Raw genomic sequence first — 57,671 nt, forward strand, 5'->3', positions numbered from 1 at the left:
TACCGCCTTTGTATGCGCCGCCAAAATCGACCACATCAAGCGTGGTGGCAGTGCCGAAATCAATCACGATCAGATCGCCTGCCACCCGTTCATGCGCCGCAATTGCGTTCACGGCACGATCGGCGCCAAGCGATCCAGGCTCATCCACATCAATCGCGATTGTCCAGGAGGCAGCGCCTTCTCCTGCAAACCAGGCTGGTACACTGAAGTATTTCTTTGCAAGAACTGCAATGTTGTGCCTTGCGGCAGGCACCACGGTCGACACAATGACCTGTTCGATTGCTTTGAAATCGTATCCTTCCAGGCCAAAAAGCTGCATGAGCCAGACAGCATACTCATCAGCGGTGCGGCGCGCGTCGGTTGCAAGTCGCCAGCGCGTGCAGACCTTGCCTTCCTTCATCAGCGCAAAGACGATATTGGTATTCCCGACATCGATCGCAAGCAGCATCGATCAGCGTCCTTCTTCTATTTCGCCCGAGTGAACCGCTCTGACCGTACCATCGGGCATTTGCAGCAGTAGGGCTCCGTCCGGTGCAACCCCGTGGAACAATCCGGTGGTGCCCGTCGTCCCTGCCGAAGTTCCGGTGCCTGCCGACACGACGCCGTTGCCGGAAGCCTCGGAAACGATGATCGGCGTCTGCGCTGCCGGGCCGCGTTCGAGCCACGCATCAGTCATGGCAGCAAAGCCTGAGCGGCGCCAGACAAGAACCTGCCGCGCCACCTGCACCGCCACTGTCCGTGCGACCAGATCCCGATCACCCGTGCCGCCTATTTCAACAAGCGCAGCAGTGCGTCGGTCGGGCAGCGATGGTGCGGTGCGCAGATTGATCCCCACCCCGACAATCGCCACATTGTCACTCGCCTGAACGAGAATGCCGGCAAGCTTGGCACCGCGCCAGTGCAGATCGTTGGGCCATTTAAGCGCCAGCCCATCGCTGCACGGCACCAGGCTGGCTACAGCGTCGAACACAGCGATGCCAACAACCAGAGCCAGGGTTTGCATCGGTGGATCGGCGGGTTCGCGAACGATAGCGGTCGAGCCCATGAAATTGCCCGCGCCATCATGCCATTCACGGCCCAGCCGACCCCGCCCTGCGGTCTGCCGATCTGCTATGAGCCAGTGGTTCTCGACCGGCTGCTCGGCCGACCTGAGCCGGTCGAGCATTTCGGCATTGGTTGAGCCAATGCTACCAACGATTTCAAGGACTGGCGCAGCAGCCACCTGCGCCCCCGGATCAGACGACAAAGAACAGCGATGATGATGCCTTGTCTGCTAACGCACCCAACCATGGGGTCAGCAAATATCCCAGCGGTGAAATGATCAGACAGCTGAGCAGCAGCAACACCTTGTGCGAGACAGGAGCGCCAGTGGCATTGCGTCCGCTAGGAGCGTCGAAGAAAGCAACCTTCACGATCTTGATGTAGTAAAAAGCGCCGATCACGCTGGCTGCGATGCCCAGGGCAGCCAGAACGATCAGATCTGCATTGACTGCTGCTTGGAATACCACAAACTTGGCCCAGAACCCGAATAGCGGCGGAATGCCCGCCAGGCTGAACATGACGGCCAGCAAAGCCCAGGCTAGCGCGGGTCGAGCCTGCGACAGACCGGCAAGATCGGCGATCGCTTCGATGGGCCGGCCCTCGTCGTCACGCAGCATCAGGACCACGACAAACCCGGCAATCGACATGAACACGTAGATCACCAGGTAAACGAGCATCGCCGATGCACCTTCGGCGGTTCCGGTCGCCAGACCGATGAGCAGGAACCCGACATTGTTGATGGAGGAATAGGCGAGCAAACGCTTGATGTTCACCTGCCCGATCGCACCGAGCGCCCCGACGATGATTGACGCCAGCGCCATGAAAATGATGATCTGCTGCCACGCACCTGCCTGTTCGCCAAAGGCATCGAACGCCACCCGCATCGTAAGCGCCAGCGCCGCAACCTTGGGGGCGGTGGCAAAGAACGTGGTCACAGGCGTTGGTGCGCCTTCGTACACGTCCGGCGTCCACATGTGGAACGGCACTGCACTGATCTTGAAAGCCAGCCCTGCAAAGACAAAGATGATCCCGAACAGCGCGCCTGTTGACAAGGGACCGGTGAGGGCAAGGCGCACCACGGCAAAATCCGTGCTGCCGGTGAAGCCATATGTCAGGCTCATGCCAAACAGGATGATGCCGCTGGCAAGTGCGCCAAGCACGAAGTACTTCAGCCCGGCCTCCGCGGAGCGTTCATCGGTGCGCAGGAATGCGGCCAGAACATACGCAGTGAGGCTGTTGAGTTCCAGACCAATGTACAAGGTCATCAGATCAGTGGCGGAAACCATCATGTTCATGCCCAGCACCGCCAGCAGGATGAGCACGGGATATTCCGCCCGCATCGCTCCCACTCGGCCGAAGAAGGCGGGTGCCACGATCAGGGCCACTGCGGCTGATATGTAGATGAGCAGCTTGGCAAAGGCAGCAAAAGCGTCGGCAGTGAACTGTCCCATGAACGCCACCCGGTCGAGGCCACCGGCTCCTTGTGCCAAAGCCGGAACGGTGATGATGGCGCATACGGCAAGCACGCCTACGGCAATGATCGAGATCGACCGCGAAGCCTTGTCGCCAATCCAGGCTGTCACCAGCAGCAGGACCAACGCCGACACCATCAGCACCAGCTCTGCAGCGATCAGATTCAGTGAGTGTCCGTAGGTTTCCATCAGTGCGCCTCCTGCACAGGAACACGCTGCACAGTTGCAGGCAACCCACTCGGCGGGCCATTGCTTGCCGGCATCATCAGCTTTGCATCGCCTGCAGGTGAAGCGACCGCCAGCCTTTCGTTCAGCCAGCGGATGTCAGCACGCATCGGAGCGAGAAAGCTTTCAGGATAGACGCCCATCCACAGGGTCACTGCGGCCAGCGGCACCAACATGGCCCATTCGCGCCGGTCAAGGTCGGGTAATGCGGCTGCGTCCGGGTTGCGCGACACGCCGAAAACCACACGGCGGTAAAGGTAAAGCATGTATGCAGCCCCAAGAATGATGCCGGTGGTGCAAACAAAGGCAAGCCAGCTCGAAACGGCATACATGCCGGCGAGGCTGAGGAACTCCCCGACAAAGCCACTGGTGCCGGGCAAGCCGATCGAAGCCATGGTGAACAGGAGGAAGAATACGGCATATCGCGGCATGTTAATCGCAAGGCCGCCATAGCGGTCAATCTCGCGGGTATGCAGCCGGTCGTAGATGATGCCGACGCACAGGAACAAGGCGCCCGACACGAGACCATGACTGAGCATGACGATCATGGCTCCGTCCAGTCCCACGACATTGAAAGAGAACAGCGCCCCGGTCACGATCGCCATATGGGCAACCGAGGAATAGGCGATGAGCTTCTTCATGTCATGCTGCACCAGCGCCACCAGGCTGGTATAAACCACGGCGATCATGGACAACGCAAAGACCAGCCAGGCCAGTTCGCCGGAAGCTTCCGGCAGCATCGGCAGCGAAAAGCGGATGAAGCCATAGCCGCCCATCTTTAGCAGCACGCCGGCCAGGATGATCGAGCCGGCCGTCGGTGCCTGCACGTGGGCATCGGGCAGCCAGGTGTGCACCGGCCACATCGGCATCTTGACTGCAAAGCTGGCAAAGAATGCCAGCCACAGCCAGGTTTGCGCCCCGGCCGGAAAGTCGTGAACCATCAACGCCGGAATGGACGTGGTGCCCGCCTCGTTCGCCATCCAGAACATCGCGATCAGCATCAACACGGAGCCGAGCAGCGTATAAAGGAAGAACTTGTAGGAAGCGTAGATTCGATTGTCGCCGCCCCACACACCGATGATAAGATACATCGGGATGAGACCCGCTTCAAAGAAGATATAGAACAGGAACAGATCCTGCGCTGCGAAGACGCCGATCATCAGCATTTCCATCAGCAGGAACGCAGCCATGTACTCGCCTACGCGGGTCTTGATCGACAGCCAGCTGGCCCCGATGCACACCGGCATCAGAAAAACCGACAGCATGATCAGCATAAGGGCGATGCCATCGATGCCCAGCGCATAGGAGAAGCCAGCGAACAGATCGGCCCGCTCCGTAAACTGCCATTGTGCGTCGTCGATGTCGTAATTGGCCCAGAGAATAACCCCGAGCACGAAATTGATCAGCGTGGTAACAAGCGCGATGCGACGCGCAGTCGCAGCCTGCGAAAACAGGCAGGCAATCGCGCCAAGGAGCGGCACGACCAGCATGATGGACAGGATGGGAAAACCGTTCATTGTGTTGACCAGCCCCGCCTTAACGCACGATAGCCCAGGTGATGCCAGCCACCAAACCAAGCAGCATCACCAGCGCATAGCTGTAGAGATATCCCGACTGCACCCGCGCAGCATAGCGCGTTCCAGCCGAAACGAGAGAAGCTGCACCGTCAGGCCCGAATCGGTCGATCGTTCCCACGTCACCACCTTTCCAGAACACACGCCCGATACGAAAGGCCGGTTTCACAAACACGCGGTCGTACAGTTCGTCGAAGTACCATTTGTTTTTCACAAATACATAGATCGGATGAAAGCGCGCCACGAACCGGGCGGGTGCATCAGGATCGCGGATGTAATTGTTCCAGGCAATGAACAGGCCGATGGCCATGACGATGAACGGCGTCAGCTTGACCCACAGCGGCACGGCATGCATCGCGTGCACAAGATGTTCATCATAGATAATGCTGTTCTGCCAGAAGGCAGCGCTGTCGATGAAAGCGGGCTGGAAAACAAAACCTGCGAAAATTGCTCCGATCGACAGGATGGCAAGTGGCACAAGCATCGTCCAGGGGCTTTCATGCGGATGATAACCCGCCGTGCCATCCATGGCCCGATCGGTCGCAAGCACCGGTCCATGCGGATCATGGCCAGCATCTTCCTGCCGCGCCGGATTGGCCTCATCCGGATCATCAGCACCATGATGCACCGCGTGGCGTACATGCTCTGACTGGTTCCACCGGGGCGTGCCCCAGAAGGTGAGGAACATCAGCCGCCAGCTGTAAAAACTGGTCAGTAAGGCAGCAAATGCGCCAAGCCCGAACGCCAGCATCGACACATCAGTTCCGGCCGCGAAGGCCGCTTCGAGGATCGCATCCTTGGAATAGAAGCCGGCAAAACCGAAGACACCCAGGATGCCGACGCCGGTGATCGCAAGCGTGCCTGCCAGCATGGCCCAGAAAGTCAGCGGGATCTTCTTTCTCAATCCGCCAAAATACCGCATGTCCTGTTCATGATGCATCGCATGGATTACCGATCCTGCGCCAAGGAACAGAAGCGCCTTGAAGAAGGCATGGGTGAACAGATGGAACATCGCGGCACCATAGGCGCCGACACCTGCTGCAAAGAACATGTAACCAAGCTGTGAACAGGTGGAATAGGCGATCACCCGCTTGATGTCGGTCTGCGTCGTCCCGATCGTCGCGGCGAAGATGCAGGTGGCGGCACCGATCACCGTCACGAACACGAGCGCTGATGGCGCGGCCTCGAACATCGGCGACAGGCGGCATACCATGAACACTCCTGCCGTGACCATTGTTGCCGCATGGATCAGCGCGGACACCGGCGTCGGGCCTTCCATCGCGTCAGGAAGCCAGGTGTGAAGGCCAAGCTGGGCCGACTTGCCCATTGCGCCGATGAACAGCAGCAGACACAGGATAGTCATTGTATCCAGCCGCATGCCAAGAAAGCCGATGGTGGACCCTGCCATTGCCGGAGCGGCCGCCAGGATTTCGGGTATGGACACCGTGCCGAACACCAGAAAAGTGCCGAAAATCCCGAGCATGAAACCAAGGTCGCCAACGCGGTTCACGACAAACGCCTTGATTGCAGCAGCAGCCGCGGATGGTTTGCGGAACCAGAACCCAATCAGGAGGTAGGAGGCCAATCCGACACCTTCCCAGCCGAAGAACATCTGCACCAGATTATTGGCGGTCACCAGCATCAACATGGCAAAGGTGAACAGCGAGAGATAGGCAAAGAAACGGGGCTGATCCGGATCCTCGTCCATGTAGCCCCAGCTGTAGAGGTGAACCAGCGCAGACACGGTAGTGATCACGACCAGCATGATTGCCGTCAGCGTGTCTACGCGCAGCGCCCAGTCAAACGCCATGTCACCCGACTGCACCCATTTGAGCACCGGAACGACATATGCGGCAGCGTCCCCGGATATAAAGGCAAGAAACACCGGCCAAGACAGAGCGCAGGAGACGAAAAGCGCACCTGTCGTAATCAGCTTTGCGCCCGTGCGACCCAGCGCATGATTGCCCAGGCCGGCAACGATTGCTGCCAGCAGCGGCAGGAACGTGATGACGATAATCGAGGACACGTGCCGTCTATCCCTTCATGCGGTTGACGTCATCGACTGCAATCGTCCCGCGGCTGCGGAAGTAGATCACCAGGATGGCAAGACCGATAGCCGCCTCGCTGGCCGCAACGGTCAGGACGAACATCGCGAACACCTGGCCTGTCATGTCGTTCAGAAAAGCGCTGAATGCCACCAGGTTGATGTTCACAGCCAGAAGCATCAACTCGATCGCCATGAGAATGACGATGATGTTTTTGCGGTTGAGGAAGATACCCAGCACGCCCAGCACGAACAGGATCGAGCTGACCGTGATGTAATGTTCTATTCCGATCACAGCTTTACACCTTGACCAACTGGCGGACGGGCGTTGAACGTCGCGTCCTGAGGACGGCGTGCGATCTGGGCCGATACGTTCTGCTTCTTAGCATCGGCTCGGTGGCGAAGCGTGAGGACAATTGCGCCGACCATCGCAACCAGCAGGATAAGGCCCGCCGCTTCGAACAGAAACAGATAGCGGGTGTAAAGCAGGATGCCGAGCGACTCGATGTTGCTCTGCCCGATCAGCGGTGCGGCCGCGCCATCGGGCACGCCAAGAACGACACCACCTGCGCCATATGCGCCGATGCCGAGCACCAGTTCCGCCAGCAGCACGAGGGCCAGCGCTACTCCCAGCGGAAAATTCTTGATGAAGCCACCGCGCAATTCGGAAAAATCGATGTCGAGCATCATGACCACAAACAGGAACAGGACAGCGACTGCACCGACATAGACGATCACCAGCAGCATGGCGATGAACTCGGCCCCGACGAGCACCATGAGACCAGCTGCATTGAAGAAGCACAGGATCAACCACAGCACGGAATGCACTGGATTGCGCGCCATGATGACGAACACTGCGGATGCAATCAGCAGCACCGCAAACAGGTAAAAGGCAAGGGTCTGGATCATTGCTTCTGGTGCTCCCGCGCCGCGCTCCTAGCGGTAGGGCGCGTCCGCTTCAAGGTTTGCGGCAAGCGCACGTTCCCACTTGTCCCCATTTGCCAGCAACTTGGCCTTGTCGTAGAGCAATTCCTCGCGCGTTTCAGTGGCATATTCAAAGTTCGGACCTTCGACAATGGCGTCGACCGGGCACGCTTCCTGACAAAAACCGCAATAGATGCACTTGGTCATATCGATATCGTAGCGCGTCGTGCGGCGCGATCCATCCTCGCGCGGTTCTGCCTCGATGGTGATTGCCTGAGCGGGGCAGACGGCTTCGCATAATTTGCAGGCAATGCACCGCTCTTCCCCATTGGGGTAGCGGCGCAGTGCATGCTCTCCCCTGAACCGCGGCGACAAGGGACTTTTTTCGAAGGGGTAGTTGATCGTGACCTTGGGCTTGAAAAAATACTTCAGCGTAAGGGCGTGCGCCTTGAGAAATTCCCACAAGGTGAAGCTCTTGATGAGCTGTGTAACTGTCATCAATTGAAGTCTTTCGTAGCATGGCACCTTTGGGGTGGCGTAAGCACTTTTTCACTACCCTTAACGCCTACATGGTGCACCACTGAAGGTATACTTCCATCTTCATATCGCCGCCACCAACGTTCAATCTGCTCACCAGTGATCTCGACACTATAAAACGCTTCGATGCATCCGGTAGCACTATCTAGCAAAAGGGGAGGCATCTCTCCGTCACTAGGATAGAACTTGTAGCGGCCAATCTGGTTGCCTTTTAGCTCGGCTGCGTCCCTGTTGAAAACGTTCTTATGAATCGATCCTTCTTCAGAACAAGAGCTTGTGATCAAAGCTGCCGGCACCAAAACCATAGCTAAACAAGAGCCTCTCACCCATACCTCGTGATCATCAGCCAGCCCGATGTCAGGATAACAAATCCGAGGCTGAGTGGGAGGAATATCTTCCAGCCAAGACGCATGAGCTGGTCGTAGCGGAACCGGGGCACCGTCGCCTTGATCCAGCTGAAGATGAAGAAGAAGAACAGGATCTTGCCCAGGAACCAGAAGATACCCGGAATGTCGAACCAGGGGATGAGATCTATATTGAGCGGCGGCAACCAGCCACCAAAAAACAGAATGGCATTGAGCGCACACATCAGGAGAACGTTTGCGTATTCGCCAAGCCAGAACAGCGCAAAGCTCATCGAGGAATATTCGGTCTGATAGCCGGCGACCAGCTCAGATTCCGCTTCGGTCAGGTCGAATGGCGCCCGTGCGGTTTCGGCCAGCGACGATATCAGGAACAGCACCCACATCGGGAACAGCAGCAGGTTGGACACAAAGCCGTTCACGATGCCAAACCCGTGCCCGACCTGCGCCAGGATGATGCCGTTCAGATTGCTGGTGCCGGCATAAAGGATTACGCAGATAAGGATGAACCCGATCGATACCTCGTAGGAGATCATCTGCGCGGCTGCCCGCAAGGCGGAAAAGAAGGGATATTTCGAGTTGGATGCCCAGCCTGCGATGATCACGCCGTAAACGCCAAGCGAACTGATCGCGAGCACGTACAGCAGGCCGATATTGATATCTGCCAACACCATGCCTGGCCCGAACGGTATCACTGCCCATGCCAGCAATGCGACAGCGAAAGTAAGGATCGGTGCAATGAGGAACAGGCCCTTGTTTGCCGCCGACGGCACGATGGTTTCTTGCAGGAATACTTTCAATCCATCGGCAAAGCTTTGCAGCAGGCCAAATGGACCGACCACGTTAGGGCCGCGGCGCAGCGCAATTGCAGCCCAGATCTTACGGTCAGCATAGATGACCATTGCAACGCCGAGCATCAGCGGAAGGGCGATCAGCAGGATGCCGGCAAAAGTCGCCAGGAACCACGCCCAACCATAGGACATGCCAAGATCATGGAAGAAGCTGGTCATTCGGCGGCCTCCGCCATCGGCGCGTCGTGGAGAAGCTCTGCCGAACATTGTTGCATCGTGGGACTGGCGCGGCAGATCACGTTGGTGAGATAGTAATCCCTGACCGGATAAGCCTCGATCAAGCCTGCCGCATCACCGCTGCCTGAGGGCAATGATCCATCACCGAACCCGATTAGACCTTCTTTGCCAAGCTCAGGTACAGCATCGTGCAGGGCGGTGCGCAATTGGGCGAAGCTGTCAAATCCGACATTCACGTCGAGGACGTCGGCAAGTGCGCGAAAGATAGTCCAGTCCTCACGCGCATCACCGGGGGCAAAGACCGACTTCTCGGAACGCTGGACCCTGCCTTCGATATTGACGAAAGTGCCGTGCTTTTCAGTGTAGGCGGCACCGGGAAGAATGACATCGGCCGCATGCGCACCCCTGTCGCCGTGATGACCGACATAAACCTTCAGGCTGTCGGCAAACGGCGCGTAATCCATCTCATCCGCGCCAAGCGACAGCAGCACCCGTGGTCGGGCAGCGGCAATGCCTGCAAGCCCGTCCCGGTGCGCATAGCCAAGCATCAGCCCGCCCATGCGTGCGGCAGGCACGTGCAGCACATTGAACCCGTTCCACCTGTCGCCGGCGTCTGTGTCGCGCACAAGGTTCCATTTGCCCGCCAGCGCCAGAAGTGGGCCGAGCGCCCCGCGCGCAAGCGCCGCGCCGCCTGCGATGATCGCGGGACGCGCTGCGTTCTTCATCGCATCGGCAAGTTCGGACGCAGGGTCATTGAGGCAGCCAAGATCATTGCCGATAAACAATGCGGGATAGGTCGTCTCCCATTCCGGCCCGACAATGAACACTTTGGCTCCACGCTTTACTGCCTTGCGCAGCCGCACGTTGAGCAGGGGTGCTTCGTGCCGGATCTGGCTGCCGACGACGAGCACGCAATCGGCTGTCTCGATGCCGGCAAGCGTGGTGTTGAAGGTGAGTGCGCCCAGATCGGAAGTGTCGTATGCCATGCCGTTCTGACGCCCCTCCATGAGGTCAGAGCCAAGCGCCGACAGCAATGCACGCGCCGCGAACATTGTTTCACAATCCACAAGATCACCATGCACGGCGGCGATGCTGCCATCGGGACGCGCATCGCGGATCATGGCGAAGGCCTCGTTCCAATCGGCCGGGTGCAACCGGCCATCACGGCGGATCCAGACGCGATCGAGCCGGCGGCGGGTCAACCCGTCCAGCGCATGACGGGCCTTGTCGGACAGCCATTCCTCGTTCACGTCATCATTGATGCGCGGCAGGATGCGGAGCACCTCGCGCCCACGGCTGTCGATCCGGATGTTGGACCCGATGCCGTCCATCACGTCGATCCCGGGCACCTTTTTAAGCTCCCATGGACGCGCTTCATATGCATAGGGCCTGCTGGTCAGCGCGCCGACCGGGCACAGGTCCACCACATTGGCGGACAGCTCGTGCTTCGCTGCCTGTTCAAGATAGGTGGTAATCTGCATGTCTTCGCCGCGATACAGCGCGCCGATTTCGTCGACCCCGGCGACCTCCTCGGAAAAGCGCACGCAGCGGGTGCAGTGGATGCAGCGGGTCATGATCGTCTTGATCAACGGACCCATGTATTTTTCGGTCACCGCCCGCTTGTTCTCGTGGTAACGCGACGCGCCCCGACCATAGGCCATCGCCTGATCCTGCAAGTCGCATTCGCCGCCCTGATCGCAGATGGGGCAGTCGAGCGGATGGTTGATGAGCAGGAACTCCATCACCCCTTCGCGCGCCTTTTTCACCATCTCGCTGTCGGTGCGGATCTCCTGACCCTCGGCCGCGGGCAGTGCACAGGACGCCTGCGGCTTGGGCGGGCCGGGCTTCACCTCGACCAGGCACATGCGGCAATTGCCGGCAATCGACAGCCGTTCGTGATAACAGAAGCGCGGGATTTCCTTGCCGGCAAGCTCACACGCCTGGAGCACGGTGGCACCATCGGGAACTTCGATTTGCTGACCATCTACGGTTACATTCGGCATGATGCTGCTCGGCTTTGCTGTTCGGACAGGCGCGCGGTCATTCCGCCGCCTCCGCAATGATGCCGCCGCGTTGCGCGATGCGGCGTTCAAGTTCGGGCCTGAAGTGGCGGATCAAACCCTGGATCGGCCAGGCCGCTGCATCGCCCAGCGCGCAGATGGTGTGGCCTTCGACCTGCTTGGTGACTTCAAACAGCATGTCGATCTCTTCTGCCGCCGCATCGCCCGTGCGCAGCCGTTCCATGACGCGCCACATCCACCCGGTGCCTTCGCGGCACGGCGTGCACTGGCCGCAGCTTTCATGCTTGTAGAAATAGGAAATGCGGCTGATCGCCCGCACGATGTCCGTCGAGCGGTCCATCACGATCACTGCGGCCGTGCCAAGGCCGGAGCCCAGCGCCTTCAGCCCGTCGAAATCCATTGGCGCGTCCATGATTTCAGCTGCCGGTACCAGCGGCACCGAAGATCCGCCGGGGATCACCGCGAGCAGATTGTCCCAGCCGCCGCGGATGCCGCCACAATGCTTATCGATCAGTTCCCTGAACGGAATGCTCATCGCTTCTTCGACGACGCACGGCCGCTCCACATGGCCGGAAACCTGGAACAGCTTGGTCCCCTTGTTGTTATCCCGCCCGAAACTGGAGAACCAGGCTGCGCCACGCCGCAATATGGTCGGTGCAACCGCAATCGATTCCACATTGTTTACCGTCGTCGGGCAGCCGTAAAGCCCCGCACCCGCCGGGAACGGCGGCTTCAACCGAGGTTGACCCTTCTTCCCTTCGAGGCTTTCGATCATCGCGGTTTCCTCGCCGCAGATGTATGCGCCCGCGCCACGGTGGACGAACACGTCGAAGTCATAGCCCGAACCGCTGGCGTTCTTGCCGATCAGCCCGGCGTCATAGGCCTGCTGCACGGCGGCGAACAGCACTTCGGCCTCGCGGATGTATTCACCGCGAATGTAGATATAGGCCGCTCGCGCCCGCATGGCGAAGCCGGCGACCAGCGCCCCTTCGATCAGCTTGTGCGGATCATGGCGGATGATCTCGCGGTCCTTGCATGAACCGGGCTCGGATTCGTCAGCGTTGATGACCAGGAAACTGGGCCGCCCATCGCGTGCTTCCTTGGGCATGAAGGACCATTTCATACCAGTCGGGAAGCCTGCCCCGCCGCGCCCGCGAAGGCCCGACGCCTTGATTTCGTCGATGATGGCATCCTGCCCACGCGCCAGGAGTGCGCGGGTGTCATCCCAATCGCCCCGCGCCTGCGCTGCTTTCAGGCCCCAGTCCTGAAAACCGTAAAGGTTGGTAAAGATGCGATCCTTGTCCGCCAGCATCACGCTTGTCCTTGCCACAATCTTTCAGAGCCGCAGCGCACCATCCTGCGCTCCCCGGTCGCGAGACATGACGATCCCAAGATCGACCGACCGGCAGCGCACATGGCCATTATGCCGTTCAGAAGCAATGCGCCACGGGCGGTAAGTTTGCGCCCCATCACGACAGACCGCCAAGCACGAACAACGCCGCCGCAAGCAGGATCGACAGCAGCGCCAGCGTCTTGAATGCGCCTTTGAGGAACTTCCAGACGATGATGACTGCGCCTGCCGCGACCAGAAGCGTGGGGACAAGCTCCATCACCAATCACTCCGGTAATCGTGATTGGCATCGACCATTTCGCGCAACGTTGTCGGTCCGCCCACCGGCTCCGACGTATGCCGGCCGGGCTCCTGCGTGCCGGCTTCGGGGGTGGTGCCGGCGGCCAGAGCATTCAGGACCGCGTCCAGCCGCTCCGGCGTCAGATCCTCGTAATTATCGTCATTGATCTGCACCATGGGTGCCGTCGCACAACTGCCAAGGCACTCCACCTCGGTCAAGGTCCACATTCCGTCCGGTGTCGTCTGCCCCACGGCCATGCCACGCGCGCGGCACGTTGCCATGACGGCATCCGATCCGCGCAACATGCACGGGGTTGTCCCGCACACCTGGACGTGAAACTTTCCGACCGGAGCAAGATTGTACATCGTGTAGAATGTTGCGACCTCCACGACGCGGATGGCAGGCATGGCGAGGCAGTCGGCAACATATTCCATCACCGGAATGGGAAGCCATCCCTGCGTTCCGGTCTGCGCCCCGACCTGCCGTTGCGCAAGATCAAGCAGCGGCATCACCGCTGATCTTTGCCGCCCTTCGGGGTAGCGTGCGATGATCTTTTCCGCCTGCGCGGCATTTTCATCCGTCCACGCAAAGGATCCCCAGCGTGCGCGCAGTTCCGGCGTATCGGCTTCGATGTGACGCGCAGCCATTACCGGTCACACTCGCCGAACACGACATCGATCGCGCCCAAGATCGCAGTGGCATCAGGCAGCATGTGACCCTTGCACATGAAATCCATTGCCTGAAGATGCGAAAATGCCGTGGGTCTGATCTTGCAGCGATAGGGTTTGTTCGACCCGTCGGAGATCAGATAGACGCCGAACTCGCCCTTAGGACTTTCGGTCGCGACATACACTTCACCCGCCGGCACGTGGAACCCCTCGGTATACAGCTTGAAATGATGGATCAGCGCCTCCATCGATTGCTTCATCTCGGCCCGGTTGGGAGGCGCGACCTTGCGATCGTCGGATGCAACCGGCCCGGCTGGCATTTCAGCAAGACACTGGCGGATGATCCGCGCAGATTGATGAACTTCCTCCACCCGCACCATGAACCGGTCATAACAATCGGAGTTGGTGCCGACAGGAATCTCGAAATCCATGCGGTCATAAACATCGTATGGCTGCGATTTGCGCAGATCCCACGCAATGCCTGCTGCTCGGATCATCGGCCCCGAAAAGCCCCAGGCAATGGCATCGTCGCGGCTGACTTTGGCAATATCAACATTGCGCTGCTTGAAGATGCGATTGTCCACCACCAGGCTCATCGCATCGCCAAACAGTTCCGGCAGGCGCGTGTCGATCCAGTCACCAATGTCGGCAAGCAGCTTGAGCGGCACATCCTGATGGACCCCGCCAGGCCTGAACCAGGCGCTGTGCATGCGCGCACCCGACGCACGTTCGAAGAAGTTCATGCAGTCTTCGCGCAGTTCGAAGACCCAGAGATTGGGCGTCATTGCGCCCACATCCATGACATGCGCACCGATGTTGAGCAGATGATTGGAAATCCGCGTCAGTTCGGCGAACAGCACGCGCAGATATTGCGCGCGGATCGGCACCTCGACGTTCAGCAGTTTTTCGATGGCGAGAACATAGCTGTGCTCCATGCACAGCGGGCTGCAGTAATCGAGCCGGTCGAAATAGGGCAGCGCCTGAAGATAGGTCTTGTGCTCGATAAGCTTTTCAGTGCCGCGATGCAGCAGTCCGACATGCGGATCGACCCGCTCGATGATTTCGCCGTCAAGCTCCATCACCATGCGCAGCACGCCATGCGCGGCCGGATGCTGCGGCCCGAAGTTTATCGTGTAGTTGGCAATCGTCTCATCACCGGTGGTCGGCGATTGTTCAAGGCTCAGGCTCACACGCTGTCTCCATCGGCATCGGCGCGCGGATCGCTTGGCTTCACTTCGGTCGCACTGCCGGTCCGCTGGGTTGTACCCGCTCTTGGTGCCTGCCGCGGCCGGCTCTCGGTAGGATCGGGTGCAACGGGCCGCTCGCCAGCATCCTGCTTTGCCGGACCACCGGCACTCACCGTTTGCGCCGCTTCTGCATCGGCCTTTGGACCTGCGCCGGTTTGCGCTGGCCCACTTGTGGTCTTGGGCTCGTCAACTTTTGGGGCGCCGCGCGTCTCTGCTTCGACAGGTGGCGCTTTTTCATCGCCGGGCAAGACGTAATCCGCGCCTTCCCAAGGACTCAGAAAGTCAAACTGGCGCAGATCCTGCGCCAGCTCGACCGGTTCGTACACAACGCGCTTCTCGTCCTCTGAATAACGCAGCTCGGTATAGCCGGTCAGCGGGAAATCCTTGCGAAACGGATGGCCTTCAAATCCATAATCAGTGAGGATACGACGTAAATCGGTGTTGCCGGCGAATAGCACGCCGAACAGGTCGAAAACTTCACGCTCCAGCCAACCCGCATTCGGCCAAAGATGCGTGACAGTCGGCACCGGGGTCGCTTCGTCAGTGCGCACCTTCACGATGATACGGTGGTTCTTCGTCAGGGACAGCAGGCAGTAGCACAGCTCGAACCGATCGGCCCGCTGCGGGTAATCGACGCCCGCAATTTCCATCAACTGCTGGTAGGCGTGCTCATCGCGCAGCAGCCGCAAAGCATCAGGCAAATCATCACGCTGCACCGAAAGCAGGATCTCGCCATGCTCCTCGTGTGCATCGACCAGCATTGGGCCAAGTGCGGCCGCAAGCGTGTCCCTCGCGCCGGTAATGAGAGCGGTGCGGGGAGCGGAATGTACAATCGCCATCAGCGTTCCACCGTGCCGGCGCGGCGGATCTTGCGCTGCAATTGCATCACGCCGTAAAGGAGCGCCTCGGCCGTGGGCGGACAGCCGGGGACGTAGATATCCACCGGTACGATCCGGTCACAGCCGCGCACCACCGAATAGCTGTAGTGATAATATCCACCGCCATTGGCGCAGCTGCCCATGGAAATGACGTATTTGGGATCTGACATCTGGTCGTAGACCTTGCGCAAGGCAGGCGCCATCTTGTTGCACAAGGTGCCGGCAACGATCATCACATCGGACTGGCGCGGGCTGGCGCGCGGGGCGACGCCGAAACGTTCCATGTCATAGCGCGGCATGTTGACGTGGATCATCTCGACCGCGCAGCAGGCAAGCCCGAATGTCATCCACCAAAGGCTGCCGGTGCGCGCCCACTGAAACAGATCCTCAGTGCTGGTGACAAGAAAACCCTTGTCGGAAACCTCGGCATTGACGGCGTTGAAATAGCCACCTTCGGGTGCCCGTTCGCCGTGAATGGCCGGATTGTGCGCGGCGCCAGTGACAGTCGAGCCGGGCGGGTTCGGCGTCCTGGGGCTGGCAGCGAGCGGTGTGTCGTTCAATCCCATTCCAGCGCACCTTTCTTCCATTCATAGGCAAAGCCGACTGTGAGTATCGTGAGAAAGACCATCATCCCGATCCAGCCAGCCCATAAGGTCACATCAAGGCTGACCGCCCATGGGAACAGGAACGCAGCCTCCAGGTCGAAAATGATGAACAGGATGGCCACAAGGTAGAAGCGCACATCAAATTGGCTGCGCGGGTCTTCGAATGCGGGAAAGCCGCACTCGTACTCGGACAGCTTTTCGGCATCGGGATTGTGCGTTCCTGTCAGCCGTGCGACGCCCATGGGCAGAAACACGAACAGGGACGACAACGCCAGGGCAACCCCGATGAAGATCAGGATGGGCAGATATTGCGAAAGATCGACCAAAACAAGACTCGCCAGAATGACTGAACCAGACAATGCCCTGCATCATAACGACAAACGGCACTGATGCGACACGATCGCCCTACGCATTGGCCTGACCGCGCGCAAGAGGCGGCTTGTCAGGATTGTCGCCAAGCAGAACCGGTTGCAATCATGCTGCCAACCGGTGCCGGATCAGGGGTCACCATCACCCCATAGCCGGTCCGCGCTGATATAACCACGATAGTCCCCGATCGCAATGGCGCACCAGCCATCGCTGCATCCATCAAGGCTGCCGACGACGCCTGGCGCTGCCTTCCACCGGAGCGGGGCAGCAGCATCCGGGCCGGCCCGGATGGGTGTCGGATCGCCAGGCGTGACAATTACCGTTCGATCTTCCGACAGGAAGCGGGCGACAATCCAACCGCGATCTCCGTCCGGATCTTCTATGAGCCGCCATCCGCTCAACCTGCGCACGACCTTCACCGGCAGATCTTCACGCTGGTAAACCCACTCCACCTTATAATTGCGGCCAGGACCGGACCGGGCATTCGCCCGCTCTGCACGCACTGACGCCCAGTAAGGCACTTCATCGGCAGCAAATGCAGGCGAAGGAGCCGGCAGGATGGCGAGACCTGCCGCAATGGCCATCGCACGCGCGGCAGGAACAGGGACGGCAGGAACAGGGACGGCAGAAATCCAGACAGCGGAATCCCGCACTTTTGCAAAGGCCGCGAATACGCGGGCCATCAGTGCACGGGCGGGCGGGATGGGAAGGTTCATGGTTGTTCGCGCATAGCCAAGGACACGCCTGTGCCGCAAGCTTCACAGCACTTGACCACACACCGTCCTGCGCTTTAGCTCCCCAGACATGGCGAACGAACCCTCCCCGCGACGCATTGCCGGCAAGCCCAGCGTCGTGGTGACGCGCACTCTCATGCCGCAGACGCAAACCCGGATGGCAGAGCTGTTCGATGTGACACTCAACGATGACGATCGGGAACTATCCCGCACAGAGATCCTGCACAGGTGCCAGAATGCCGATGTGATCGTGCCAACCGTGACAGACAGGATCGACGCGCAGCTGATCGCGCAGTTGCCGCAACGGCTTCGCCTCATTGCAAGCTATGGTTCGGGCACCGATCACATCGACCTGGCTGCCGCACGATCACGACACATCATCGTCACGAACACGCCCGGCGTTTTCACCGACGATACCGCCGACATGACCATGGCACTGATGATCGGCGTCATGCGCCGGATGCGCGAAGGGACCATGCTCGTGCGCCGCAATCTGTGGACCGGCTGGGCGCCCTCGGCGATGCTGGGCCGCCGCATGGGCGACAAGGTTCTCGGCATCGTCGGCATGGGCCGCATTGGCCAGGCGGTTGCTCATCGCGCGCGCGCGTTCGGCATGCAGATCATCTACCACAACCGACGCCGGCTGCCCGAATCGGTAGAGCGGATGTTCGGCGCCAGCCATTGCGAGACATTGGATGAACTGCTCACAGCAGCAGACATTGTCACCCTGCATTGCCCGGCCAGCGCCACAAGCCGCCAGCTTGTAGGTGAAAGGCAGATCGGTTTGATGAAAGATGGCGCAGTGCTGATAAACACCGCGCGTGGCGATATCGTCGATTATGAGGCGCTGATCACTGCGCTTGAGGCCGGGGCGTTATGGGGAGCAGGTCTCGACGTGTATCCTGGCGAGCCGCGGGTGGACGAGCGGCTGCTCTCCCACCCCAATGTCGTGACGCAGCCACACATCGGCAGCGCCACCGAAGAAGGTCGTGCCGCTTCCGGCGAAAGGGTTATCGCGAACATACGCGTATGGGCCGACGGACACCGGCCTCCCGACCAGGTTCTGGAAGGATGGACCTGAACGCACCCCGCGATCCGCTCAAACGTGGGGATCTTGCCCGCGCACGACATGGTTGATCAACTCTTTCAGTCGCCAATGAGGATCCTGTCGACCAGTTCCTGCACCGTGGGCGTGTAATTGTTGGAATAGAACGGGTCCTTGCGAAACCGAAAAGCGGAATGTCCCGCGAACATCAGATTTTGCTCCACCGGATCACCATGGGCAATATCCTGCAGAGTTTTCTGGATGCAGAAACTGCGTGGATCGGCAAGCCTCCCAGTGGTGTAATCATCATGGTCTTTCCAGGACGAGAAGGCACAATGCGACAGGCAGCCCATGCAGGCAGCCTGATCCTCGCGAATCGTGCCGCGTTCTTCGGGCGTGACGAACACGACCGTATCGTCGGGTGTTTTCAATGCATCGACATGGCCCTGCGCTGCCCATTCGTGCGCACGTGCACGGTCCTTGGGCGTAACCCAGAAGTTCTTTCCCTTGACGCCGACGTCGAGTTGCACGGTGTGTTCGCCTGCTTCCACCCGTGAATAGGGGATCTGACGTTCCGAACGTGCCTGCAGATTGCGCAGAAAGCTGTTCAGGACAGCGGATGAGTAAAATCCGGTCGGCGAAAACTTGTGCAGCAGGATATCGCCCGGTTCCAGTGTCCGCAGCGCATCTTTCCATTCCTGAGGAATCGGGCTTTCCTTTGTCAGCAGGGGTCGGGTGCCGAACTGGAATGCTATGCGGCCAAGTTCCGGATTGTCGATCCAGTCGGTCCACTCGCGCAGACACCAGACGCCGCCTGCCATGACGATGGGGACCTCAGGCGCAATTCCCTCGGCCGTCATCACATCGCGAAGAGCCTTGACCCGCGGGTAAGGATCTTCGGGTTTTAGCGGATCCTCGGCATTGGAAAGACCATTGTGTCCACCTGCAAGCCAGGGGTCCTCGTATACCACTGCTGCAAGCAGATCGGGGATCTTGGAATAAGAACGCTTCCACAGGGCGCGAAAAGCCCTGCCGCTGCTGATGATGGGCAGATAGTGCACATTATGACGCTGCGCGATCTCGGCAAGCTTGTAGGGCATGCCCGCTCCACAGGTGACGCCGGTCACAAGGCTGCCAACACGTGACAAGATGCCTTCCAGCACTTCCTGCGCCCCGCCCATTTCCCACAGGACATTGATGTTGATCGCGCCTTTGCCGCTAGCAATATCATGCGCGCGCTGCACCTGTTCGACCCCCCCATCGATGGCATAGCGGATCAGTTGCTCGTGACGCTCCTTGCGGGTCATCTGTTCATAGACCTGCGGAATGATCTTGCCTTCCGCGTCGTAGCTGTCGGCGTTGACCGCGCTGATCGTGCCAATGCCGCCTGCCGCTGCCCATGCCCCCGAACTGGCATGATTGCTGGCCGAAACGCCCTTGCCTCCCTCGATCAAGGGCCACACTTCGCGCCCGCCATAGGTGATCGGATCCAGACCCTTGAAACTCATGATGGTACGTCCTTGCCGGCTGACGGCATTGTTGCTTCAGCCATATTGTTCCTCATCCGCGATCCGGCAATGTCCTGCCTGCAAGCCTTGATCTCGTCCGGCTCCGGCCGGTTGCCTGCGCTTTCGAAGCGGGCGTAATATCCTGCGATATCAGGCCTGCGGTTAAAAGCAGCCAACCGGAACCCCACTGCCTGAAATTCGCAGAACAACAGCTTGGGCGCAATCCCATGCGCATCGCTCTGCCGGTCAGCATCAACCACGATGATCTGGCCACCTGCCTTCAGTGCAGGATGAAGGCGCCACAGGAAGGCGTAAGGCTCAGCCACTTCATGATACATGTGCACCAGAAATATCCGGTCGAAGCTCTCGGCGGGCAAACCGGGATCGTCCGGACGCCCAAGCTTGATCGAAACATTGTCCAGACGCTCGCGCTCGACCCGCTGACCAAGCTGGTCGACGGTGTCGCTGTCGATGTCCTGCGCCAGAACGCGCCCGGACGAGCCGACCCGTTCCGCCAGTCTTACGGTGTAATACCCCTCGCCCGCCCCGATATCCGCAACCGTCATGCCGGGACGGATATCAGCCATTTCCATGACAATGGCCGCTTCGCTCCGTTCATCCCGCGCACGTTCCGTCGAAAACCGGTTGCTGCCGATTTGCGATACCGGTCTGTCCGGTTCTGGAAATGCGCGAGCCGACGCCGGCCGGTCAGTGCCCGCCTCACGTATTTCGCACGCGGTCAGCAGCGCCGTTGCGGATGCAAGCGCTACAATTGCAGCGAAACGCCGCAGAGATGCCGACGCGGCTGCCATTGTCACTCGTCGTCCTGCACTTCGACCTTTTCGCCCGTAACCTGCTGCGCCAGGGCAGCTGAAATGAACGGGTCCAGTGCACCATCAAGCACTTCTGCCGGATTGGTCGAAACATGCCCGGTACGCAGATCCTTCACCTGCTGATAGGGTTGCAGGACGTAAGAGCGGATCTGGTGACCCCAGCCAATGTCCGTCTTGGCCTGGTACTCGCCGCTTGCCTCTGCTTCACGTTTCGCCAGTTCAGCTTCGTACAGCCGGGCCTTGAGCATGTTCATGGCCGTGGCCCGGTTCTTGTGCTGCGAACGGTCGTTCTGGCTGGCTACCACTATGCCGGTCGGCACATGCGTGATCCGCACCGCCGAATCTGTCGTGTTGACATGCTGACCGCCCGCACCCGATGCGCGATAGGTGTCGATCTTCAAGTCGGCCGGGTTGATGTCGACGTCGATATCGTCGTCGATGACCGGATAAACCCAGATGCTCGAAAAGCTGGTGTGCCGCCGCGCCGAACTGTCATACGGACTGATCCGGACCAGCCGGTGAACACCGCTTTCTGTCTTGGCATAGCCATAAGCATTGTCACCCTTGATCAACAATGTCGCCGATTTGATGCCGGCCTGTTCGCCTGCGTGATAGTCCACGATCTCCACCTTGAAGCCGCGCCGTTCGGCCCAGCGCGCATACATGCGCTGCAGCATTTCAGCCCAATCCTGGCTTTCGGTGCCACCTGCGCCGGCATGCACCTCAAGATAGGTGTCGTAACTGTCCGCTTCGCCCGATAGCAGTGCCTGCACCTTGTCCGTATCCGCTCGTTCAGCCAGCATGGACAGCGAACGGAGCCCTTCAGCGACCACGCTGTCATCGCCTTCTGCCTCACCCAGCTCTACAAACTCGACGGCGTCGGCCATTTCGGCAGAAATGTCGCGCACGGCGCCAGTGGCGCTTTCAAGCCGGCCACGCTCGCGCATGACTTCCTCCGCTCCCTTGGGATCATCCCACAAGGACGGATCTTCGACCCGTGCGTTCAACTCGTCGAGACGTCGCACCGCTCGGTCCCAATCAAGGGACCGGCGGATGAGCTCCAGTGCCGCTACAATGCGATCGACATGTGCTTGCCCTTCGGCACGCATGCAAACTTCTCCTGAAAGAGGGCTGCTTCTGCCTTGCCCTCGTCATGCCAACCGGTCCTGCCGCGCCGATCCCGGTCAACCGATCCGATTACAAGGCAGCAGGCGTATGTACCGCAGCAGTTACACTATGCTGCATACGCCATCAATTGCCCCGCTCTAGAAGCGGTATGCGCCTGAAGCAAGCTACGCACGCACAGCAGGGCACAGTCCTTACGGGCTGTCGATGAGCCGCACTGGAGCGGATCGCCAAGGTGAGCGGTTCAGTAGATGCCGCCCTGCTCTTCGAGGAAGCTGTCATCAACGCGGCGCGCCTGCGATCTTGTGGTGCCTTGCTGCTGGTCGGGCCGATCCCGCATCAACGCGCGCAGCGAGGAAACCGCTGCCATCCGCCGCTCCTCCAAGGTTTGACGGTTGGTGGAGCGGCGCGGCTCAGTGTCTGCCTTGAAAGCTTCCCAGATGATGGCAGGCTTGGCCTCGCCGGTCGGCCAGCCATCGAAAACCCGCTTGCCCGACCGTCTGTCGATGCGGACCATGCGCACGCCCTGAGGGGCGCGCACCGGCATCACTGGCCAGCGCTCCTTGGTTTCGGCAATCAACTGCTTGACGATTGGTGCGGCAAGCGTACCGCCCTGAGCATAACCACCCATGTTGCGCGGCTGGTCAAAGCCCATGTACACACCCGCGACCAGATCGGCCGAACCGCCTACAAACCACACGTTGGTGGGGCCGTTGGTGGTGCCAGTTTTCCCGAACAGCGGCAGATCGAGATCGCGCAGGACCGTTGCCGTTCCGCGCTGAACCACCCCTTCAAGCATGTGCACTGTCTGATACGCTGTGGCAGGATCCATTACCAGCCGCCCGGCAGGCTTGAGCCTTGGCATCGGCTTGCCATCAAATTCTGGCATATTGCATCCGATGCAGGGCCGTTCGTCTGCCCGCCAGATCACCTTGCCATCGCGATCCTGCACGAAATCGATAACGGTGGGTTCATACTGCCGACCGAGATTTGCAAGTGTAGCATAAGCGTTCACCATCTGCGTGACAGTCGTTTCACCAGCGCCAAGAGCAAAGGAAAGATATGGGTCGTAATCACCGATGCCGACCTGCTTGAAGGTGTTCACCACCTTGTCCATGCCGCTGTCGTTGGCAATATGGATAGTCATGAGGTTGCGGGATTGCTCCAGCCCCCAACGCATGGTCTGCGGACCGGCACCACGCTGATTGCCGAAATTCTGAAAGCATTTGTTACCCAGACGAGCCCCCTGCCAAACGCAGAACGGTCCATCCACCACCTTGGTCGCCGGTGTCATTCCGCTGTCCAGCCCGGTCGCATAGACAAAAGGCTTGATCGTGGACCCCGGTTGCCGGGCCGCCTGTGTGGCGCGGTTGAAGCTGCCCAGCTGCGAATCGAATCCGCCCTGCATCGCCATGATGCGACCGGTGTGTACATCCTCCACCACGAGTCCGCCCGACACTTCGGGCACCGTGCGCACGCGCCATCCACTTCCTTCTGGCGAAGCCACGATTACATCGCCTGCGGCAAGTGCATCGGGAATGGCGGACAAGGTGTGGGTTTCGCCATCGGTGAAGCCGATCCGGGCTGCGCCGCCGCTACTTTGCGTCACCACACCCACGCGCCAGTCGCGGTAATCCACAGCGAGGTTGGACACGATCAGCTGTGTCTGCCAATCCTCGTCCATGTCAACGGTAGCAATGGGGCCGTTCCAGCCGCGACTTCCATGATATCGGAGCAGTCCTGCCCGCAGGGCATCGCGCGCGGATCTTTGCAACTGGGTGTCCATCGATGTCCGCACCCACAGACCGCCAGCATACACCGAATTGGATCCGTCTTCTGCGTTTTCGCCATAGCGATCGATGAGACGCCGGCGCACTTCCTCGACAAAATAACCCGATGCACGATCATATTCAGTGATTCTGCGCGGTTGCAGCCCCAGTGGCTGCGCGATCGCTGCATCCACCTGCGCCTGCGTAGCCCAGCCATTGCTGCCCATCTGCTGCAAGACGTAATTGCGGCGGGCGATCGCCAGATCGGCATGTTTCTGGCGACTGTACCGTTCCGGCGCCTTGGGCAGAATGGCAAGGAAGGCCGCTTCATGCAGGTCAAGCTTCGCAACATCCTTGTCGAAATAAGCCCGACTGGCGGCTTGTACGCCGAAGCTCTGCCGACCAAGAGGGATTTCGTTCAGATACAATTCGAGGATCTGCTGCTTGGGCAGGACACCTTCAATTCTGCGCGCAAGGATCATCTCTTTCAGTTTGCGCGTGACGGAATATTCATCGCCAACAAGAATATTTTTCGCGACCTGCTGCGTAATGGTCGAGCCGCCCTTTGCCCTCTGGCCCGAACCCATCTTGCTGACGTAATCGACCACCGCCCCGGCAAGCCCGGTGTAATCCACTCCGCCATGAGTCCAGAAGGTCTTGTCCTCCGCCGACAGAAACGCGTTAATCAGCGGTTCGGGCAGGTCGACAAAACGCAGCTGCACTCGCCGTTCTCGGGCGTAACTGTTGATGATCTCCCCATCGGCACCGCGTACCATCGTGGGCAGAGGCGGCTGATAGGTCAGCAGGCGGTTGGCAGATGGCAATCCGGCGCCCAAAGCGACATATCCTGCGATGAACAGCGCGACCGCCGCAGCCAGGCCAATCGTCAGCCAACGCAGCAGCCGGTTTGCTTCCCAGATATTGCGCAGCCTCGCCAAGGAAGCGGAAGACCGGTTTTCGGGCGAAGCGGGAGGAGCCGTAGGTTCATTAATAGCTTGCATCGGGCAAGGCGAATAGCACGGGCGCAGGTGCGCTGGAAAGCCGATTTGCACCGGTTTGACAGGCAAGGTGATGCAGCGCTGCAAACACAGCACTGCGCAGGCCGGAGTGTTGATGCTTTTTATTGCCGGATGCTTCGCCGGGTGCTAGCGCGGGTCAACCGGTGGCAGATCCGGCAGGCATTTATTTTTGCCGGCCACTGCCCGCATGACCCGCGTGCTCCTGCTCGATTGGACGCCGGGTTTGCGCGTGTCATGCGCGGAACTGTCGTTCAGCAGGCCGGTTAGCCATGTCCTTGTCGACGGCGTGCACCTTATGTGTCGTGCGCGCGAAAACAAAGGCCAGGCCGGTAAGGTGATGATTGGTATGTTTCAGGTTAGTTCGATTGCTGCGCTCATGCTGCCCTGCAGGCAGTTTGCGTGTCGCACGAATGGGAAGCCTGCCATGACCTTGCCTGCTGACGACTCAGGGTTGGATATCGGGATCGGGGTGGCCCTGCCGTCGCTGGTGTCCCGTCAATTTTCGCCGTCGGAAGCGTGGTCCCCACGCTGGTCCGGCTTTCTTACGCATCGCGCTGATGCGGACAGATGCGCAGCGCGCATTCCCTTCAGCGCACCCCAGAACAGACGCGCGGCATCTGCCCGGCCCCTCAGGAGGCTGGCTGATGATCTGTGCGCACGGAGATACAATGATGACATCGCGCATGCTGATCGACGCGCGCCACCAGGAAGAAACCAGGGTGGCAGTGCTGAATGGCAACAGGATTGAAGAATTCGATTTCGAATCGAGTGACCACAAGCAGATCAAGGGCAACATCTATCTGGCAAAGGTAACGCGGGTTGAACCCTCGTTGCAGGCAGCTTTCGTGGATTTCGGCGGCAACCGTCACGGTTTCCTGGCCTTCAGCGAAATTCATCCCGATTATTATCAAATCCCCAAGCAGGACCGCGATGCCCTGCTGGCCGAAGAGCGCGAGCATGCAGAAGAGGAAGCGCGCCTGCGAGCAGCCGAGGACGACAACGACAGCGATGATGAAGACGACCTCGACGACAATGATGAAGACGGCGACAGCGGTGATGATGCCGATGCCGAAGACAGCGATGATGATGACTGCCAGGACGATGGGTCCGACGCCTTTGCCAACGAGATCGCCGACGATGAAGGGCTGACCGAAATAGACACGTCCGAAAAGGACGATGTTTCCACGATCGAAGACGGATCGGTTTCGGACGATACACAGGATGGCGAAGACGACGGCTCGGATCGCAGCGGCCGAGGCCGCGGCCGGCGACAGGGGCGCAATCGCAGCAGGAGCCAGGGGCGTGGATCGGGTCGCGCGAAGCCACGCGCGGCTGACGAAGCCCGCGCCAAGCGCCTTGCTCTACGCCGCCGCTACAAGATACAGGACGTGATCCAGCGCCGACAAGTGTTGCTTGTTCAGGTGGTCAAGGAAGAGCGCGGCAACAAGGGTGCAGCACTCACAACCTATCTCAGCCTCGCCGGCCGCTATTGCGTGCTCATGCCCAATTCCAACCATGGTGGCGGTATCAGCCGCAAGATCAGCTCCGCTGCGGATCGCAGCCGGCTCAAGCAGATCGTGGCCGAGATGGACCTGCCACGCAGCATGGGTTGCATCGTGCGTACGGCCGGGCTGTCGCGCACCAAGACCGAAATCAAGCGCGACTTCGACTATCTTGCGCGCCTCTGGGACGAGATCCGCGAACGGACGATGGAGTCCAGCGCCCCTGCCCTGATTCATTCCGACAGCGATCTGGTGAAACGCGCCATCCGCGACATCTACAATCGCGACATCGAGGAAGTCGTCGTCGAAGGCACGCAAGGGTACACCGCGGCAAGGGAGTTCATGAAGCTTCTGATGCCAAGCCATGTCCGCCGTGTGAAGCAATATGCAGACCCCGTTCCCCTGTTCCAACGGTACGGCGCCGAAGACCAGCTGACCGCGATGTACGAGCCTGTCGTGCAGCTCAAGTCGGGTGGTTACCTTGTCATCAACCCGACAGAAGCGCTGGTGTCGATCGATATCAACTCGGGCCGTTCCACCAAGGAACACGGCATCGAGCAGACCGCGCTCGCCACCAATCTGGAGGCGGCCAAGGAAATTGCCCGGCAATTGCGCCTGCGCGACATGGCCGGGCTGGTGGTGATCGACTTTATTGACATGGAGAACAATTCTTCCATTCGCAAAGTCGAGAAATGCCTCAAGGACAGTCTGAAGGCTGACCGGGCGCGTATCCAGGTCGGGCGCATTTCAAGCTTTGGGCTGCTCGAAATGAGCCGGCAGCGCCTGCGCACCGGGGTTTTGGAAGCAAGCACGCGCGATTGCCCGCATTGCGACGGCATCGGGCTTGTGCGCACAGCATCGAGTGCAGGCCTGTCTGCCCTCCGGCTGATCGAGGATGAAGCCGCCAAGGGCAAGGGCAGCATGATCAGCCTTCATGCAAGCATGGAAGCGGCGGTTTACCTGCTGAATGCAAAGCGGGCGGACCTGGTCGAGATCGAGCAACGCTACGGCGTCGTGGTCGAGGTCAATCCCGAAGGCGAGAACGAAGGCGCCAAGATGCGCGTTGCATCATCAGGCCCGCGTCCAGAACCCGTAGCACGACCGGCGCCCGCAATCGTGACCGAACTGCTCGACGAAGATCCTGTCGAGCACATCGCTGATGATGAGGATGAGTACACGGATAACGTGCGCGAAGAAGCCTCCGCCAATGATGATGATGGTGGCGGTGATGATGATGGTGATGTCGATCAGCCGAAACGGCGTCGGCGCAGGCGCGGTGGTCGGCGCAATCGATCGCGCAATGGCGACGATCAGCGCAGTGCCGCAGATGGAAAAGCTCCAGGCCAGGACGGTGCGCCCGAAGCTGATCCCGATGACGCAGACAAGGCGGACGATGCCCGTTCTAATGACGACACCAGTCCTGCCGTGCATGACAACGCACAGGATGAGCCAACCACGACGGCTGAGCAAAACCTTCCGCAGGATGGACAGGGTGCCGACACTGGTGCAGAAACTGCACCCAAGAAGCGCCGCCGGTCTCGCCGCAAGCCCGCCGGTGACGAGCCGGAGCAGGTAAACGTTGAGCCAGCCGGCATGGACGATGCCGCCGGTGAGAAGCAGGATTCCGTTGCTGAAGAAGCGAGCACAGAACCGGCACAATCCGGCCAGGATGATGATGCAGCGCCCAAGCCACGTCGTCGCACCCGTCGCAAGCCTGCCGCCGCTGTCAAGGAAGGGGAGCAGGAAAGCGAGACAGGCGCTGCGCCGGAAAAACCGCGCGCTCGCCGCCCTCGCCGGAAAAAAGGCGAAGGCGTTCAGGAAGCTGCAGACCAGACCGCGAATGCAGAACGGGTTCCTGAAGCGCAGCCTTCTGCCGCGGATGCAGGCACAGCAGCGTCGGCACCTGATGCCTCGCCCCAACTTGCAACTGCCGAACCCACGAGGAGGGATCTGCCAGCGTAGCGACGGAGCAGAAGGATGATGCGGCCCAGGCGCCACGTCGTGGCTGGTGGCAACGCACCTTCGGCGCCTGATAGCAAAGACGTACGCCAGGGAGTGCCGGCTGGCTGCCGTCAGTTCGGCCGCAGCAATCCGGACAGGGTCCGCCTGTAATGGGCGGGCCCGCCGGGCGGTTCCGAACGTGTCACCAGGCTATTTTGCTGCCATCGAAAGCAACGAAGCTGCCGCTGTCTTCGGCTTGCAAGGCACTTGCCACATCAAGCAGCTTTGCAGCAGCATTGTCCGGGGTGAAAAGCTTCTGTTCGGCGGTCGAACCGGTAAACGGTTCCGACAGTCCCGTCCTTACCGTTCCCGGATGATAAGCCACCGCAACAGCGCCAGGGTTGACCCGCTCCAGTTCGATGGCAACATTGCGCACGATCATGTTGAGCGCAGCCTTTGACGCACGGTAGCTGTGCCACCCGCCCAACCGATTGTCGCCGACAGATCCCACGCGGGCCGAGATGGCGAGAAACACTGAAGCTGCATCCTTGCGCATGATGGGCACGAAGTGCTTCGCTGCCAGTGCAGGCCCGATGGTGTTGACCATGAAGACCTCTGCCATGGCGTCAGCATCGATGGAGCGCCAGCTGCGTTCGGGACGGATCTGCGGCAGGCTTTGCAAAACGCCGGTTGCCACCACGCACAGGTCCACAGGGCCAGCCTGCGCAATTTGAGCGGCAGCTTTTTCCAGGCTCGTTTCATCCGCATAATCAAAGAAAAACGGGCGTATTGCTGCAATGCTCGCGACATCGGCGAGAGCCGGGGCGGTGCGCCCGCCTGCGTGGATCACCTTGGGGCCAGTGTCTCCGGCAAGCCTGGCGCAGATCGCCGCGCCGACGCCACCTGAAGCGCCGAGGACGACGCAATTCGTGAACCGTTTGTAAGCCATGGCGATAAGGCTTTCCGCTCCTGTCAGGTTTCTGTGCAAGCTTCAGGGTGGGTCATCGTTCGGCATTGCACAATCGTTTTGTGATCCTAACTACATAGTCACACATCACGGTTCAAACCGCTGACCGGCTGCTGGCGCAGGAGCAACATTCGTGCCAACGCTTGACTTGCGGGCTGTGCTGCTATTGATGGATCAACGCTTTCGACCAGATTATGGACATGAACCATGGCAACTTTCACGCTTCCCAAGAACAGCAGGATAACCGGGGAAAGCAGAACCCATGCTGCCGAAACAACGGGCAATCTGAAACAGTTCAAAGTCTACCGCTACGATCCCGATAGCGGCGAAAACCCGCGTTACGATCATTTCTCGATTGATCTGGACAGTTGCGGCCCGATGGTGCTCGACGCGCTGATCAAGATGAAGAACGAGCAGGACGCGAGCCTGACGTTCCGCCGGTCCTGTCGTGAGGGTATCTGCGGATCATGCTCAATGAACATCAATGGTCGCAATGCCCTTGCCTGCACCACCTCCATCGAGGATTGCGGTGCAGGAGAGGTTCGGATTACGCCGCTGCCGCACATGGCAGTGGTGAAGGATCTGGTGCCTGATTTTACCCATTTTTACGCGCAATATGCCTCCATCCGGCCATGGCTGCAGACAGTTACGCCCGCTCCTGCCGGCAAGGAGCGCCTGCAGTCGCCGGAACAGCGGGCCCAGCTTGACGGTCTTTACGAGTGCATCTTGTGCGCGTGCTGCTCCACCGCGTGCCCGAGCTATTGGTGGAATTCCGATCGGTTCCTCGGTCCAGCGATCCTGCTGCAGGCTTACAGGTGGCTGGCGGACAGCCGGGACGAGATGACCGGCGAGCGGTTGGACGAACTCGAGGATCCATTTCGGCTTTACCGATGCCATACCATCATGAATTGCGCGAACGTCTGCCCCAAGGGGCTCAATCCAGCAAAGGCGATTGCGGAAATCAAGAAGATGGAAGCTGAACGGTTGGTCTGAGCGTTCTTGATTGCAGCCACCAATATCCGCCAGCCGGCCGGCACTTACCCGGTGCAGTTGGCGTCCATCACCTGTAACGCATTGCGCTGCCGGCGGGCCGGGCGCCTAATTGGTCGCGTAATGACATGATGATGACGGTGCTGCGATGACGGTGCTATTATGACCGGGCTGATCGAACGTTATGAGGTGCTGGTCGCGACAGGCGAGTTGAAGCCTGATGCCGAGCAGCGTCAGTGCGTCGTCGCGCTGAGCCGACTGCAGAATGAACTCGAACAGGCTGCTCCGCAAAAAAGGGGTGTGCTGAATCGTCTGTTCAGAACGTCGGTATCGGCGCCTCCTGGCGGGATTTACATGTGGGGCGGCGTCGGACGCGGCAAGTCCATGCTGATGGACCTTTTTCATGAAACACTGGCAATAGAGGCGAAGCGGCGGGTCCATTTCCACGAGTTCATGCTCGAGGTACATGAACGGCTGCGGCAGGAACGGCTCAGGGAGCTTGGCGACCCCATCCAGCCGGTCGCCGCTGCGCTGGCGAGCGCGTTACGCTGCCTTGCCTTTGACGAGATGGTCGTGAACAATTCGGCCGATGCGATGATCATGAGCCGCCTGTTTACCGCGCTTATGGATCAAGGCGTCACCATCGTGACGACATCCAACCGGCCACCAGGCGACCTGTACAAGGATGGGCTGAACCGGGAGCATTTCCTGCCCTTTGTCGAACTCATCCGGCAACGGCTGGAGGTAATCGCGCTCAACGGTCCGGTGGACTACCGCCTGCAACGGCTGGGCGGAATGGACATGTGGCACTATCCGTTGGGAGAAGAGGCGACCGACAAAGCGCGTGATGCGTTTTTCCGGCTTACCGACTATCCACCCGAGGATGCCGACAATGTCAGCGGAACCGATCTGGCAGTGAGCAACGGCAGGACTATCTGGGTGCCCAAAAGCCTCAAAGGCGTAGCGGCGTTCTCGTTCAAGAGATTATGCGAACAACCACGTGGCGCTGCGGATTACCTCGCGATTGCGCGCAACTACCACACCGTGATCATTGTCGGTATTCCGCAGCTCGGACCAGATAGCCGCAATGAAGCGGCCCGGTTTGTCACACTTATTGATGCGCTCTATGAAAACGGCGTCAAGCTGATTGTCGCAGCGCAAACCGCTCCTGAGCAATTGTATAAAGCCGGCGACGGCAGCTTCGAATTCGAGCGCACCGTCAGCCGGCTTAATGAAATGCAATCGGCCGAATATCTGGCTTTGGGGCATGGTGCCCAATGACTGATCGCATCTAATCTGCATTGTCATGTGCAGTCAGCAGCAGGTGGTAACTACACGCGGCTGACGCACTCCCAACGCTGCTCGAGCTTGCGTCTTGAGTGATCCACCTGGCACCGCATCCTGCCCTAAGCTAAGTTTTGGGTCCGTCGACAACTTGCGCCGCCTTGCGGTCGGCGGCGGGATATTCACTCGGGCTCACCTGTGAATTGAACTTGGCGGTGTTGTACAGCTGGCTGTTTTTCTGCGGGTCGTCCGTGTGCGGAAGTTCGTCAGGGTCGGTGCTCTTTGTCGCCTTGGCTGACGAATCATTCCGAGGCTCTGTGTGCTTGGTCATGACAGTTTCCTTTCATCCGCCAAACGGCTGTGGGCAAGGTCATGTTCCCGCAGATATGTCGGCCTTCCGCGCGTTCCTGAGTCCGCACACATGCGCCTCCTAGATGTGCAGCGCCTTGTCGTATGCAGACAGCACGCTTTCGTGCATCATCTCGGAAAGAGTCGGATGCGGAAAGATGCTTTGCATGAGCTCTGCCTCGGTGGTTTCCAGCGTCTTGCCCACGACATAGCCCTGGATCAGTTCGGTTACTTCGGCACCGATCATGTGCGCCCCCAGCAACTCGCCTGTGGTGGCGTCGAACACCGTCTTGATGAACCCCTCGGCTTCTCCCAGCGCAATCGCCTTGCCATTTCCCATGAACGGGAAATTACCCACCCGCACGGTATGGCCCGCGCTCCTAGCCTTGGCTTCGGTCAAACCGACGCTCGCGATCTGCGGGTGGCAGTAGGTGCAGCCGGGGATCATATTGCGATCAAGAGGATGCGGATGAACATCCGTGTTTCCGAGATCGCGCGCAATGGCTTCTGCTGCGGTAACGCCCTCATGGCTTGCCTTGTGCGCCAGCCACGGGCCCGGCGTGCAGTCACCGATAGCCCAAAGGCCGTCGACACCGGTACGGCCCATCGGATCGATCTGGATAAAGCCGCGCTCCATCTTCACGCCGGCTTCGGCAAGCCCGATATCTTCTGTATTGGGTACGATCCCTACAGCAGAAATGACATGGCTGAACCGCGTTTCGACCGTCTTGCCGTCGTTGCCCTTGATCCGTGCCACCACGCCTTTCTCGCGCTTGTCGATGCTTTCGACGCTGGCGCCGGTCTGGATGCTGATACCCTGCCTGGTGAGTGACTTCTGAAGAAATGCAGAAATTTCTTCATCCTCTACCGGGACGATCCGGTCCAGCATTTCGACGATAGTGACCTTGGAACCCATGTCGTTGAAGAAGCTGGCAAATTCAATTCCGATTGCACCCGATCCGATAACCAGAAGCTGCGAAGGAATTTCACGCGGCGTCATCGCATGCCGATAGGTCCAGATCCGCTCCCCATCTGCCGGGGCAAATGGCAGTTCGCGCGCGCGCGCGCCAGTCGCAACGATGATGTGTTTGGCGGCAATCTCGTGCTGCTTGCCGTCCTGGTCGGTCACGGACAGCTTGCCCATGCCGCCACTGCGACCCGCCAGGCTGCCACTGCCGAAGTGAACAGCAATGCCGTTCTTCTTCATCAGATGCGTCACTCCCTTGTTGAGCTGTGACGCAACCCCGCGCGACCTTTTGACCACCGCAGCCAGATCGGCTTCGATGCCAGTGGCTGCAAGCCCGTAATCCTTGGCGTTCTGCATGTAGTGGAAGATTACTGCCGACCGCAGCAACGCCTTGGTCGGAATGCAGCCCCAGTTCAGGCATACTCCGCCCAGCAATTCCCGCTCCACGATGGCGGTCTTGAGGCCGAGCTGCGAAGCACGGATTGCGGCGACATATCCGCCCGGACCCGATCCCAACACGACCACGTCATAGCTATCTGCCATCTTTCACTCCTACCCGTGCACCGGACGCGGTCGTCCATTGTCGTCAATCGCAACGAAGGTAAACTGCGCTTCTGTCACCTTGACACGCGTTTCCTCATGCCGGTGGCGCCGCCATGCCTCTACTGCGATCTTGATCGAGGAACTGCCGGTGGCGGTCACTTCGGCATAGACGGAAACTTCGTCGCCGACTGCCACCGGCTGATGAAACTGCATGCCGTCCATTGCGATGGTCACAGCGCGACCGCGGCAAAGCAGCGACGCGGCAAGGCCCGCCCCGCTGTCCATCAGCGCCATCAGCCACCCGCCGAATATGTCACCATACGCGTTGGTGTCGGCGGGCATGGCAGTCATGCGAATTACCGGCTGCCCCACAGGCCCGCTCATCAGGTCAGCAATGCCAGCGGATTCTCGATCAGTTGCTTGAATGCGGCCATCAGTTCAGCGCCATCGGCACCGTCGATCGCGCGATGGTCGAAGCTGCCCGTTACGCTCATCACCGATGCGATCTGCAAGGTATCGTCCACGACAAACGGGCGCTTCTGTCCTGCGCCTATTGCCATGATCATCGCCTGTGGCGGATTGATGACGGCGGAAAACTGCTTGATGCCGTACATGCCCATGTTGGTGAGCGATGCCGTGCCACCCTGATATTCCTCCGGCTGCAGCTTGCCGTCACGGGCACGAGCCGCAAGATCGGTTATTTCTGCCGATATCTTCGAAATCGATTTTGCCGCCGCATCCTTGATGATCGGCGTGATGAGACCATCCGGGATCGACACGGCGACCGACACGTCCACCCGGCTGAACATCAGCAGCTGATCGCCGGTGTATTGGACGTTGCACTTCGGCACGATCTCCAGTGATCGGGCAAGCGCCTTGATCATCAGATCGTTTATCGAAAGCTTGATGCCCTGTGCCGCCAGCGCATCGTTCATCTCCCTGCGCAGCTTCAGCATTGCATCCAGCCGGGCATCGACGGTGAGGTAGATGTGCGGGACCTGCTGCTTCGATTCGGTAAGGCGCCGCGCGATCGTCTTGCGCATCATGCTGAGCTTGCGCGCCTCGTGCGGGATACCGAAATCCTGCGCGGAAGGAGATTCACGTTCTGCCTGACCGGCTGCCGCAGCCTGATCCTGTGGTCGCGCTGCGCTGGCAGTGCGGGCATTTTCGATATCAGCCTTCACGATCCGGCCGTGCGGACCGGTGCCGGCGACTGCGGCAAGATCGATGCCTCTGTCCGCTGCAATCCGCCTGGCAAGCGGCGATGCGACGATACGCTCTCCCGATGAGCCAGTGCGGGATGGCTGTTCCTGAGCGGATGAGGGCGGCGTCTGCTCACGTGTGCGGTTCTGCTCGCCGGCGACTTTTTCCTGGCGGTCCTGCAGCTCTATTTGCGCAGCATCGCGGCCGGGGGAGGGCTCCGCCTTGTTCTTCGAGTGGTTCGCATCCGGCTCGTCAGCCTTGGTTCCGGATGCGTCCGGCGCACTGTTCCGACTGGCTGCGGCCACGGCTTCGGGGTCCTCGCCTTCCTGCGCCAGAGTGGCAATGATCGTGCCAACCTTGACGTTTTCCGCGCCGCCTTCAACGGCGATGGAGGCCACAACGCCTTCATCGATGGTTTCGAACTCCATCGTCGCCTTGTCGGTTTCAATTTCCGCAATGATGTCGCCCGGCCCGATCCTGTCGCCGGCTTTCACCAGCCAGCGGGCAAGTGTGCCCTCCTCCATGGTTGGCGACAAAGCGGGCATCTTGATGTCGATCGGCATTGGGAAATCGTTCCAATTCTACGGTGAACCGGGGAAAGACCCTGTTGCGACGCATGCCGCCCATGGTCAAGTGGCGATACGAATTCGCTTGCATCGCCGCTGCCCCTTCTCACAGATCAGGCCAGGGCATCAGGGGACAGCCGGCATGCGGATTTATCTTGTTATCATGGACGAAACACCGGAAGCCAGCGCGGCCTTGCGGCTTGCGTCGCATCTGGCGGCGGGCAACGGCGGCGCGGTGCATGTCATCGCATTGGTTCCCAAACAGGATTTCGTCGCGTTCGGCGGCGTGCAGGCAACGATGGAAGAGGAGGCAAAAAGCCGCGCCGAGGTGCTGGTGATGGCCGCGGCCGGCAATCTTCTGACGCAAAGCGGACGAATGCCTGTCATTTCGGTCCGCATCGGCATCGGCACCCAGGTGGTCAAAACCTATCTTGCCGAACAGCCTGGCATCGCCGCCCTGGTGCTGGGCGCGGCTCCCGAAGGACCCCCCGGTACGCTGGTGACCCATTTTGCCGAAACTGCCGGCGACCTGCCCTGCCCGCTGATCATTGTGCCAGGGCGCCTGTCGGATGACGAGATTGACGCCATTGCCTGATGTGGCAGGTTACGGCAGCCATATTGGCGCATGCTGAACGATCAGAACTCCGGCTGGCCGGCGGCTGTCATCGCTTGCGGTTGCTGTGGCGGATATTTGCAGGCCGGCCACGCGGACCCTGCGTGGTTCCCGACCGCGCCTTGCCCTTGTGGACGATCTTCCTGCCGCGAGGCTCGACGCTTCCTTCGGACGCGGGCAGTTCGAACTTCAAGGCACCCGAAAGCGGGTTTGCCTCTGCCAGCCGTAACTTCAGCCGGTCGCCCACGGCAAATTGCGTACCGGTGTCGCTGCCTTTCAGAAGCTGGGCCTTTTCATCATAGGTGAAATACTCATCCCCCAAGGTGGAGATCGGCAGCAAACCATCCCCGCCAAACCCGATGATGGTGGCGAACAGGCCGAATTTCTGCACCCCTGTCACGCGGGTGTCGAATATTTCGCCAACCCGGCCGGACAGCCAGGCCGCTACATAACGGTCGATGGTGTCCCGCTCTGCCTCCATGGCGCGGCGTTCGGTCTTGCTGATGGCGTCGGCAATGCCATCGAGTGCTGCCCGGTCCTTGTCAGAGAGGCCGGATCGCGCGGGAATGGATGTGTCCAGCGGTCGAGCCTGTTCAAGCGCAAACGCATCCACAAGCGCGCGATGCACCAGCAGATCGGCATAACGGCGGATGGGAGAGGTAAAATGCGCGTAGCTGCCCAGGGCCAGCCCGAAATGCCCGGCATTGGCAGGACCGTAATAAGCCTGTGTCTGCGTGCGCAACACCTGTTCCATGATGAGCATGCGCTCGGTATCGTCGGCTGTATCCTTGATCAGTCGGTTGAAGATGCCCGGCGTGATCACCTGGCCAAGCGTGAAGTTGCGCTCCAGCGTGGCGAGATACTCCTTCAAAGCCATCAGCTTTTCGCGACTAGGTGTTTCGTGAATCCGGTACATGACCGGCGCGACTTTGCTTTCCAGCGCCTTTGCCGCTGCCACATTGGCCGCAATCATGAAATCCTCGACCACGCGATGCGCATCCAGCCGTTCGCGTACGGCGATTTCGCTGATCCGCCCCTGCTCATCCAGCATCACCCGCCGTTCGGGCAGATCAAGATCGAGCGGGTCGCGCCCGGTCCGTGCGGAATTGAGCCGTTCCCAGCACGCCCACAGGTTCGTCAGCGGTTCCAAGGCCGTGCCATCGTCGATCCGCGCCTGCGCATCTTCATAGGCAATCACCTCGGCAATCTGCACGATGGCGCGCGTAAACCGATGGTCGCGAATGCGACCCTGTGCATCGATCCGCAGGTGGCACGCCATGGCAGCACGCGGCTCCCCCTCGCGCAAGGAACACACGTCAGCCGACAGCACCTCGGGCAGCATCGGCACGACCCGATCGGGGAAATAAACCGAATTGCCACGCTTGCGCGCCTCGTTGTCGATGGCGCTGCCTGGCCGGACATAGTAGGACACATCGGCAATCGCGACAATGGCGCGCCAGCCGCCTGCATTGGCGGGATCGTCATCGGGAGCAGCCCAGATCGCATCATCATGATCGCGGGCATCGGCAGGATCAATGGCAACGATAGGCAGGTGGCGAAGGTCTTCGCGCTGATCAGCCAACAGTGGCAACGCTGCTGCGTGCTGCGCTGCGTCCTGCACTTCCGGCGGAAAAACGAATGGAATATCATATTTGTGGATGGCGATGAGGCTGAACGCCTTGGGGGCGAGCGGGTTGCCCAGCACTTCCACGACCTTCATGCCTGCCCGCGCCGACTTCGCTACAGGTTCGGCAAGTACCAGCTGGCCATCCCGAGCGCCGCCGACATCCGCGATTGCCACAGAGTTGCGCACAGACTTTTCCACAGGGGCGAGCCATGCCTTGCCCGTGCGATCAATTTCCACAACGCCCATCATCGCGGTTTCAGCGTCGGGCAGCTTTTTCATCACATGCGCACGCCAGCCGGTGCCCGTCTCCTCGGTCCGGGCGAGCACCCGGTCACCTTTCCTGAGAGCAGGAAACGGCCGCTTGCCCTTGGTTTTGCGGTCAACCACGCGCAGGCGCGGCGCTGGCTCGCCGCTGTCAGGCGACCAGCTTTCGGGAACGGCAATCGCCTCGCCTTCCTCTATATGCGTGACTTTGAGGACAGTGACTTTCGGCACGCCGCCCATGCGCTGGAACGCGGAATTGCCGCCATCGATCAGCCCTTCCTCAGCCATGTCGCGCAGCATTGCTTTCAGCGCGATCTTGTCCTGCCCCTTCAATCCGAAATGACGGGCAATCTCCCGCTTGCCGGCAGGTGTTGGCGAATTGCCGATAAAGTCGAGCACCTGCTTCTGGCTGGGCAATGCAGGATGTGGGGGCGTGGCCTTCATGCACACCATGTGGGCTGCACCGCTGCCGCGCGCAAGCAACTTGCGTGCAGGGTTGCATGGAGGAGCACACCGCTTGCATAGCATCGGGGCCAGATTATCAGACTTGCACCAGCCGCAGCAGGACCATGCTATGCCTTCCCACGTCTCCCCCGATCAGATCCGCGCCCGATTCTCCGCCGCGATGTCGGCGATGTATCGGACAGAAGTGCCGCTTTACGGACAGCTACTCGACATCGTTGCATCTGTGAACGCGACGCACGGCGATGCCGTCGACGAAGGGCGACTGGGTGCTGAACGACACGGAGCGATCCGCGTGGGTACCGCAGCGGAGCTATCAGCGCTGCGCCGGCTGTTCGCGGTCATGGGCATGCATCCGGTGGGCTATTATGATCTGTCTGTAGCCGGTATGCCCATCCACTCCACTGCCTTTCGCCCGATCACCGCTGCGGCGATGACGGCCAATCCGTTCCGCATGTTCTGTTCGCTCCTGCGGCTGGAGCAGGTGGAGGAACGCGCGGTGCGTGATATCGCTGCAGAGATCCTGGCAAGCCGGCGCATCTGTTCGGACAGGCTCATGGACCTGATTGCGCAGGCAGAGGCCGATGGTGGGCTGCCGGACGGAGATGCAGCGGCATTCCTTGACGAAGCTGTCGGTGTGTTCCGCTGGCACGGCACTGCGCGGGTTGATCTTGCGACCTATCGCGAACTTGTCGCGGCACATCGCCTTGTCGCCGACATCGTCAGTTTTGCCGGGCCGCACATCAACCATCTGACACCGCGCACCGTCGACATCGATGCGGCGCAGCGCGAAATGCAGCGGCGGGGGATGGTTGCGAAGGAATCCATAGAAGGGCCGCCCCGGCGGCGCTGCCCGATCTTGCTGCGGCAAACAAGTTTCAAGGCCTTGTCGGAGCCTGTTTCCTTTGGCGGAGAGACAGGGGCGCACACGGCCCGGTTCGGGGAGATCGAGCAGCGTGGCGCAGCTTTGACACGCAAGGGCCGCGAGCTGTACGACACTTGTCTTGCCGCTGCACAAGAGGCCGGTGATGACCCCATCGCGCTCGCCAGCGCATTTGACGAATTTCCCGACGACTGGAGCGAAATGCAACGCGAAGACCTGGCGTTCTTCTACAACGAAGATCATGTCAGTGACACAGGCGAGTCAGGTACTGGGCCCCGACCGATAACCTATGAAGATTTTCTGCCGGTCAGCGCGGCCGGGATCTTCCGCTCGAACCTAGACACCGACAGAAGCAAGGCCGGCGCTGGACACCCCGCACAGACGGAACTCGAATCAGCGCTTGGTACACAGATCCACGATCCATTCGTGCTTTACGCAGCCGATGCAGCCAGGACCGCCGCACCTGGCTGACCGGCACGATTGTGATCTTCAGTAGGCGCGACCGACGTATATCGTCTCTACCGCAGGCTCCGCTGTAAAGAAGCACCTGCCCTCAGGAGCAGGTTCGTCAAGCGGCGTGTTGCGAATGGTGATCTTCAATCCCTTCATCTGTTCGACGATGGCATCAAGAGCGCCGCCGGTTGGACGGGCCCAGGGCAGCGCCACCCAACCCGGCTTTTCCTCGGCGTCGGCAAAATGCGCCGCAAGGTCCGCCATGCTGGCAACGTCCCGCCTGATGGCGCCATCGCGGCGCATCCGCGCAAAATCGTAAAGACCCTGCTGCATTTCTGCCAGCATGTCTCCGGCTGCTGCCGCAAAAGCGTCGCAGTCCTGCGTGAAGAAATCGGGCTTGCCATCGTCGCGCCAGAGCCGGTCGCGTCGCAGGATGGAAAGCTGCCCCGCCTCCATGTCGCGCGTGCCAACCTCGATGATGAGCGGAGCGCCTCGCCGGACCCACGACCAGCGCTTGACCGCCGGCTTGCCACCCTTGGTATCCAGCAGCACGCGGATCGGCTCCCGCAACGCGTCCTGCGCCACAAGCGCCATGCGCACCTTGTCGCAGAATGCCAGGATCTGTGCATCCTCTTCCTTGCCGCGCAACAGCGGCAGGATGATGATCTGATGCGGCGCGATGGCAGGCGGGACGCATAGCCCGTCATCGTCGCCATGCGTCATGATCACCCCGCCGATCAGCCGGGTCGAAACCCCCCAGCTGGTGGTGTGGCACAATTGCTGCTGCCCCTGATCGTCCTGATACCGAATATCCGCTGCCTGAGCAAAAGTCGTCCCGAGGTAATGTGACGTGCCGGCCTGCAATGCCTTGCCATCCTGCATCATGGCCTCGATGCTGTAGGTGGCGTCAGCGCCTGGAAACCGCTCGTTCTCTGGCTTCTCCCCCGCAATCACCGGCATCGCCAGCACGGTTTCGGAAAATTCGCGATACACTTCGAGCATCTTGAGCGTTTCGGCCATGGCATCGGCCTTGTCGGCATGGGCGGTATGCCCCTCCTGCCAGAGAAATTCGCTGGTCCGCAGGAACATGCGCGTGCGCATTTCCCACCGCACCACATTGGCCCACTGATTGATGAGCAAAGGCAGATCGCGCCAGCTTTGCACCCAGCGGCTCATCGCCTGACCGATCACGGTTTCGGAGGTCGGCCGCACGACCAGCGGCTCTTCCAGCCGCGCATCGGGATCGACGACCAGCTCGCCATCCTGGAGTTTCAGCCGGTGATGGGTGACAACCGCCATTTCCTTTGCAAAGCCTTCGACATGCTCTGCCTCTTTGGCGAAGTAGGAAACTGGAATGAACAGCGGAAAATAGCAGTTTTCATGCCCCGTCGCCTTGATGCGTTCATCAAGCAGGCGCTGGATCCGTTCCCAGATCCCCCAACCCCATGGCTTGATGACCATGCAGCCGCGCACACCGGAATCCTCGGCAAGATCGGCCTGCGAAATGACAGCCTGATACCAGGCGGCAAAATCATCCTCGCGCCGGATGTCCAGCGCGTGGCGGATGGTCGGAAACTTGGCATTGTCCTTCGCAGCCACAGGCGCTTTTCCTTGCAGATTGGGGCATGGAGCGGCAGCCCTGCCCTCCTGCATTGCGGCTCGCCTTATTGCGCCTGCAGCCGTTTGCCAAGCATGGCGTTCACTTGCCCAAGCGGTCGAGGCGGCTCTGCATTTCCGCCATCTGCTTGCGCAGCAGATCAAGATCATCCTGCACAGCATCCGTTGAGCCGCTGACAGGAACCGCAGACGGTGTCCCACCGCTGCCTTCATCATCGCCCGTTTCGTCCTGAGGCGCGCTGCCGGGCATGAAAGCGGCGGTGGCGGCCTTGAACATGGCGAGGTTCTGCTGCGCCAGTTTGGCAATGGGGCTGGCCCCCAGACTGCCTTCGAGCGCCTTGCGCATTTTCATCTGGTTTTCACGAAAATGCTGCATCGACATTTCAAGGTAATGAGGAACCATGGACTGCATGGAATTGCCATACATCGAGATGAGGTCGCGCAGGAAACTGACCGGCAGCATCTGCGAACCGCCCGACGCTTCTTCATCCATGATGATCTGTGTCAGGATCTGATGCGTGATGTCGGTGCCCGACTTTGCATCCACTACCTGAAAATCGATGCCATCGCGGGTCATCTTCGCAAGGTGGTCAAGTGTTATGTAGCTGGAACTATCGGTGTCATAGAGCCGCCGGTTGGCGTATTTCTTGATGACGATAATGCCATCGGCCGCTTCGTTTCTTGCCATGGCAGTCCTGATCGCACCTTTGTAGGAAATCTTGCTTATGCTGCACCTGTTGTAGCATGCGCTGCAATTGCGAAGCAAGCTTTGCTCAGCAATGCAGCCGCTGCCCGAGCAAGGTCAGCAATTCATATTGAGACAGCCCGCTGCACCTCGCTGCATCCGGCAAGCGATAGCTTGCCGTGACCCAATCGCCCTCGCCAAGCTGCATTGCCTGCGCAAGGTCGAGAGCGACCATATCCATCGACACCCTGCCGATTACCGGCAGTACAGCGCCTTCGTGGCAAAACACCCCCCGACCGCTCCAGTTTCGCAGATAGCCATCGGCATAACCAATTGAAACAATGCCGATCCGCATGTCCGCAGGCGCGGTAAAGGTCGCATTGTAGCCGATCGTGGCACCGGCTGGCACTTGCCGCGTTTGCAGGATCATGGCCTGAGGCGCGACGACATCACGAATGACGCCGTCAAGCTCGCTACGCGGCACCCCGCCATAGAGCGCAAGACCAGGCCGGGTGAGATCATGATGATAGCAAGAGCCAAGCGCGATCCCCGCGCTGTTGGCAAGGCTGGCGCGGCGATGCCGGATTGCCGTGATCGCTTGGCTGAACAACGCCTGCTGACGCATGTTCATTGCATTGTCCTCATCGGCGCATGCAAGGTGCGAAAGCAAGGTATCGATCTCCAGGGTGTTCAGCGCATCGCCCCAATCCCGATCGGCAAGCCCGAGGCGGTTCATGCCGGTGTCTACCATCAGATCGCAGACGCCGCCACCTGCCGCCCGCCATCGTTCGACCTGCTGGCCGCTGTTGAGCACCGGGCGCAGTCCCGTCGCCAGTGCAAAGGCTGTTTCGGCGTCATTAGCCGGGCCATGCAGGACCGATATCATGGACGCGGGCACATGAGCCATGACAGCGGGTCCCTCGCGCCAGTGCGCGACATAGAACTGCCTGCATCCAGCCTTCGCAAGAGTCGGAACGACGCGGTCGACACCGGTGCCATAAGCGTTTGCCTTGACCGCTGCCCCTGCCTGCGCCTTGCCTGACATCCGGTCTAGCGCTCGCCAATTGTCCGCCAGAGCAGCCGCATCGAAGGAGAGGCGCGCCGCCTGTGGGGGTAAAACCGCGCCTCCTGTGCTGACGTCGCTGTCGACAACCTCAGGCTCTGCGCCTTGGCCTCTCATCGTGCAAAGGTTCCCGCCAGGTCCTCGGGCATGACCCAGATACCGATCGGCCTTGTTCTGGCGATCGCCACCCGGCCGTGCCGAAGATCAACGGACGCATTGCCGGTCTGCCGTATGACAGAACCAGTGTCGACATCGTTGCAACGCACAATCTGCTGTGGCTTGGGGAAGCAGGCAGAGGTTTGCAGCAATCTCCGGCCATGCAAAAGGCGGGCTGCACCATTACCCCGGGCATTTTTCTTTGCCGGCAACACGCCTGCGCCGCAGGACACACGCATCTTGACTGGCCGCCACCCGTGCAAGGCGGGCTTGTGATTGCAAGAGACTGCCCGCCACCGGCTACCCCGCGTCGGCCGGTCAGGGGCAAGCGGATCGTCGTCACACGCGTCGCCGGCGATCACATCAAGTGCCTGCCGCGCATCTCCGAGCGCTGCTGGTCTGGCCGGTGCGCTCATGCTCCGGAACTCTGGATAAAGCGCAAGGGACGGAAGCGCACAGCGTCTGAAGTTCGGCTTACCCCGCCCGGGACGGCTGTGCCGATCATCAGCAGCGCCGGCCGTGCTCAGCCATCGCGTGCTCGGCCGCTTTCCAGGCAAGCAGCATGGCGCCATGGCGGGCCGGATATTCACGTGCGGCGGCAATGAGGTCAAGACCCGGCCAGTCGGGGTGCGGACCGCCACCTGTCACCCATGCCTGCATCTCCTGCGCCGCAAGGCAGATCTCTTCCAGGGTCCGGCCGCGCGCTGCTTCGGCAAAGACAGCAGCGCTCGCCTGCCCGATCGCGCAGGCTTGCACACGAAGCCCCAGCCGCTCGACCCGATCATCGACGCCAGTGCCCATGCCAAGTTCCAACCTGCTGCCGCAGCTTGAAGATCGCGCCTCTCCGCGCAAAGGGAAGCTGGCTGCTGCACCGGCGCCGCCCTTCTCCTGGTCAGTCATGCTGAAACCGGCAAGTCGGACCGTGGCTGCCAGAACCTCAGGTGTGTAAAGCCGGTGGGCATTCATAGTTCTGTGCTCCTGTCCTGTGCGGGCGCATCGAGCAGCACGGCACGACCATTTCCGATCGCGTCGACCAGCGCCTTGCCGCCGGCATTGACAAAGGCATAGCTGCGAGCTTGCGTCATCCAGTCAGGCCGCCCTTCGACACCCCAGATGGTGTCGTAGACAAGCACGATGAGCGAAAATCCAAGAGTTACGATTATCAACCCCTTGATTATGCCGAAACCCAGACCGAGCAGCCGGTCGACAGGGCCCAGCACTGACGCCCGGCTGCGCGATCCGGCCCAGCGCGCGAACAGCGTGGTCACGCCATAAGGAATGATGGTCAGCAGCGCGAAAGCCAGCACTGCCGCGCTTGTCTGGCTGTCCATCTGCTCCAGCAAGGCTGCGGTGAGCGGCGTATGCAGATAGTAGATGGCCAGCACCACTGCGACCCATGCGCAAAGGGTGAGCACCTCGTGCACGAAACCGCGCATGATGCCGCCGATAGCGCTAAACCCTACCACGATCAGAACTGCCAGATCGAACCCCGTCATGGCCACATCCGCTATTGGTTGCCCATGATCCGGTCAACGAGATTTGGCAGTTGGCGCAGCGGATTGAAACGGATGCCGGGGATCTTGCCATCCTGCGCTGCGCCTTCTGCAGGGCCACTGGCTACCTTGAAGCCAAGTTTGGCTGCTTCGCGCAGACGCAGCGAAGCATGTGCCACTGGCCGGATCTCTCCGGCCAGCGACACTTCTCCGAACCAGACAGACTGCATCGGCAGCGCACGATCAGCAAGCGCAGAGACGAGCGCTGCTGCGACTGCCAGATCTGCAGCAGGATCCGTCAGCCGATAGCCGCCCGCCACGTTGAGATACACTTCGGCTGACGAGAAATTCAGCCCGCAGCGCGACTCCAGCACCGCCAGCAGCATGGCCAGCCGGCCGGAGTCCCATCCAACCACTGCGCGACGTGGCGTGGCTCCGCTGGCCAGCCGCACGATCAATGCCTGCAACTCCACCAACACGGGGCGCGTCCCCTCCAGCGCGGGGAAAACCGCGCTGCCGGCCACAGGTTCATCCCGCCCCGACAGGAACAGCATTGACGGGTTCGGCACCTCGGCAAGGCCGTGCCCCTCCATGGCGAACACACCGATCTCGTCAATGGCACCGAACCGGTTCTTCAGCCCACGCAGGACGCGATATTGATGCGAACGCTCGCCTTCGAAGCTCATCACCACATCGACCATGTGTTCAAGCACACGAGGCCCGGCAATGCTGCCATCCTTGGTGACATGACCGACCAGCACCATCGCCACGTCGTTCTCTTTGGCGTAGCGGATCAGTTCCATGGCGCAGCCGCGCACCTGACTGACCGTGCCGGGGGCACCTTCGATCTGGTCGGAATGCATGGTCTGGATGGAATCGATGACCAGCACGGCGGGCGGTTCCATACTGCCGAGCGTGGTAAGGATATTACGCACCGAAGTTGTTGCAGCAAGGCTGATCGGCGCATCGGCAAGACCGAGCCGTTCGGCACGCAGGCGGACCTGCCCCGCCGCTTCCTCGCCGCTGATATAGACAGCAGCGGCGCCTGACCGCGCGATGCTTGCAGCGGCCTGCAGCAGCAGCGTGGATTTGCCGATGCCGGGATCGCCGCCCATCAGGATCGCGCTGCCCGGAACCAGCCCGCCGCCCAGCGCCCGGTCGAATTCAGCCAGACCTGTCTTGCGCCGCACCGGCAGCGGAACAGGTGCATTGAGCGCAACAAAGTTTATCTTCTGGCCTCCGCCGGACAGGTCATGCCGGGCAGAGAATACCGTCTGCGGTACTTCTTCAGTCAGGGTGTTCCATTCCGCGCAATCGGCACACTGCCCCTGCCATCGTGGTGACGCGCTGCCGCACGCCTGACACACGTATTTACGCTTTATCTTTGCCATGCGCGCTACGTAAATGGAACAGGACGCGAACACAAGTGCACGGCCATGCAGCAACATGGCTCGGCACACCGTTTTACCCAGCCGTCGCCTGTGCCATTAACCGCTAAATGTTCTCCGCCTCGCGGAGATGGCCAGATCGAGCCTTACTTCGCCTTTGCACCCAGCGTGTCGCGAATGCGTTCGAAAAAGCCACGTGCGTCCGGGCACTCCGCACCGGTTTCGGTCTCCTGAAACTCCCGCAGCAGTTCCTTCTGCCGGGAGGACAGCTTGCGCGGTGTTTCCACGGTCAGTTCAACCACGAGATCGCCACGGCCACGCCCCTGCAGCACCGGCATGCCTTCACCGCGCTTGCGCAATTGCTCACCTGACTGAACGCCGGCTGGAATGGTGATGGCAATCCCCTCATCATCGAGGCCCGGCAGTCTGACTGAACCACCCAGCGCGGCTTGCGTGAAAGTAATCGGAACCCGCGTCAGCAGGGTAGTGCCTTGCCGCTCGAACACGGCATGGGGCGCGATGTGGATGAAGATGTAAAGATCACCCGGCGGGGAGCCATTGGGGCCAGCCTCACCTTTGCCAGCAAGCCGAATGCGCGTGCCGGTGTCCACGCCCGGCGGAACCTTGACGTCAAGCGTCTGCGGCTTGTCCACCCGTCCCTCGCCGCGGCAATGCTGACACGGGCTTTCCACGATTTCGCCCCTGCCATCGCAGGTCGGGCAGGCACGTTCCACCATGAAAAAGCCTTGCTGCGCGCGCACCTTGCCATAGCCTTCGCACATGGTGCAGCGCCGCTTGCCTGTGCCCGGCTGCGCTCCTGTCCCGTCACAAGGGTCGCAGTTCCTCGACACCTCGATAGTGATATCAGCGTCCCGCCCATGAAAGGCATCTTCAAGCGTGACTTCCATGTCGTAGCGCAGGTCTGCACCGCGGCGCGGCCGTGCGCCGCCTGCGCCGCGTCCGCCGCCGAACCCCTGTCCGAAGATCGTTTCGAAAATGTCACCGATGTCGGAAAACCCGGCCTGCGCATTACCATGACCCGCCTGCGCGAAGGCTGCATGGCCATAGCGGTCATACGCCGCCCGCTTTTGCGGATCCTTCAGACAATCATACGCGCGGCTCACGGCCTTGAAGCGCGCCTCGCTTTCCGCATCGCCGGGATTGCGATCGGGGTGGAACTTCATCGCCAGCCGGCGGTAGGAAGATTTGATCGTCTTGTCGTCCGCAGTGCGATCGACTTCGAGAAGCTCGTAAAAGTCGATTTCGGTTTCCATGGTCTGCTCTCCATCCGGTTACCCGCGGCAACCGTGCCCGCATGCTCTCGGAGCGCCTGCCTGCACGGCCGGCTCCGGTGTTATCAATGAAGCGGCCGGCAGTTCATCGGAACCGCCGGCCACCTTTCATATCAGGCCGTGCCAGCGCGACCATCCCGCGTCGGCGGAATGGTGCCCCTCACGCACCATGTGGTCCTATGCCTTGTTCTCGCTATCATCCACTTCCGAGAACTCTGCGTCGACGACCTCTTCATTGTCCGCAGCAGCACCTTCTGGCGCTCCTTCGGCGGCTGCAGCACCGTCGGCCTGCTGCTTTTCGTAGATCGCCTGACCCATCTGCATGGCTTTTTGAGCAAGCGCCTCGCTCTTGGCGTTGATTGCATCCACATCCTCGCCTTCCAGCGCGGTCTTGGCTTCGGCAACGGCTGCCTCGATCTCCGACTTCAGCGAAGCGCCGATCTTGTCACCGTTTTCCTGCAGCTGCTGCTCGGTCGAGTGCACCAGGCTGTCCGCCTGATTGCGCGCCTCGGCACGGGCACGACGCTGCTTGTCCTCCTCGGCGAACTTTTCCGCATCCTGCACCATCTGCTCGATGTCATTGTCGGACAATCCGCCCGATGCCTGAATGCGGATCTGCTGCTCCTTGCCGGTGCCCTTGTCCTTGGCCGACACATTAACAATGCCATTGGCGTCGATGTCGAACGTCACCTCGACCTGCGGCACGCCGCGTGGCGCCGGCGGGATGCCGACCAGATCGAACTGGCCCAGCATCTTGTTGTCGCTGGCCATCTCGCGCTCGCCCTGGAACACCCGGATCGTCACTGCCTGCTGATTGTCGTCGGCAGTCGAATAGACCTGGCTCTTCTTGGTCGGGATCGTGGTGTTGCGATCGATCATCTTGGTCATGATGCCGCCAAGCGTCTCGATGCCGAGCGAAAGCGGCGTCACGTCGAGCAGCAGGACATCCTTGACATCGCCCTGCAACACGCCGGCCTGGATCGCGGCGCCCATTGCGACCACCTCGTCGGGGTTGACGCCGGTGTGCGGTTCCTTGCCGAAGAAATCCTTCACCGCATCGCGCACCTTGGGCATGCGCGTCATGCCGCCGACCATGACGACTTCGTCGATCTCCTTGGCAGTCAGGCCGGCATCGGCAAGTGCCTTCTTCATCGGCTCCTTCGTGCGGGCGATGAGGCTGTCGACCATCTTTTCAAGATCCGCACGCGTGATCGTCTTGACCAGGTGCTTGGGGCCGTTCTGGTCCGCGGTGATGAACGGCAGGTTCACTTCGGTGCTCTGCGCCGAGGAAAGCTCGATCTTCGCCTTTTCGGCAGCTTCCTTCAGCCGCTGCAACGCCAGCTTGTCGTTGCGCAGGTCAATGCCTTCGTCCTTCTTGAACGCATCGGCCAGGAACTCGACAACGACATTGTCGAAATCCTCACCGCCCAGGAACGTGTCGCCATTGGTGGACTTCACCTCGAACACGCCGTCGCCGATCTCGAGGATCGACACGTCGAAAGTACCGCCGCCAAGGTCATAAACCGCGATCGTCTTGCCGTCTGCCTTCTCAAGCCCGTAGGCAAGCGCGGCCGCCGTCGGCTCGTTGATGATACGCAGCACTTCCAGTCCGGCGATCTGTCCCGCGTCCTTGGTTGCCTGGCGCTGTGCGTCATTGAAATAGGCAGGCACGGTGATGACGGCTTGTGTGACCGTCTCACCAAGATAGCTTTCGGCGGTTTCCTTCATCTTCTGGAGGATGAACGCGCTGATCTCGGACGGGCTGTAATCCTTGCTGCCCGCCTGCACCCAGGCATCGCCGTTCTTGCCTTTGACGATGGAATAAGGAACCAGTTCGGTGTCCTTCTTGGTTACCGGATCATCGAAGCGCCGGCCGATCAGGCGCTTGACTGCAAAGATGGTGTTGTCGCCATTCGTCACCGCCTGTCGCTTGGCCGGCTGACCAACGAGGCGCTCGCCATCCTTGGTGAATGCGACGATCGAAGGCGTGGTGCGCGCGCCTTCGGAATTTTCGATAACCTTTGGCTTGTCGCCATCCATCACTGCAACGCAGCTGTTGGTCGTGCCAAGATCGATACCGATAACTTTTGCCATAGTCGAAGTGTTCCCACCTATTGAAATTGGACACCGCGCCTTTGAGGCTCCCACAACAGGGCAAGCCCGCCACGCGGCTCTGTTGAAGGGCGATATAGGGCCGGATTTTAATGGAACAAGGGTTCTGAAAAGCCTACGGGCAGCATACCTGTTCCAGCCAAGGAGATCCCTGCCGATGCGCACTTCCTCATCATCGATCCGCCGGCCAATGTGGTCGCGCGCGCTGCTTCCCGCAGTATTGGCGCTCATCCTTGCCGGTTGCGGCGATGCAACAGAGGCGCCGGATGTAGACAACATGATCCCTGAAATCACTGAGCCCGATGTGCCGGAAGGCGTGCTCGTGACACAGGCTTTCGTGCGCATGCCTGCTGCCACCGGGCGGCCGGCGGTTGCCTATTTCAGTGTTGCCAACCAAGGCGACATGCCTCGCAACATCGTTGCCGTTGCCGTAGCAAACGCGGGACGCACCGAGCTGCACCAGACGACCCAGGCAAACGGCGTCAGTTCCATGCGGCCTGTCACGTCGGTATCGGTTCAGCCGGGACAATCGCTCGCGTTCCAGCCTGGCGGCTACCACGTCATGCTGTTCGACCTTGATCCTGCGATGCAGGCGCGTACCACCGCAGACCTGACGATCAGCTTCGATAATGGCGACAAGGCGTCGGTGGCAGCCCCTATAATAAAGCCCGGCGACCCTGAATACACCGAGGGAATGATGGGCAAGACGAGTTGACGGGCAAGATAGGGTGATGGGCAAGGTGAAGATAATCGTGTCGGGTATGGACGAACAGCACACCATTGGCGGGATTGCGCGCTGACACGAGTGGCCTCGCATGCCTGTCCGGCGGGACGCTCGCGAGGGCTGACCGACCGTGAGAAAGCGCTTGTCGCAGCAGTGTTTGGCCCTGCCCTGGACACCGCGCCTGTGCTGGTGAAGCGCCGGCGATGGTTCCCGCTGCAGCCGACCAACACCGTAATGGCGCCGACCGGCCACATCCATTTTGCGCCGCAGTCGCAACTTTATTGCGACGATTTCGGCTTTGCCTCACTGTGGCTGCAGGGCTTGTTCATCCATGAAATGACGCATGTATGGCAGTCGCAGCAGCGTGGCCGCTACTGGCTCCCGCTGATGCGGCACCCGTTCTGCCGCTATGATTACACGATAAAACCCGGCTTCAGACTGCCGCAATATGGCATCGAGCAACAGGCAGAGATCGTCCGGCACGTTTTCCTGCTGCGCAGCGGCCATGCACTGCCCGGCGCGCCACCGCTTGCGCAGCTGGAGAGCATACTGCCATTCTGATGCTGTGGTAATTCTCGGCATCGCGCGGCATGCGCATACGAAAAAGGCATCGCCATCAGGTGATGCCCTTTTCAGCAGTCAATGATCAATGATCAGAAATAACGGCGGTATCGATCATCGTCACGACAATCATCATCGAGGTAACGACCGTCGCGGTCGTAATATCCGTCGCATTCGTCGTTCTTGTCCTTGAAGTAGCCGGCAATTGCGCCCGCTGCCGCACCAGCGGCTGCATAGGTGACAAGATCCTCTCCGGTGATTGCGGCGACCCCTGCGCCAAGCGCTGCACCTACACCGGCGCCTTCGGCCGAGTAGTTTTCCGCACAACCGCCCAACGCCAGGGCAGCAGCGCCCATCATCGGCAAGACCATCAGCTTCGTCTTCATGGAATTTCTCCTCATTAAATCCCTGTCGATCGTCATATACCGACAGACTACCCGATGGTTCCGGCAACCCCGATGGCTCCGGCAAACGATAGCACCGCAAACAGCATCAGGGTTTTTTTGCAACGCCCACCATGGCAGGCCGCAAGAGGCGATCGCGGATCATGTAACCCGACTGCATCTCCTGCACCACGGTGCCCGGCTCTGCTTCATCGGTGGGAACCTCGATCATGGCCTGGTGCTGGTTGGGATCAAGCGGCAGACCGACAGCGGCAATCCTAGTGATGCCATGCTGGGTAAATACCTTCTCGAGTTCGCGCGCGGTCGCTTCGATCCCGGCGACAAGACCCTTCAGCCGATCATCGCTGCGCAGTTCCTTGGGAATGGCTTCGAGCCCGCGGTGCAGATTGTCGGACACCGACAGAATATCGCGGGCAAACCCGGTTGCGGCATAGCTGCGCACATCGGCGATGTCGCGCTCCATCCGGCGGCGCACGTTCTGCGTCTCGGCACGGGCATAGAGCACCTGCTGCTTGGCTTCCGCCAGTTCGGCCTCGACTTCGCCAAGCCTGTCGGCATCATCCCCGATATCAATCCCTTCATCGGGCAGATCGCTCGATCCGTCCTTGTATTGCGGCTCGATCATGTCATCGGGCACACCCTTAAGTTCATTCTCGACCGCGGTGTCGCGGCTATGCTCATCACTCATGAGGTTCTTTCCAGATTACTGTCTAATCGCTGACCCGGCCGGCACTGCGGTCAAGGCTCTGGCCCAGTGATTGTGCCGTAAAGTCCACCATGGGGACAAGGCGCGCGTAATTCAACCGTGTCGGCCCGATGACACCGACCACGCCGATCACCCGCCCCTCGCGGTCGCGGTAGGGCGATGCGATCACCGACGATCCCGATAGCGAGAACAGCTTGTTTTCCGCTCCGATGAAAATCTGCGCTGCCTGCGCCTGCCGGGCGTTGTCCAGCAATCGCGCCACCTGTTCGGATCTTTCTATATCGTCGATGAGCGACCGGACACGCTCCAGATCTTCCAGTGCGGCATCGTCAAGCAGCCTCGCCTGCCCGCGCACGATCAGGATCGGACGCCGCGCGGCATCCTGGCTCAAGGTGGCAATCCCCTGCTCTGCCAGCGTGTGTGCAGCAGCATCGAGCGCATCACGTCCATCGGCAAGCTCGCGCCGCATTGCTGCCGCTGCCTGGGCAAGGGTGCGCCCGGCCAGCCGCGCCGTGACATAGTTCGACACCTGCTCCAGCGTGGCGGCGCTGGTGCCGTCGGCAATCTCGATGAAGCGGTTCTCGACCATTCCATCCTGTCCGACCATGATGACAAGCGCGCGCCGGTCACCAAGCGGCACCAGCTTTATCTGCTGCAATTCAGGTTCGCGCGCCGGCATCATGACGACGCCGGCATGCGCCGAAAGACTGGCAAGCAGTTCGCTGGCACGGGACAGGGCATCCTCGAGCGGGCCAGGATTGGCAAGCTGCTGCTGAATTGCCAGACGTTCGGCAGCGGTCGGCTCTGACACCTGCATGATCCCGTCCACGAACAGGCGCAGCCCGTGCTGCGTCGGCATGCGTCCGGCGCTGGTATGCGGCGCCGACAGCAGCCCTGCCCGTTCAAGATCGGCAAGCACCGCACGGACCGAAGCGGACGACAAATTGAGCCCCTTTGATCCTGCAAGCACCTTTGAACCAACCGGCGCGCCGGTTTGGATGTAAGCTTCCACGGTCAGGCGGAAGATTTCACGCGCGCGAAGATTAAGTTCCGGAAAAGAGGCTGTCATCACAGCCGTAAACTAGGCGTAACATACCCCATGCTCAAGGGGAGGCAGCCTGCCTTGCGCGGCTTGTGCTTTCGCGCGTTCTTTCGCGCGCGCGCTGCTGGCCAATTCAGGCGCATTGTCTTATGTGCGGGCGCAGAAAAGATCGAGGAGACAGTGACCATGCGCCCATCCGGCCGCGCACCCGACGAAATGCGCGCCATCGCCATCGAGACAGGCTTCACCCGCCACGCGGAAGGCTCCTGCCTCATCAGTTTTGGCGATACGCGCGTTCTTTGCACCGCCAGTGTCGAGGAACGCCTGCCGCCATGGATGCGGGGCAAGGGCGAAGGCTGGGTCACGGCCGAATATTCCATGCTGCCCCGCGCGACTCACACCCGCGGCGGCAGGGAAGCGGCCAAGGGCAAGCAGTCGGGCCGCACGCAGGAAATCCAGCGCCTGATCGGCCGCTCCCTGCGCTCTGTAACCGATCTCAAGCTGTTGGGCGAACGGCAGATCACGCTCGATTGCGATGTCATCCAGGCCGACGGCGGCACGCGCACGGCGGCAATCTCCGGCGCCTGGGTCGCGCTACGCTTGGCTATCGGCGGGCTCATGGCATCAGGCGCGATCAAGCAGGATCCGCTCACCCGCAAGGTGGCGGCAGTAAGCTGCGGGATCTGCGACGAGCTCCCGGTGCTCGATCTCGACTATGCAGAGGATGCCAACGCCGACGCGGACGCCAATTTCGTGCTCATCGAAGGCGGCCATATCGCCGAGGTGCAGGCAACAGCAGAAGGCGCGACCTATGACGAGGAGGCGTTGCTGCGGCTGTTGCGTTTGGCGCGTACCGGCTGCGCGCAGATCTTTGCAGCACAAGACCGTGCGGTCGCATCGCGATGACCAGCGACACGCCACGCCTGTCGGCGGGCAAGCTCGTCATCGCGACGCACAATGCCGGCAAGCTGAAGGAGATCACCGCCCTGCTCGCCCCGTTCGGCATGGAGTGCCTGTCGGCGGGCGCGCTCGGCCTGCCGGAGCCGGCTGAAACCGGCACCACTTTCATCCAAAACGCGCTGATCAAGGCACATGCCGCTGCCGGCGCTGCACAAATGCCGGCGCTGGCCGATGACAGCGGCCTGAGCGTTGCAGCGCTCGATGGGCGGCCCGGGGTCTACACGGCCGACTGGGCCGAACGACAATGGTTCGAAGGCAAGGCAGGGCGCGACTGGTACATGGCCATGGGCAAGGTCGAAGGGATGCTGGCGGAACAGGGCCCCGACGTCTCGCGCGATGCGTTCTTCTCCTGCGTGCTTGCCATCGCCTGGCCAGATGGCCGCCAGGTGGTTTACGAAGGGCGCGTTGATGGCGCGCTTACATGGCCCCCGCACGGCACGCTGGGCTTTGGCTACGACCCGGTGTTCGTGCCAACAGGAAGCACGCAGACCTTTGCGCAGATCGATCCTGCGGCCAAGCACGCGATCAGCCACCGGGCCGACGCGTTTGCAAAGCTTTGTGCAGAACAGTTCGGCGCCTGAACTGCCCGATGAGCCTTGCCCTTTACATCCACTGGCCGTTCTGCCTGAAGAAGTGTCCCTATTGCGACTTCAACAGCCATGTCCGCAACGATGTGGACGAAGCGCGGTGGGCAGAGGCGCTGATCGCCGACATGCGGCACGAGGCGCAGCAGACCGGTCCGCGCGAGGTCACCTCTATCTTCTTTGGCGGCGGCACCCCGTCGCTGATGCCGCCGGCACTCGTCGCCCGGCTGATTGACACCGCAGCGCAGCTCTGGACGATGTCGCAAGAGGTGGAGATCACGCTGGAGGCAAACCCTTCCTCGGTCGAGGCGGCGCGTTTTGAGGATCTTGGCCGCGCCGGCGTGAACCGCGTGTCGCTAGGCGTGCAAAGCCTCGACGATGCGGCGTTAAACTTCCTTGGCCGGCTCCACGATGCTGATGAGGCATTGACTGCCTTGCAGATCGCACAGGCCAGTTTCCGGCAAGTCAGCTTCGACCTCATCTACGCCCTGCCCGGGCAGACGGCGCCGCAATGGCAGGCGCAATTGCGGGCGGCGCTGTCGCTGGGCACTGACCATCTGTCGCTTTATCAGTTGACCATCGAGCCCGGCACACGCTTTGCCACGGATGTGCGACGCGGCCGGTTCCAGATGCCGTCGGACGATCTTTGTGCGCAGCTGTTTACTCTCACCCGGGAGGAAACGCAGGCAGCAGGGCTTGCCGCCTACGAAGTCAGCAATCACGCCAGACCAGGCGCGCAAAGCCGCCATAACCTTACCTACTGGCGGTATGGCGACTACGCAGGCGTAGGTCCCGGCGCCCATGGTCGCCGCGGCGGCACAGCCACACGCCGGCACCGCAAACCGGAGAACTTCCTCACATCCGTACTGCGCCAGAACCACGGTATCTGCGAAACAGCTGCATTGGGGTTGCGCGAACAGGCGGCCGAAGCGTTGATGATGGGCTTGCGGCTGACAGAAGGCATCGATCTTGCGGCCCTGTCGCGCCGCTTCTGCCTGCCCGCGCACGCGCTTGTCGACTTGCGCAAGCTGCAACTGCATTGCGACCTGGGTTTCGTGCGGCATGAGGGCGATCTTGTGCAGGTGACGCAGACTGGCATGCTCCTGCTCGATGGAGTGCTAGCCGACATTGTTCAGGCCGACCTGCTGGCGGCATGAACGCGAGGTGACGCTTCTACACGACCTTCTGGCGCGCTGGCATGATCATCAGTTGCACGATCTGCGCCACTCGCCCCATACGGTCCGCGCCTACCAGGCCGCGGCAAGACGCCTGCTTGATCATCTGCCCGCCGGGACCGGGTGGACAGAGCTTGCCGCGTGCGATGCACAATTGCTGCGCGGTTTCATGGCACTGCGCCGTGCCGACGGGCTTTCCAACGCGTCGGCAGCTCGCGAATTGTCGGCGCTCAAGGCATTCATCGGGTTTGCCCGGCAACAGGCGGGGCTTGCCGGCACGGCCGCACCGCGCCTGCGAGGACCACGCGTCAAGAAAGGCATCCCGCGTGCGATTACGCCGGATGAGGCAGTGAACCTTGCCGAGATGGTAACCCGCGATGGCACGGCGGAATGGACTGGCGCGCGCGACCGGGCAGTGCTGCTGCTGCTTTATGGCGCGGGCTTGCGGATCGCAGAAGCGCTTTCGCTTGATTGCAGCGTCCTGCCGCTGCGCGAGACATTGCTGATTACCGGCAAGGGCGCAAAACAGCGCATCGTGCCGCTGCTTCCCGCAGTTGTACTCGCCATCGATGCCTATCTTGAACTGAGCCCCTGGCCCAAGGGAGCGGCCGACCCGCTGTTCAGGGGCGCGAAGGGCGGCCGCCTGGCGCAGGGTATCGTGCAAAAGGCAGTGGCGCGGGCACGCACGGTGCTGGGCCTGTCGCCATCTGCCACCCCGCACGCATTGCGGCACAGCTTTGCCACCCATCTGCTTGCCGCGGGCGCCGATCTGCGCAGCCTGCAGGAATTGCTTGGTCATGCCAGCCTGTCATCGACGCAAGTCTATACCAAGGTCGATGGTGCAACGCTGCTCGACGTGTATCGCGATGCGCATCCGCGTGAACGAGACCACTGAGACCGACGCGTCATTCCTCGTCGAAAATGCGCGGCTTCCAAGTCAGCACCCGATAGACGTAGAACCCGACCATCAGCACCACCAGAACGATGACAGTACCGCTCAGATAGTCCTCGAATTGCCTGAACCAGCCAGCCAGAAGTCCTGCGCCCGCGATCAGCGCTCCATTCCAGATTGCCGATCCGGCAAAGGTGTAGATGAGAAACTTCCACACATTCATGTGCGCAAGGCCAGCGGGCAACGAAACCATGGTGCGCATGAGAGGTGAAAACCGCAGGAAGAAGACGACCCACTGCCCCCATTTGCGAAAGAACCGGCTGGTGTTTTCAACCTGCCGCCAGTCGACGGTCAGCCAGCGGCCATGCCGGTCGACAAAGGGTTTCATTCTTTCATAGCCAAGCCGGTTACCGAGCAGATACCAAGCATAATTGCCCAGCGTCGTCCCGATCGTGCTCCAGAACAGCAGCGGCCAGAATGCCATGCGCCCCTCGGCAACAGCGAGCCCGCCTACCGCCATGATGATTTCGCTGGGCAGAGGCGGAAAGATGTTTTCCAGCGCCATCAACAGCGCGATACCGAAATAGCCACCGCCTTCGATAAGGTCGATGATCCAGCCCGTCATTGCCGGTCCAGCGTCACAGGCCAGACAGCTGTTGCCAGTTGCGCCATCATCGTGCTTGCAGACGCCGCTCGACCGCGTCCCAGATCATGCCGCTGGTATCCGTACCGTTGAACTTGTCGATGGCCACGATGCCGGTTGGCGAGGTGACGTTGATTTCAGTGAGCCATTTGCCGCCGATCACATCGATACCGACAAACAACAGACCGCGTTCCCTGAGTTGCGGACCCATCACGGCGCAAATCTCCTGCTCCTGCGCGCTTAATGTGGCCGCCTCTGCATAGCCGCCCTGCGCAAGGTTCGACCGAAACTCTCCCGCGCCCGGCTTGCGGTTGATGGCGCCTGCGACCTCCCCGTCCACCAGAACGATACGCTTGTCGCCTTGTGCTACATCATCGAGGAAGGGCTGCACCATATGCGGTTCCGGCCAGGTCTGATTGAACAACTCTACAAGTGCCGACAGATTGGCGCCATCCTCCCCGATACGAAAGACCGCCTTGCCGCCGTTACCGTGCAGGGGTTTGAGGACAATAGCGCCATGTTGCGCTGCAAAGCTGCGCACTTCCTCTATGCGGCGCGTCACCAGCGTGGGCGGCATGAACTGCGCAAAATCGAGAACATAGATCTTTTCGGGTGCATTGCGCACTGCGACAGGATCATTGATAACGAGAGTTTCTGCACAGATCCGCTCGAGCAGCCAGGTGCCGGTCAGATAGCCGATGTCGAACGGCGGATCCTGCCGCATCATCACGACATCGATATCGCTGCCAAGATCAACGCTGCGATACTCACCCAAGCTGTAGTGATCGTCTGGCTCTGCCCGCACTTCCACAGGCGCTGCATAAGCCGTGACGCGGCCATTGTGCCAGCTCAGCGTAGCGACATCGTAGTGAAGCAGCTCATATCCGCGTGCCTGCGCAGAA

Annotated in this window: 53 protein-coding genes (2 of these 53 only partly in view); 12 read left to right on the forward strand and 41 right to left on the reverse strand. The window is 60.6% G+C overall.

What is annotated here, in order from left to right; genetic code table 11:
* The 18 genes from RM533_RS04805 to RM533_RS04890 all read right to left on the reverse strand — a co-directional run.
* Positions 1–448, reverse strand: the 5' portion of a protein-coding gene (locus tag RM533_RS04805; RefSeq protein ID WP_311340054.1) for a type III pantothenate kinase. It extends 338 nt beyond the left edge of the window; 448 of the gene's 786 nt are visible here — the first part of the coding sequence; it begins with the start codon at positions 446–448; the stop codon falls past the left edge of the window.
* Between the two features lie 3 nt (positions 449–451).
* On the reverse strand, positions 452–1,222 hold the full coding sequence (locus RM533_RS04810; protein ID WP_311340055.1) for a biotin--[acetyl-CoA-carboxylase] ligase: 771 nt from the start codon (positions 1,220–1,222) through the stop codon (positions 452–454).
* 13 nt (positions 1,223–1,235) lie between these two features.
* Positions 1,236–2,702, reverse strand: a complete 1,467-nt coding sequence (nuoN, locus tag RM533_RS04815; protein WP_311340056.1) for an NADH-quinone oxidoreductase subunit NuoN — start codon at positions 2,700–2,702, stop codon at positions 1,236–1,238.
* Positions 2,702–4,255, reverse strand: coding sequence for an NADH-quinone oxidoreductase subunit M (locus tag RM533_RS04820; RefSeq protein ID WP_311340057.1), 1,554 nt, complete (start codon positions 4,253–4,255; stop codon positions 2,702–2,704). Before RM533_RS04820 ends, nuoN begins: the two co-directional genes overlap by 1 nt.
* A gap of 19 nt (positions 4,256–4,274) precedes the next feature.
* Entirely contained in the window at positions 4,275–6,338 is a 2,064-nt protein-coding gene (nuoL, locus tag RM533_RS04825; protein WP_311340058.1) for an NADH-quinone oxidoreductase subunit L, read from the reverse strand.
* Between the two features lie 7 nt (positions 6,339–6,345).
* The gene (gene nuoK, locus RM533_RS04830) at positions 6,346–6,651 is read right to left on the reverse strand and encodes an NADH-quinone oxidoreductase subunit NuoK (RefSeq protein WP_311340059.1); all 306 of its coding nucleotides are present in this window, start codon (positions 6,649–6,651) and stop codon (positions 6,346–6,348) included.
* Complete coding sequence (locus RM533_RS04835) at positions 6,648–7,265, reverse strand: NADH-quinone oxidoreductase subunit J (RefSeq protein ID WP_311340060.1); 618 nt, start codon at positions 7,263–7,265, stop codon at positions 6,648–6,650. Before RM533_RS04835 ends, nuoK begins: the two co-directional genes overlap by 4 nt.
* Positions 7,266–7,292: 27 nt before the next feature.
* Complete coding sequence (nuoI, locus tag RM533_RS04840; RefSeq protein ID WP_311340061.1) at positions 7,293–7,778, reverse strand: NADH-quinone oxidoreductase subunit NuoI; 486 nt, start codon at positions 7,776–7,778, stop codon at positions 7,293–7,295.
* Positions 7,779–8,139: 361 nt separating this feature from the next.
* Positions 8,140–9,189: an NADH-quinone oxidoreductase subunit NuoH gene (gene nuoH / locus RM533_RS04845; RefSeq protein WP_311340062.1), complete on the reverse strand. Its 1,050-nt coding sequence runs from the start codon at positions 9,187–9,189 to the stop codon at positions 8,140–8,142.
* Complete coding sequence (gene nuoG, locus RM533_RS04850) at positions 9,186–11,210, reverse strand: NADH-quinone oxidoreductase subunit NuoG (protein WP_311340063.1); 2,025 nt, start codon at positions 11,208–11,210, stop codon at positions 9,186–9,188. The genes nuoH and nuoG overlap by 4 nt, the downstream gene beginning before the upstream one ends.
* A 37-nt stretch (positions 11,211–11,247) precedes the next feature.
* Complete coding sequence (gene nuoF / locus RM533_RS04855; protein ID WP_311340064.1) at positions 11,248–12,540, reverse strand: NADH-quinone oxidoreductase subunit NuoF; 1,293 nt, start codon at positions 12,538–12,540, stop codon at positions 11,248–11,250.
* 157 nt (positions 12,541–12,697) lie between these two features.
* Complete coding sequence (locus tag RM533_RS04860; protein ID WP_311340065.1) at positions 12,698–12,838, reverse strand: hypothetical protein; 141 nt, start codon at positions 12,836–12,838, stop codon at positions 12,698–12,700.
* Positions 12,838–13,506: a complex I 24 kDa subunit family protein gene (locus RM533_RS04865; protein ID WP_311340066.1), complete on the reverse strand. Its 669-nt coding sequence runs from the start codon at positions 13,504–13,506 to the stop codon at positions 12,838–12,840. The genes RM533_RS04860 and RM533_RS04865 overlap by 1 nt, the downstream gene beginning before the upstream one ends.
* Positions 13,506–14,717, reverse strand: coding sequence for an NADH-quinone oxidoreductase subunit D (locus RM533_RS04870; RefSeq protein WP_311340067.1), 1,212 nt, complete (start codon positions 14,715–14,717; stop codon positions 13,506–13,508). The genes RM533_RS04865 and RM533_RS04870 overlap by 1 nt, the downstream gene beginning before the upstream one ends.
* On the reverse strand, positions 14,714–15,613 hold the full coding sequence (locus RM533_RS04875) for an NADH-quinone oxidoreductase subunit C (RefSeq protein ID WP_311340068.1): 900 nt from the start codon (positions 15,611–15,613) through the stop codon (positions 14,714–14,716). The genes RM533_RS04870 and RM533_RS04875 overlap by 4 nt, the downstream gene beginning before the upstream one ends.
* Entirely contained in the window at positions 15,613–16,218 is a 606-nt protein-coding gene (locus RM533_RS04880; RefSeq protein ID WP_311340069.1) for a NuoB/complex I 20 kDa subunit family protein, read from the reverse strand. Before RM533_RS04880 ends, RM533_RS04875 begins: the two co-directional genes overlap by 1 nt.
* On the reverse strand, positions 16,209–16,583 hold the full coding sequence (locus RM533_RS04885; protein WP_311340070.1) for an NADH-quinone oxidoreductase subunit A: 375 nt from the start codon (positions 16,581–16,583) through the stop codon (positions 16,209–16,211). Before RM533_RS04885 ends, RM533_RS04880 begins: the two co-directional genes overlap by 10 nt.
* A gap of 171 nt (positions 16,584–16,754) precedes the next feature.
* Positions 16,755–17,342 (reverse strand): SH3 domain-containing protein, encoded by a 588-nt coding sequence (locus tag RM533_RS04890; protein ID WP_311340071.1) that lies wholly within the window; start codon positions 17,340–17,342, stop codon positions 16,755–16,757.
* Positions 17,343–17,430: 88 nt separating this feature from the next.
* Here RM533_RS04890 and RM533_RS04895 point away from each other — a divergent pair, with 88 nt between their 5' ends.
* A complete protein-coding gene (locus RM533_RS04895; RefSeq protein WP_311340072.1) occupies positions 17,431–18,441 on the forward strand; it encodes a 2-hydroxyacid dehydrogenase in 1,011 nt (336 codons plus the stop codon).
* 65 nt (positions 18,442–18,506) lie between these two features.
* On the opposite strand, the gene RM533_RS04900 is transcribed toward RM533_RS04895, so the two are convergent.
* The 4 genes from RM533_RS04900 to RM533_RS04915 all read right to left on the reverse strand — a co-directional run bounded on the left by RM533_RS04900 (position 18,507) and on the right by RM533_RS04915 (position 24,641).
* Entirely contained in the window at positions 18,507–19,913 is a 1,407-nt protein-coding gene (locus RM533_RS04900) for an NAD(P)H-dependent flavin oxidoreductase (RefSeq protein ID WP_311340073.1), read from the reverse strand.
* On the reverse strand, positions 19,910–20,725 hold the full coding sequence (locus RM533_RS04905; protein ID WP_311340176.1) for a methyltransferase domain-containing protein: 816 nt from the start codon (positions 20,723–20,725) through the stop codon (positions 19,910–19,912). Before RM533_RS04905 ends, RM533_RS04900 begins: the two co-directional genes overlap by 4 nt.
* A gap of 2 nt (positions 20,726–20,727) precedes the next feature.
* Positions 20,728–21,855, reverse strand: coding sequence for a peptide chain release factor 2 (prfB, locus tag RM533_RS04910; RefSeq protein ID WP_311340074.1), 1,128 nt, complete (start codon positions 21,853–21,855; stop codon positions 20,728–20,730).
* A 260-nt stretch (positions 21,856–22,115) separates the two neighbouring features.
* Positions 22,116–24,641, reverse strand: coding sequence for a penicillin-binding protein 1A (locus RM533_RS04915; protein ID WP_311340075.1), 2,526 nt, complete (start codon positions 24,639–24,641; stop codon positions 22,116–22,118).
* Positions 24,642–25,330: 689 nt separating this feature from the next.
* Here RM533_RS04915 and RM533_RS04920 point away from each other — a divergent pair.
* Positions 25,331–28,123: an Rne/Rng family ribonuclease gene (locus tag RM533_RS04920; RefSeq protein WP_432265034.1), complete on the forward strand. Its 2,793-nt coding sequence runs from the start codon at positions 25,331–25,333 to the stop codon at positions 28,121–28,123.
* Between the two features lie 181 nt (positions 28,124–28,304).
* Here RM533_RS04920 and RM533_RS04925 read toward each other — a convergent pair whose 3' ends face one another.
* A complete protein-coding gene (locus RM533_RS04925; protein WP_311340076.1) occupies positions 28,305–29,051 on the reverse strand; it encodes an SDR family NAD(P)-dependent oxidoreductase in 747 nt (248 codons plus the stop codon).
* 225 nt (positions 29,052–29,276) lie between these two features.
* On the opposite strand from RM533_RS04925, the gene RM533_RS04930 reads away from it, so the two are divergent.
* Positions 29,277–30,062: a succinate dehydrogenase iron-sulfur subunit gene (locus RM533_RS04930; protein ID WP_311340077.1), complete on the forward strand. Its 786-nt coding sequence runs from the start codon at positions 29,277–29,279 to the stop codon at positions 30,060–30,062.
* Between the two features lie 159 nt (positions 30,063–30,221).
* Positions 30,222–31,340, forward strand: a complete 1,119-nt coding sequence (gene zapE, locus RM533_RS04935) for a cell division protein ZapE (protein WP_311340078.1) — start codon at positions 30,222–30,224, stop codon at positions 31,338–31,340.
* A gap of 130 nt (positions 31,341–31,470) precedes the next feature.
* Here the strand turns inward: zapE and RM533_RS04940 are convergent, their stop codons facing one another.
* The 4 genes from RM533_RS04940 to RM533_RS04955 all read right to left on the reverse strand — a co-directional run bounded on the left by RM533_RS04940 (position 31,471) and on the right by RM533_RS04955 (position 34,967).
* Positions 31,471–31,674 (reverse strand): hypothetical protein, encoded by a 204-nt coding sequence (locus RM533_RS04940; RefSeq protein ID WP_311340079.1) that lies wholly within the window; start codon positions 31,672–31,674, stop codon positions 31,471–31,473.
* Between the two features lie 99 nt (positions 31,675–31,773).
* Entirely contained in the window at positions 31,774–33,201 is a 1,428-nt protein-coding gene (gene lpdA, locus RM533_RS04945; protein ID WP_311340080.1) for a dihydrolipoyl dehydrogenase, read from the reverse strand.
* Positions 33,202–33,210: 9 nt separating this feature from the next.
* Positions 33,211–33,585, reverse strand: coding sequence for an acyl-CoA thioesterase (locus tag RM533_RS04950; protein ID WP_311340081.1), 375 nt, complete (start codon positions 33,583–33,585; stop codon positions 33,211–33,213).
* Positions 33,585–34,967 (reverse strand): pyruvate dehydrogenase complex dihydrolipoamide acetyltransferase, encoded by a 1,383-nt coding sequence (locus RM533_RS04955; protein ID WP_311340082.1) that lies wholly within the window; start codon positions 34,965–34,967, stop codon positions 33,585–33,587. The genes RM533_RS04950 and RM533_RS04955 overlap by 1 nt, the downstream gene beginning before the upstream one ends.
* Positions 34,968–35,112: 145 nt before the next feature.
* On the opposite strand from RM533_RS04955, the gene RM533_RS04960 reads away from it, so the two are divergent.
* Entirely contained in the window at positions 35,113–35,565 is a 453-nt protein-coding gene (locus tag RM533_RS04960) for a universal stress protein (RefSeq protein ID WP_311340083.1), read from the forward strand.
* 67 nt (positions 35,566–35,632) lie between these two features.
* Here RM533_RS04960 and rnr read toward each other — a convergent pair whose 3' ends face one another.
* A complete protein-coding gene (rnr, locus tag RM533_RS04965; protein ID WP_432265026.1) occupies positions 35,633–37,927 on the reverse strand; it encodes a ribonuclease R in 2,295 nt (764 codons plus the stop codon).
* 121 nt (positions 37,928–38,048) lie between these two features.
* Here rnr and hglS point away from each other — a divergent pair, with 121 nt between their 5' ends.
* Positions 38,049–39,290 carry a 2-oxoadipate dioxygenase/decarboxylase HglS gene (gene hglS, locus RM533_RS04970; RefSeq protein ID WP_311340085.1) on the forward strand — a complete coding sequence of 414 codons (1,242 nt, stop codon included), beginning with the start codon at positions 38,049–38,051 and terminating at the stop codon, positions 39,288–39,290.
* An 18-nt stretch (positions 39,291–39,308) separates the two neighbouring features.
* Here the strand turns inward: hglS and proS are convergent, their stop codons facing one another.
* The 8 genes from proS to dnaK form a co-directional block, all read right to left on the reverse strand.
* The gene (gene proS / locus RM533_RS04975) at positions 39,309–40,838 is read right to left on the reverse strand and encodes a proline--tRNA ligase (RefSeq protein ID WP_311340178.1); all 1,530 of its coding nucleotides are present in this window, start codon (positions 40,836–40,838) and stop codon (positions 39,309–39,311) included.
* 133 nt (positions 40,839–40,971) lie between these two features.
* Positions 40,972–41,577 (reverse strand): polyhydroxyalkanoate synthesis repressor PhaR, encoded by a 606-nt coding sequence (phaR, locus tag RM533_RS04980; protein WP_311340086.1) that lies wholly within the window; start codon positions 41,575–41,577, stop codon positions 40,972–40,974.
* Between the two features lie 85 nt (positions 41,578–41,662).
* On the reverse strand, positions 41,663–42,754 hold the full coding sequence (gene alr, locus RM533_RS04985; RefSeq protein ID WP_311340087.1) for an alanine racemase: 1,092 nt from the start codon (positions 42,752–42,754) through the stop codon (positions 41,663–41,665).
* Between the two features lie 543 nt (positions 42,755–43,297).
* Positions 43,298–43,693, reverse strand: a complete 396-nt coding sequence (locus RM533_RS04990; protein WP_311340088.1) for an iron-sulfur cluster assembly scaffold protein — start codon at positions 43,691–43,693, stop codon at positions 43,298–43,300.
* 62 nt (positions 43,694–43,755) lie between these two features.
* Complete coding sequence (locus RM533_RS04995) at positions 43,756–44,289, reverse strand: CvpA family protein (RefSeq protein ID WP_311340089.1); 534 nt, start codon at positions 44,287–44,289, stop codon at positions 43,756–43,758.
* An 11-nt stretch (positions 44,290–44,300) separates the two neighbouring features.
* Positions 44,301–45,677 carry a DNA repair protein RadA gene (radA, locus tag RM533_RS05000; protein ID WP_311340090.1) on the reverse strand — a complete coding sequence of 459 codons (1,377 nt, stop codon included), beginning with the start codon at positions 45,675–45,677 and terminating at the stop codon, positions 44,301–44,303.
* 143 nt (positions 45,678–45,820) lie between these two features.
* Positions 45,821–46,948: a molecular chaperone DnaJ gene (gene dnaJ, locus RM533_RS05005; RefSeq protein ID WP_311340091.1), complete on the reverse strand. Its 1,128-nt coding sequence runs from the start codon at positions 46,946–46,948 to the stop codon at positions 45,821–45,823.
* 195 nt (positions 46,949–47,143) lie between these two features.
* Positions 47,144–49,060 carry a molecular chaperone DnaK gene (gene dnaK / locus RM533_RS05010; protein WP_311340092.1) on the reverse strand — a complete coding sequence of 639 codons (1,917 nt, stop codon included), beginning with the start codon at positions 49,058–49,060 and terminating at the stop codon, positions 47,144–47,146.
* A 175-nt stretch (positions 49,061–49,235) separates the two neighbouring features.
* On the opposite strand from dnaK, the gene RM533_RS05015 reads away from it, so the two are divergent.
* Both RM533_RS05015 and RM533_RS05020 read left to right on the forward strand, forming a co-directional pair.
* Complete coding sequence (locus RM533_RS05015) at positions 49,236–49,793, forward strand: copper chaperone PCu(A)C (RefSeq protein WP_311340093.1); 558 nt, start codon at positions 49,236–49,238, stop codon at positions 49,791–49,793.
* A 90-nt stretch (positions 49,794–49,883) separates the two neighbouring features.
* Entirely contained in the window at positions 49,884–50,363 is a 480-nt protein-coding gene (locus tag RM533_RS05020; RefSeq protein ID WP_311340094.1) for a vgr related protein, read from the forward strand.
* A gap of 92 nt (positions 50,364–50,455) precedes the next feature.
* On the opposite strand, the gene RM533_RS05025 is transcribed toward RM533_RS05020, so the two are convergent.
* From RM533_RS05025 to hrcA, 3 genes are all read right to left on the reverse strand, one after another.
* Positions 50,456–50,749 (reverse strand): YMGG-like glycine zipper-containing protein, encoded by a 294-nt coding sequence (locus tag RM533_RS05025; RefSeq protein WP_311340095.1) that lies wholly within the window; start codon positions 50,747–50,749, stop codon positions 50,456–50,458.
* A gap of 106 nt (positions 50,750–50,855) precedes the next feature.
* Positions 50,856–51,455, reverse strand: a complete 600-nt coding sequence (locus tag RM533_RS05030; protein ID WP_311340096.1) for a nucleotide exchange factor GrpE — start codon at positions 51,453–51,455, stop codon at positions 50,856–50,858.
* Positions 51,456–51,477: 22 nt separating this feature from the next.
* Positions 51,478–52,542: a heat-inducible transcriptional repressor HrcA gene (hrcA, locus tag RM533_RS05035; protein WP_311340097.1), complete on the reverse strand. Its 1,065-nt coding sequence runs from the start codon at positions 52,540–52,542 to the stop codon at positions 51,478–51,480.
* Between the two features lie 159 nt (positions 52,543–52,701).
* Here hrcA and rph point away from each other — a divergent pair, with 159 nt between their 5' ends.
* Genes rph through RM533_RS05055 form a run of 4 tightly spaced genes read left to right on the forward strand, consistent with a single transcriptional unit; the run spans position 52,702 to position 56,129 of the window.
* A complete protein-coding gene (gene rph, locus RM533_RS05040) occupies positions 52,702–53,421 on the forward strand; it encodes a ribonuclease PH (protein ID WP_311340098.1) in 720 nt (239 codons plus the stop codon).
* Positions 53,418–54,056, forward strand: a complete 639-nt coding sequence (gene rdgB, locus RM533_RS05045; protein ID WP_311340099.1) for an RdgB/HAM1 family non-canonical purine NTP pyrophosphatase — start codon at positions 53,418–53,420, stop codon at positions 54,054–54,056. The genes rph and rdgB overlap by 4 nt, the downstream gene beginning before the upstream one ends.
* An 8-nt stretch (positions 54,057–54,064) precedes the next feature.
* Positions 54,065–55,216: a radical SAM family heme chaperone HemW gene (hemW, locus tag RM533_RS05050; protein ID WP_311340100.1), complete on the forward strand. Its 1,152-nt coding sequence runs from the start codon at positions 54,065–54,067 to the stop codon at positions 55,214–55,216.
* A gap of 7 nt (positions 55,217–55,223) precedes the next feature.
* Positions 55,224–56,129 (forward strand): tyrosine recombinase XerC, encoded by a 906-nt coding sequence (locus RM533_RS05055; RefSeq protein WP_311340101.1) that lies wholly within the window; start codon positions 55,224–55,226, stop codon positions 56,127–56,129.
* A 10-nt stretch (positions 56,130–56,139) separates the two neighbouring features.
* Here RM533_RS05055 and RM533_RS05060 read toward each other — a convergent pair whose 3' ends face one another.
* Both RM533_RS05060 and gshB read right to left on the reverse strand, forming a co-directional pair.
* On the reverse strand, positions 56,140–56,751 hold the full coding sequence (locus RM533_RS05060; protein ID WP_311340102.1) for a DedA family protein: 612 nt from the start codon (positions 56,749–56,751) through the stop codon (positions 56,140–56,142).
* A 46-nt stretch (positions 56,752–56,797) separates the two neighbouring features.
* A protein-coding gene (gshB, locus tag RM533_RS05065; protein WP_311340103.1) for a glutathione synthase crosses the window boundary here: on the reverse strand, positions 56,798–57,671 show its 3' portion. It continues 86 nt past the right edge of the window; the window shows 874 of its 960 coding nt (coding positions 87–960); its start codon lies beyond the right edge, outside the window; its stop codon occupies positions 56,798–56,800.

It is taken from the genome of Croceicoccus esteveae (assembly GCF_031846435.1).
In the GTDB taxonomy this organism is placed as follows: domain Bacteria; phylum Pseudomonadota; class Alphaproteobacteria; order Sphingomonadales; family Sphingomonadaceae; genus Croceicoccus; species Croceicoccus esteveae.

Excerpts from the sequence above, each read along its gene's own strand:
- nuoN (WP_311340056.1), bottom strand. The coding sequence starts at position 2,702 with ATGGAAACCTACGGACACTCACTGAATCTGATCGCTGCAGAGCTGGTG.
- RM533_RS04820 (WP_311340057.1), bottom strand. The coding sequence starts at position 4,255 with ATGAACGGTTTTCCCATCCTGTCCATCATGCTGGTCGTGCCGCTCCTT.
- RM533_RS04835 (WP_311340060.1), bottom strand. The coding sequence starts at position 7,265 with ATGATCCAGACCCTTGCCTTTTACCTGTTTGCGGTGCTGCTGATTGCA.
- nuoI (WP_311340061.1), bottom strand. The coding sequence starts at position 7,778 with ATGACAGTTACACAGCTCATCAAGAGCTTCACCTTGTGGGAATTTCTC.
- nuoH (WP_311340062.1), bottom strand. The coding sequence starts at position 9,189 with ATGACCAGCTTCTTCCATGATCTTGGCATGTCCTATGGTTGGGCGTGG.
- nuoG (WP_311340063.1), bottom strand. The coding sequence starts at position 11,210 with ATGCCGAATGTAACCGTAGATGGTCAGCAAATCGAAGTTCCCGATGGT.
- nuoF (WP_311340064.1), bottom strand. The coding sequence starts at position 12,540 with ATGCTGGCGGACAAGGATCGCATCTTTACCAACCTTTACGGTTTTCAG.
- RM533_RS04860 (WP_311340065.1), bottom strand. The coding sequence starts at position 12,838 with ATGGAGCTTGTCCCCACGCTTCTGGTCGCGGCAGGCGCAGTCATCATC.
- RM533_RS04865 (WP_311340066.1), bottom strand. The coding sequence starts at position 13,506 with ATGGCTGCGCGTCACATCGAAGCCGATACGCCGGAACTGCGCGCACGC.
- RM533_RS04875 (WP_311340068.1), bottom strand. The coding sequence starts at position 15,613 with ATGGCGATTGTACATTCCGCTCCCCGCACCGCTCTCATTACCGGCGCG.
- RM533_RS04880 (WP_311340069.1), bottom strand. The coding sequence starts at position 16,218 with ATGGGATTGAACGACACACCGCTCGCTGCCAGCCCCAGGACGCCGAAC.
- RM533_RS04890 (WP_311340071.1), bottom strand. The coding sequence starts at position 17,342 with ATGAACCTTCCCATCCCGCCCGCCCGTGCACTGATGGCCCGCGTATTC.
- RM533_RS04895 (WP_311340072.1), top strand. The coding sequence starts at position 17,431 with ATGGCGAACGAACCCTCCCCGCGACGCATTGCCGGCAAGCCCAGCGTC.
- RM533_RS04900 (WP_311340073.1), bottom strand. The coding sequence starts at position 19,913 with ATGAGTTTCAAGGGTCTGGATCCGATCACCTATGGCGGGCGCGAAGTG.
- RM533_RS04905 (WP_311340176.1), bottom strand. The coding sequence starts at position 20,725 with ATGGCAGCCGCGTCGGCATCTCTGCGGCGTTTCGCTGCAATTGTAGCG.
- prfB (WP_311340074.1), bottom strand. The coding sequence starts at position 21,855 with ATGCGTGCCGAAGGGCAAGCACATGTCGATCGCATTGTAGCGGCACTG.
- RM533_RS04915 (WP_311340075.1), bottom strand. The coding sequence starts at position 24,641 with ATGCAAGCTATTAATGAACCTACGGCTCCTCCCGCTTCGCCCGAAAAC.
- RM533_RS04920 (WP_432265034.1), top strand. The coding sequence starts at position 25,331 with ATGACATCGCGCATGCTGATCGACGCGCGCCACCAGGAAGAAACCAGG.
- RM533_RS04925 (WP_311340076.1), bottom strand. The coding sequence starts at position 29,051 with ATGGCTTACAAACGGTTCACGAATTGCGTCGTCCTCGGCGCTTCAGGT.
- RM533_RS04930 (WP_311340077.1), top strand. The coding sequence starts at position 29,277 with ATGGCAACTTTCACGCTTCCCAAGAACAGCAGGATAACCGGGGAAAGC.
- zapE (WP_311340078.1), top strand. The coding sequence starts at position 30,222 with ATGACCGGGCTGATCGAACGTTATGAGGTGCTGGTCGCGACAGGCGAG.
- RM533_RS04940 (WP_311340079.1), bottom strand. The coding sequence starts at position 31,674 with ATGACCAAGCACACAGAGCCTCGGAATGATTCGTCAGCCAAGGCGACA.
- lpdA (WP_311340080.1), bottom strand. The coding sequence starts at position 33,201 with ATGGCAGATAGCTATGACGTGGTCGTGTTGGGATCGGGTCCGGGCGGA.
- RM533_RS04950 (WP_311340081.1), bottom strand. The coding sequence starts at position 33,585 with ATGAGCGGGCCTGTGGGGCAGCCGGTAATTCGCATGACTGCCATGCCC.
- RM533_RS04955 (WP_311340082.1), bottom strand. The coding sequence starts at position 34,967 with ATGCCGATCGACATCAAGATGCCCGCTTTGTCGCCAACCATGGAGGAG.
- RM533_RS04960 (WP_311340083.1), top strand. The coding sequence starts at position 35,113 with ATGCGGATTTATCTTGTTATCATGGACGAAACACCGGAAGCCAGCGCG.
- rnr (WP_432265026.1), bottom strand. The coding sequence starts at position 37,927 with ATGGTGTGCATGAAGGCCACGCCCCCACATCCTGCATTGCCCAGCCAG.
- hglS (WP_311340085.1), top strand. The coding sequence starts at position 38,049 with ATGCCTTCCCACGTCTCCCCCGATCAGATCCGCGCCCGATTCTCCGCC.
- phaR (WP_311340086.1), bottom strand. The coding sequence starts at position 41,577 with ATGGCAAGAAACGAAGCGGCCGATGGCATTATCGTCATCAAGAAATAC.
- alr (WP_311340087.1), bottom strand. The coding sequence starts at position 42,754 with ATGAGAGGCCAAGGCGCAGAGCCTGAGGTTGTCGACAGCGACGTCAGC.
- RM533_RS04990 (WP_311340088.1), bottom strand. The coding sequence starts at position 43,693 with ATGACTGACCAGGAGAAGGGCGGCGCCGGTGCAGCAGCCAGCTTCCCT.
- RM533_RS04995 (WP_311340089.1), bottom strand. The coding sequence starts at position 44,289 with ATGACGGGGTTCGATCTGGCAGTTCTGATCGTGGTAGGGTTTAGCGCT.
- radA (WP_311340090.1), bottom strand. The coding sequence starts at position 45,677 with ATGGCAAAGATAAAGCGTAAATACGTGTGTCAGGCGTGCGGCAGCGCG.
- dnaJ (WP_311340091.1), bottom strand. The coding sequence starts at position 46,948 with ATGGAAACCGAAATCGACTTTTACGAGCTTCTCGAAGTCGATCGCACT.
- dnaK (WP_311340092.1), bottom strand. The coding sequence starts at position 49,060 with ATGGCAAAAGTTATCGGTATCGATCTTGGCACGACCAACAGCTGCGTT.
- RM533_RS05015 (WP_311340093.1), top strand. The coding sequence starts at position 49,236 with ATGCGCACTTCCTCATCATCGATCCGCCGGCCAATGTGGTCGCGCGCG.
- RM533_RS05025 (WP_311340095.1), bottom strand. The coding sequence starts at position 50,749 with ATGAAGACGAAGCTGATGGTCTTGCCGATGATGGGCGCTGCTGCCCTG.
- RM533_RS05030 (WP_311340096.1), bottom strand. The coding sequence starts at position 51,455 with ATGAGTGATGAGCATAGCCGCGACACCGCGGTCGAGAATGAACTTAAG.
- hrcA (WP_311340097.1), bottom strand. The coding sequence starts at position 52,542 with ATGACAGCCTCTTTTCCGGAACTTAATCTTCGCGCGCGTGAAATCTTC.
- rph (WP_311340098.1), top strand. The coding sequence starts at position 52,702 with ATGCGCCCATCCGGCCGCGCACCCGACGAAATGCGCGCCATCGCCATC.
- rdgB (WP_311340099.1), top strand. The coding sequence starts at position 53,418 with ATGACCAGCGACACGCCACGCCTGTCGGCGGGCAAGCTCGTCATCGCG.
- hemW (WP_311340100.1), top strand. The coding sequence starts at position 54,065 with ATGAGCCTTGCCCTTTACATCCACTGGCCGTTCTGCCTGAAGAAGTGT.
- RM533_RS05060 (WP_311340102.1), bottom strand. The coding sequence starts at position 56,751 with ATGACGGGCTGGATCATCGACCTTATCGAAGGCGGTGGCTATTTCGGT.